Here is a 57,671-nt window from a genome sequence, read left to right on the forward strand (position 1 = left end):
TATTGTCCTGTTTGTTGAAATAAGCTATACCTAAGTCCTACATTTAATTTGAGCTTGTTATTAATTTCCCAATCATCTTGTAAATAAACAGCCCATTCTCTTGCAAATTTCTTACTTGCATTATTGGGAGTAAAGACCACACTATCTTGGTTTCCACTAACAATATTGGGTAAAAAAGTATGATGTGTAAATTGGATACCAAATTTTAATTTATGTTCTGGACTTGCATAATAATCAAAGTCTGTTTTTGCTGTTAAATCTCTAATACCAGAAGACAAATTTATATTGAAATCATTTTGAGATCCGTTTAAATTAAAGTGATAGTCGTTGTAAACCAACGTGGTATTAGAGAATAATTTTTTATTGAAAATATGATTCCACCTTACAGTTGATGTTGCGTTACCCCAATCAATTAAGGTTTTAAATGATCTAGCTGCATTATTAAAATTGAATTTGTCTCTACCAAAATATCCGCTAATATATAAGTGATCCTTTTCGGAGAGTTGAAAATTCATTTTTGCATTTAGGTCATAAAAATAATATCCTGATCCATAAAAGTCACTTGTTTTACTAATTAGCGGTTTAGTAATGGCATCTATATAAGTTCTTCTTGCTGAAACAATAAAGGAAGACTTCTTTTGTTTAATTGGGCCTTGTATAGAGAATCTAGAAGCAATTAATCCAATACCAGCGTCAATTTGGGTTTTATTGGTGTTCCCCTCTTTCATGGCAATATCAACTACAGAAGATAAACGCCCTCCATATTGTGCTGGCATCCCTCCTTTTATTAAACTCACATTCTTGATAGCATCGGCATTAAACACCGAAAAAAAACCAAATAAATGACCAGTGTTATATACTACTGCATCATCTAATAATATTAGGTTTTGATCTGGTCCCCCACCTCTTACATAAAAACCTGCGTTGCCCTCTCCCGCATTTCTTACTCCAGGCATTAGCTGTAGTGTTTTCAAAATATCTACTTCTCCAAAAAAAGCGGGTAATGCTTTTGCTGTGTTGACAGTTAATTCCATTTTGCCCATTTGGGCTGTTTTAACATTGTTATCTCTTCTTCTTGCACTAACTGTAACGTCTTGCAATATAACCGCCGAATTGGGAAGCAACTGGATATCTTGCTGTAAATTATTTGAAAGTATGAACGTTATTTCTTTTGTTTGGTACCCAATAAAACTTGCATTTAATTGGTATTTTCCTTTGGGTAAAGTAATGGAGAAAAATCCATAACTATTGGTTACAACTGTCTTACCAAGATTTCGAACAACAATATTTGCACCAATTAAGGTTTCTCCAGAAAGGGAATCCTTAATATACCCGTTTAGCGTAAATTTTTCTTGCCCAAAACTGCACAAAAATACTTGCAAAAAGAAAAACAAAAGGGTGAGTCTCTTCATGTTATAATTAACATATTGAAGTATTAAATGTTCGTTGGGCTATTATTTAGTAGAGAAGTTCAAAGTATCTTTTACCTCCCCACATTCAAGCATTGTTTTGGGCAGGTATGGATTTTTTATATCAGCAGAATTGCTTAACCAGGTAGCACCATTATCGTTCATTGCCATAGGGCAAAACTGAGTATAAATGATTTCATTATCGTATTGAACCGTTTGAATTAATACCAATAATTGTTCTCCTATCATTTGAAAGGCTTTGCGCTTTTCTTCAATATCTGTTTCACCTTTTAATCCTATTAATTCTGCTTTAATAGATTCAATAAGTACCTGGGCAGCTTTTTGTGTACTATCTGATTTTAATTCTTTTATCAAAATCTGATTGATTTGCTTTGCTAGACTGTCCGAAGTAGCATTTATAGCAACCATTTCCTCTTTTATAAATGCATCTTTTAAATCATAATAGCTGTGAAGGAATTGTTTGAACTGGCTATTAAATTGATCAGAATTGATACTTACTCCATTCACTTTTTGCAAATTAGCCTGAATATCCTCTTTTGGGGGATTAGTGCCACAAGCTACCAATAGACCAATTAAAGAAACTAAGAAGATGTTTTTCATTGAAACTAAATTTAAAACAAAATTAAAGCAATTTCATTTGGGAGCCCATTCCAATTACCTTTGCAGCCAAAATAGATAATTTAATGCTGATTGGTTTTCAAAACGTAACATTCGAATTTGGTGCAAGAGTTATAGTTGCAGATGCTACCTGGCATATTCAACCAGGTGATAGAATTGGATTAGTGGGTTACAATGGTACTGGTAAGTCTACCCTATTAAAGGTATTGGTAGGAGAATATACCCCATCAAAAGGTACCGTAGAAAAGAGCAGGGAAACTACTATTGGCTATTTACACCAAGACCTTTTAAGTTTTGATACCAGTGAAAATATTACGGAAGTAGCATTAGGCGCATTCGAAAGGGTTCGTGCACTCGAAAAGGAAATTGAACAATTAGGAATTGAACTAGAGAATAATCCTGAAGACGAAGACTTATTAATCAAGTACACGGATAGCTTGCATGAATTAGATGTGCTTGATGGCTATAATATTCACCATAAAGCCGAAGAAGTTTTACATGGCCTTGGTTTTTCAAATGAAGACTTACTAAAACCATATAAGCAATTTAGTGGAGGATGGAGAATGCGGGTATTGTTGGCAAAAATGATTTTACAACAGCCTGATGTATTATTGATGGATGAACCTACCAACCACTTAGATCTTCCATCGATTGAATGGTTAGAAAAATACTTGGTTCATTATAAGGGTAGTGTGGTGATTGTAAGTCACGATAAATTCTTTTTAAATAGAATGGTCAATAAAATTGTGGAGTTATATCAGCAACAACTCCATATATATTCCGGGAATTATGAATTTTTCGAAACTGAGAAAGAAGTAAGAATTGAAATGCAGCAAAAGGCTTTCGAAAATCAACAAGATTACATTCGTCAACAGGAAAGATTTATTGAACGTTTTAAAGCGAAAGCAAGTAAAGCGGCTCAAGCACAGAGTGTTCAAAAAAGATTAGATAAGTTAGACAAGATTGAAGATGTTCAATTGGAAAGACCAAATATGCGCATCAATTTTCAATTAGAAAAAGTACCTGGCAAAATACTAGTAACACTAAAAGAGGTAACCAAAAGTTTTGGCAATCTAACCATTGTAGAAAACGCATCTGCTGAAATTGAGCGAGGTGATAAAATTGCTTTAATTGGGGCAAACGGAAAGGGTAAGTCTACCCTATTAAGAATGATTGCTGGCACTGAGGAATTTAGCGGAGAAAGAGTATGGGGGCATAATGTAGAAGAAAGCTTCTATGCGCAGCATCAGTTGGAAGCACTTACAATGACTAATAATATTTTAGAAGAGCTTCAAAGTTGTGGTAGCAAAAAAAATGATGTAGAGTTAAGGAGTTTATTGGGTTCTTTCTTGTTTAGTGGCGAAGACGTTGATAAAAAAATTAGGGTATTAAGTGGTGGAGAAAAAGCAAGGGTTGCATTGGCCAAAACCATTGTTAGCAGAGGTAATTTTCTAATCTTAGATGAACCTACTAACCACTTAGACATGCATTCAGTTGAGCTATTGGCTGAGGCATTAAACAAATATGAAGGATCATATATTTTAGTAAGTCACGATCGTTATTTTATTTCGAAAACGGCTAATAAAATTTGGGAGATTGTTGATCATCAAATAAAAGAATTCAAAGGTAGTTACCAAGAGTGGGTTGAATGGAACGAACGTATGGAAAAACAAAGAAAAGCCAATGGTTCAGAAACAAAAGAATTGGAAAAACCTGTCAATAAAAAAGAACCCGTTAAAGTTGCAGAACCTGTCATAAAAAATACTCAACCTATTAATAAAGAATTACAAAAAGAGCTTCAGAAGCAGCAAAGAAGATTAAGTCAAATTGAAGCATCATTGAGTAAAGCCCAAGAAGAACAAAAACAGATTGAATTAGAAATGGGTAAGCCAGCTACTTACACGAATAAACAGCAATTTTCGCAATTGGAGAACGCATATAAAGCAATAAAGAATCAAATTAACACACTCAATAAAGACTATGAGTTAGTTTTTGAGCAAATTATTGAGCTAGAATCAAAAAACAATTAGATTACTTTTCAGTAGGATTACTCTTACCTGCAAGTAATTTTTCTAATGCAGTTTCTAGTCTACGTTTACGTGTCTCTTCCTTTTTTGCACCTTCAATCCAGGTAACATATTCTTTTTGATTGGTAAAAGAAAGGGAAGTGAAAAACTCTTTTGCTTCTTCGTGAGTAGTAAATAAGCGATCTAATTCAACTGGTGCTTTTACCAATCTTTTCTCAAAATCAACTCCGTTCACAGCCAACTTTGCTTCAGAGAAATTTCTTTCTTTATTTGGGATTTGATCTGTCTTTTTAAAACGCATAGCACTCCAAACATGGTCTAATGCAACTTGGCGCACACATTCAAAATTCTGTGCTGTTAAACACTCCCAGCTACAGTCGCGATTTAAGTCACTTGCAATTTTACTCGTCTTTTTTGGGTATGCAATCCACAATTTGCTTTCATTATGCAAGGCAGGAATCACTTCTTTCAATAAGTTTTTCAACTGTAGTTCACTCAATGCAAAAACCAACGCAAAATCTACTTTTTTACTCCTTAACAAAGGAGTAATATTTTTAGCATAAGTAAGTTTAGCAAACTGTTTTTCTACTGAGGAAGGTAGACCTTGAATAAGTAGATTTTTCTCGTCCTTTAATTGAAGTTTTTCGAGAAGCGTTTGATTCGACATGCCTTAAAGGAATTTATGTATGCAATTAAAAGTGCAAAGTTAAAAAAATGTTATGACTTTTTATAGTAATTCTGCAGCGTGCTGGCCATGATTTTTTCTAAAGCTGCAATCCTTTCAGCATCACTTGGGTGTGTACTCAAAATGGAAGGAGTATTGGCATTTCCACCTGCAGCTGCAGACATTCTTGTCCAGAAAGAGATGGCTTCTCTAGGATCAAAACCCGCTAAAGCGGAGAACATAAGCCCAAAACGGTCTGCTTCTAATTCGTTACTTCTACTAAAAGCAGGCATAGCCGTTCCAGAAACAATTCCATAAGAAGCATTAAAAATGTCTTGCGTTAATTGAGGCTTACTTGACATTGCAATTGAAATACCAGCTCCTAGACCTTGCTGCAAGAGTGCTTGACTCATGCGTTCACTTCCATGTCTAGCTAGTGCGTGAGCAATTTCGTGCCCCATTACAACTGCCAAACCTGCTTCATTTTTAGTAACTGGCAATATTCCCGTATAAACAACAATTCTACCGCCAGGCATACACCAAGCATTCATTTGTTTATCGTTCACTAAATTAATTTCCCAAGAATAGCCACTTAATTCACTGCTTAAACCCTTTTGTTGATAATAGTTTTTTATAGCTGACACAATTCTTTCTCCAACCCTTTTGACCATTAGGGCATCTGCACTGCCCGTTACTACTTTATTGGTATTCAAAAATGATTGATACTGACCTGCTGCTAAGGATTGCGCCTCCGATTCTGGCACTAAGGCTAATTGCTTTCTTCCTGTAATTGCATTTCGTTGACAAGACATAGCTATTAAAAAAATAGCCGTAAGCATTACTGATTGAATGATATATTTCATGTGAAAATTTAAGTACAACAATTACTTTCTTCCTCGATTCTTATCCCTAAATCTAAACAACGGGATTTTACTCTCTGTACCTTTTAAAATTCGTCCAATATTTTTTTGGTGGGTCAATATCACCATTAACGCAACAAGTACCGCAAAAATGCGATACAATGTTTCTTTTTCATTAAAAATGAATAAGATAAATACCATGAATGAAACGCCCGCTAATATGGAGCTTAACGAAACGAATCGAGTTAGATATAAAACAATTAAGAAAACCCCAACACAACATAAAGCAACCAATGGCTGAATGGCAACAGCCATCCCTAAAAGAGTAGCAACGCCTTTTCCCCCTCTGAATCCAGCCCAAATGGGAAATATATGACCCAATACAGCTGCCAACCCTAATCCAATCATAAAATTGGTTCTATCCCATTCATCTGTTAAATAATAAGGCAATAAGATATATAATGAAGTTGCGATGATTCCTTTTAAAACATCTACTAACATTACAATAGTACCCCATTTAGAGCCTAACACTCTGAAAGTATTGGTAGCACCTGCATTTCCACTACCATAATCTCTTATATCTATTTTGAAAAAATACTTGCTAATCCAAACCGCTGTTGGCACAGAACCTATCAGATAAGCCAACAAAATCAATAAAACTTCGTTCATGTAGGTAATAATTGGGAGACAAAGATAAACAATATACTAAGTTAATAATTTCTTAACCTAAAAACGAACTTAATTTATCAAAAATTGTATCGCTACCCATCCGTCTTTCTCCAAAGTTTGTTGATGTTTAAAGCCATTGTTCTTACACATTTCGATCATATCTGATTCATCACTTACTAAAAGCCCACTTAAAATTAAAATTCCATTAGTGGTTAATATTTGTGGAAACAATAACATATTGCTTTCTAAAATATGTCTATTTATATTAGCAATAACAATATCGTATTGTTGATTAGTAGCAATTGTATCGGCCAAATGAAGTTGAATATGTTCACATCCATTTACTGTTATATTTTCAGCGGCATTTTCTATGCACCATGGATCATTATCTACCCCAACAATCACATTTGAGCCTAACTTTTCAGCTAAAATGGCTAATATTCCAGTACCAGTTCCAAAATCATAGACTTTTTTATTATTGAAGTTGACTTCCTTCATCATTTTCATTACAGAGTAGGTAGTTCCATGATGCCCTGTTCCAAAACTCATTTTAGGAGTAATAACTAATTCATGAGTAACATTTGGAATAGGTTCGTGGAAAGATGCCCTTACCCCAACAAAATCATCCACCTGTATGGGACTAAAATTGGACTCCCATAAGATATTCCAATTCTGTTTTTCAATAATTTTTATAGTTGCATTCAATTTAAAATTGTCTAGCAAAGCAGTAATTGTTTCACTATTAAAAAGATCAACTGGTATATATGCTTTTAAACTATCTAATTCTTCTAAAAAGCCATCGTATCCTAATTCAGCCAATTGGGCAATTAAGATTTCAGCCATTTCTTCTGATTGATTCTTTAATTGAATATTTACTTCTTGGTATTGCTCAGTCATACAAACATTTTAAAAATATCAATGGCCCAATAACGGGCCATTGATTAAAAAAGTCATACAATAAATTTATCCTTCATTATTTGGATTATTTTCTCTTGGCTTTTGTTCAGGTCTTGGCATTAATGCCTTTCGGCTTAACTTAAACTTACCGGTCTTTGGATCAAGACCTACCAATTTAACTTTTACCATATCCCCTTCTTTAAACAATCCATCCATTGATTCAAGGCGGCTCCAACTAATTTCGCTGATATGCAACAAACCTTGCTTGCCTGGCATAAATTCTACAAAAGCTCCGAATTCTTTAATACCTTTTACAGGGCCTTCATAAACATCTCCCACTTCTGGTATTGCTGTTATCCCCTTGATCCATCTTACCGCATGATCTAAACTATCTTTTGAAGCAGAGAAGATGCTCACTTCACCCATATTGCCAACTTCTTCGATATTAACAGTGGCACCTGTTTCACGTTGGATTTCTTGAATAACTTTACCTCCTGGCCCAATCACTGCACCAATGAATTCTTTATCGATAATCAACTTAACCATTCTTGGAGCATGTGGTTTAACTTCTGCTCTATGTGCAGGAATACATTCGTACATGGCATCCAAAATATGTAATCTTCCGCTTCTTGCCTGAGACAAAGCTTCTCGCATTACTTCCATGCTTAATCCATCCACTTTGATATCCATTTGTACGCCACAAATACCATCCTTCGTTCCGGTCACTTTAAAGTCCATATCTCCTAGATGATCTTCATCTCCTAAGATATCCGTCAAAATTGCGTATTTACCATCCTCTCTCGTAATTAAACCCATTGCTACACCACTTACGTGCTTTGGTATAGGAACACCTGCATCCATTAAAGCCAATGATCCGGCACATACTGTAGCCATTGAAGAAGAACCATTACTTTCTAAAATATCACTTACAATTCTAACTGTGTAAGCAAACTCAGTTGAAGAGGGCATCATCTGCTTAAGTGAGCGTTGAGCCAAGTTGCCATGACCTACTTCTCTTCTTCCTACTCCGCGCATCATTTTTACTTCACCAGTTGAAAATGGAGGAAAATTGTAATGCAAGAAGAATTTTGAATATTCTGATTTGGCAGCAGTTTCTGCTAACAACTCATCTAATTTAGTACCAAAAGTGACAGTTGTTAATGATTGAGTTTCTCCTCTAGTAAACAAAGCAGATCCATGAGGAGTAGGAAGCGGTTCTACTTCCATTGCCAATGGTCTTACTTCATCTAACTTACGACCGTCCAAACGTATACGGTCTTCTAAAATCATATTTCTTACAACTTCCCATTTAAGGTCTTCATAGTACTTTTTTGCTAACTTCTTTTGTAAGTCTGTTACATCTTCAGGTAATGAAGCCATCACTTCATCTTTTAACAAACTATACGCATCAGAACGTTCGTGTTTTGCTGATCCATTTCTAGATATTTGGTATACACGATCTTTAGCCAAACGGTAAACCAATTCCTTGATTTGCTCATCTTGTTCAGGTTTTTTATAATCGCGCTTGCCAGTTACACCAGCTTTTGCTCTTAATTCTACCTGAGCGTTAATTTGAATACGAATAGCTTCGTGTGCAATTTCTAAAGCTTTTACCAAGTCTTCTTCTGAACATTCTTTTGCTTCGCCTTCAACCATCATCAAATTCTTCTCAGTTGCAGCAATTATAAATTCATATTCAGCATTTGCTAATTCAGAACGAGTAGGATTGATAATGATATTACCATTTACTTTAGCAATTCTAACTTCAGATATAATTTCTTTTACAGGAATATCTGAAACAGCCAAAGCGGCTGATGCAGCTAAACATGCAAGTGAATCGGGCATAATTTCAGCATCACTTGAAATTAACGTAACTAATACCTGAACATCACAGAAATAATCTTCGGGAAACAATGGTCTTAGTGCTCTATCAATTAAACGACTTGTCAATATTTCATAATCGTTTAAACGAGCTTCTCTCTTAAAAAATGATCCTGGAACACGTCCTGCAGATGCAAATTTTTCTTGGTAATCTACACTTAAAGGAAAGAAATCCTGTCCTTCTTTTGGATCTTTATTGGCTACAACTGTTGCCATAATGATACAGTTGCCCTGTTGAACAGTAATAGCACCATCTGCTTGACGAGCTAATTTACCTGTTCCTAATGTTACCTGACGTTTATCGTCTAGGTTAAATTGAACACTTATTGGTTGCGATAACATAGTTTAAATTAGATGTAGTAAGGGGTATCAACAGACACCTATTACTGGTTTGTAAGTTTAATAGAAAGATATATGTTAAAACAACTATTCCCAACTACAATAAAATGTGAGTTGGGAATGGTTATATAACATGACGGAGAAATTATTTTCTCAGTCCCAATTTTTCAATTAATGCACGGTATCCGCTTAAGTTATGCTTTTGCATATAAGCCAATAAACGTTTACGCTGACCTACCATCATCATTAAACCACGCTGAGTAGAATGATCGTGCTTGTTTGCTTGTAAGTGCTTTGAAATATGCGCAATACGCTCAGTTAAAATAGCAACTTGCGCTTCAATTGAACCTGTGTTGCTTGCTTTTCCACCAAATTCAGCAAAAATGCTGGCTTTTCTTTCTGTAGTTAAATAAGGCATCTCTAAGTTTTTAAATAGACTCCGGAATTAGACTCTTTCTTTTTTTTCGGTGCAAAAGTACCAAATTTCTATAAAAAACACAAATATTATCCATTTTTTTACTCGAAGTAAACAGAGCGACTCAAATTGGTCATATTAATTTGTAAATCAATTTAAAATGGTAGAGTTATGCAGCACAAAAAATAATAATTTGTCTTATCTTCAAAACTTCTAACCAAACCTTTTTAACAGCTTATGTTTGCTGTAACCATTTTAGGAAATAATTCTGCACTTCCCGCTTACGATAGACATCCTAGTGCCCAAATAGTTACCATTAGTGATGAATTGCTGTTAATTGACTGCGGAGAAGGTACACAGATGCAACTATCAAGATATAAAATCAAACGAGGAAAACTCAATCATATCTTTATATCACACCTTCATGGAGACCATTATTTTGGCTTAATTGGTTTAATAAGTAGCATGGCACTCTTAAATCGAGAACAACCGCTTCATTTATTTGCGCCTCCAGGATTAGAAGAAATTATTGCCCTACAGTTAAAAGTTGCTTCTACTACCCTACCATTTGAGCTTATTTTTCATCCTCTAGATAAAGAAGGACTTATTGTAGATAATTCAAAATTTTCTGTTGAAACATTTCATACAAAACATCGTATTCCTTGTTGGGGATTTATTGTAAAAGAAAAAAAAGTACCCAGAAAAATTGACAAAGAAAAAGCTGTCCTTAACAATATTCCGGCTGCTTTTTACCCTTCATTAAAATTGGGATATGATTATACTTCAAAAGATGGTTCAGTTATTTATAATGACCAAGTCACTTTTCCTAATTCTCCTATCAGATTTTATGCTTATTGCGCAGACACTATTTACGACGAGAGACTTGTTGAAATTGTAAAAAATGCAACTATGATTTATCATGAAGCAACTTATTTGAATGGGATGGAAGAAAGGGCTGCTGCAAGATTTCATTCTACTACTTCGCAAGCTGCTACTATTGCTTTAAAAGCTAATGCTGGCGGGCTTTTGTTAGGACATTTTAGTAGTAAATTTGAAGAGTTACACGATTATTTAAAAGAAGCGTCAGCAGTATTCCCTAATACGCAACTTGCTATTGAAGGTGTTACTTTTAGGCTTTGATATAGTTATTAAATGAAATATATTCTATTTGTAATAATACTATCCTTAATTCATGCGCTACCGATTTCTGCCCAATATCAAAGGGAAATTGACAGTCTTAAAAGTATCATTCCAGTAAATATAAAAGACACCAATCAATTAAATGCCCTTGCCCAATTAGCATTTTATTATTCATTTACAGATTCTACCAATGCATTTAAATATGCAAATACTGTAATCAATTATTCCAATCAATTTCAATTTAGACCGGGTATTGCAGCCGCTTTAAGAACAAAAGGGAATTATTTTATCATAAAAAGAACAGCCCAAAAGGCAATTCCTTTTTTAAATCAGGAAGCAACAATTTGGCAGCAGTTGAAAAGACCAAAAGAAATGGCTGCCAATTATACCATGCAAGGGCAAGCTTTTTCTTTATTAGGAAACTTTGAAGAGTCTGCCGCCAACTTTGATAAGGCAGAATCAATTTATAAAAAATTGAATGACCAAAAAGCACTGAGTGTTTTATATCACAATGCAGGAGCAATGTTTACTGAAAAAACAGAGCCTAAATTAGCATTGCAATATTTAATAAAGTCATTAGAAATACAAGAATTATTAAACGACACCAAAACAATTGGTGCTACCCAGAATAATATTGGTCGACTATTTTATCAAACAAAAAATTACCCCAAAGCAATTGAATACTTTAAAAAGTCAATCAAAGCAAATGTCATTTCAAAAGATTGGAGGAATCTAGGGATAGCTCATGTTAATCTAGCGAACGTTTATGTTGATTTAAATGACTACCCAAGTGCTATAAATGAACTGAATGAAAGTTTAGATTTTTTTAATAGAGTTGATTTTAAAAGAGGCATGCAAGTGGTTTATAATAATATGGGGGCCATGAATATTCGGCAGAAAAATTATGCCTCAGCTGTCCCACTCTTAAAAAAAGCTTTAGAATTGGCCAATCAAAATCAATCTAAGGCTGGCGTTGCCTTAATTGAACAAAATATAGGATTATCACTAGCTGGTCTAAATGAAAATGTTGAAGCACTCAAATGGTATGAAAAAGCGGAACAGACAGCAATTGAATCTAAAGCAGATGATTACAGTTTTGGCGAAATTTACAACCACCGCTCAGCATTGGATTCTTCAATGGGAAATTTTCATAGTGCGCTTATTTATAGAAGCAAATACATGAGAATTAATGAAAAATTCATGGGAGAAAAAGTAATTAAGGATGTGAATGAATTACAAACTAAATATGAAACTCAAAAAAAGGAATATACTATTTCATTACTAAATAAATCAGATTCAATTAAATCTTTGGAAATAGCTAATCAACAACTGGCAATTAATCAAAGTCTTTTCAAAATTTCTGAACAAAAACTCAAATTAGCAGATGCTGAATTGCAAATAATTTCAGACAGTCTTTTATTATATGAACAAAATAAACAACTACTGCAAGCAAAACTAGACTCTAGCAATAGAGAAGATAGAATTAGAAGACTCGCAGAACAAAATAGAATTAAAGCATTAGAAGTAAGTAAGAAAAATAATCAAATAGTCATTGTTTTAATCAGCATCTGTTTCTTAGCCTTAGCTATTTATTTTATTTACAAGAGAAATAAAGCCATACAAGACAAATTATACCAGCAACAATTATTGGAACAACAAAAAAATGCTGCTATTGAAGTAATTAATGCTGAAGAAAAAGAAAGGAAAAGAATAGCCACAGACCTCCATGATGGAATAGGACAATTAATGTCTGCTGCATATATGAATTTACAAGCACTAAAGAGTGAATTAGGTAAAAATAACTTATTTGAATCAAGTTTATTAGATAAGTCTCTAACACTTGTAAATGAAAGTTGTAAAGAAGTAAGACAAGTGAGTCATAATATGATGCCTAATGCACTTTTATTAAAAGGCTTAGTTAATGCTGTACAAGAATTTATTGGTCAAATAAATCAACATAGTTTAAAAATTAATTTAGCAACCGAAGGACTCAAAGATGGAATTCCTACTCATATAGAAGCTGTTTTATATAGAGTTATTCAAGAAAGTGTTCAGAATGTTATTAAACATGCGAATGCAAGTGTTTTAGATATATCAATTTCAAAATCAACAGATGGCATTGACGTAATGATAGAAGACAATGGAATTGGATTTAATATAAATGAACTAACACCAAGCAATGGAATTGGGCTATCAAATATAAAATCTAGAATTCAATATTTGGAAGGTACCGTGGAATGGAATACTAGTAAAAATAATGGTACTTTAGTAGCCATCTTTATTCCTTTAACATTTGCTAGCACAATTAATAGAAATGATTAATATTGGTATTGTTGATGATCATCAAATTGTAATTGAGGGGTTAGCTGCATTATTGAGTAACCAGCCAGGCATTCAAATTGCCTGTACTGCCAACAATGGCAAAGAAATGTTGAATCATTTGTCCGACAAACCGGTGGATGTATTACTTACAGATGTAATGATGCCTGAAATGAATGGTTTAGAATTAGCAGAATTAGTTAGTATTATTTATCCCAATATCAAAATAATTGCACTTAGCATGAACGGAGAGGGGGGCATTATAGATCAATTAATCAATAAAGCTTCCATTAGTGGTTATTTATTAAAACAGACTAACGTCAATGAATTAGTTACTGCTATTCACAAAATAGCGGCGGGTGGCCAATATTTTCCTGAACCTATTTTAGATGTTTTAGCCAATCATGTTGTTAATAAAGATGAATTAACCGCGGCTCACTTAACAAATCGAGAAATTGAAGTAATTAGTTTGATGGAAAAAGACCTTTCAAACAAACAAATCGCAGATGCACTTAATATTGCTGTAAGAACAGTTGAAACACATCGCAAAAATATTTTCAGAAAAACAGGTACTAATAATTTACTTTCTCTAGTTAAATGGGCTTATGAACACAGGTTGTTAAATTAATTAATAGGCTTTTATCCTTTTAAGAAAAGGAAGTCCCTTTGATTCATTAATTACAATAGACAGTTCAGTTGCCTGAATCGACTTGGGTAATTGGATAATTCGTTTGTTTCCTACAGTAGTAATAATCTCTTGAAATACCTGTTCACCATTTAATGATAGACTAATAATTGCAGAAGCAATTTTTTGACCATATTTTAATTCTTCCTCTAATATAATACCATTAAATGAAACAGGTTTTTTAAGAATATAATGCCATGTACTTTTCTTTTGGGGATTATTCTTATCGGGACTTGCTTGATTCAATGCAGCAAATTTTAATAGATTTACTTTTTCTAATTCATCTATTTTATTCTTTAAACCCTTTAGGGCTAGAATATCATTTTCGTGAATAAGTCCCCTTGAATCTGGAGGCACATTCAATAATAGGTTAGCTCCTCTCCCCACTGATTCAAGATAAATTTTGAATAAATTATCTGAAGATTTCACTTTATCATTTTCAGAATCCCTGTAAAACCAACCCGGACGAATACTTACATCCACTTCGGCAGGGATATAGTTGGCGCCTTTATAATTTCCTGTACCTAAGGTATCTTGATGAGGTGCACCATGACCGCGTTTAAAACCAAACGTATCCAATAAATTCCAATTGGTTTTCCCCGCATAGCCACTTTCATTACCAACCCATCGTATATCTGGACCAATATCACTGAAAATTATCGTTTGAGGGGACAATTGTCTAACTACTTTTTCATAACGTTTCCAATCGTATTCCTGTGACTTTCCATTAGGTCCTTCCCCATTTGCACCGTCCCACCACAATTCCCAAATAGGACCATATTGTTGAAATATTTCAGTCATCATATTCACAAAAACATCATTGTACTTTTCTGTACCATAATCAGGATGATTTCTATCCCATGGAGATAAATAAACGCCAAATAACAAACCTGCTTTTTTACAAGAGGCTGATAATTCAGCTAACACATCTCTCTTGAATCCACTTTCACGTACAGTATGGGTTGAATATTTGCTTGGCCATAAACAAAATCCATCGTGGTGTTTTGCTGTAATAATGATGCCCTTGGCACCAGATTCTTTTGCAACTTTGCACCACTGATCGGTATCAAGTTGTGTAGGATTAAACACTTCTGTTTTTTCTTTCCCATCGCCCCACTCTTTACCGGTAAATGTATTTGGACCAAAATGCATGAAAAAATAATAATTATTCTGGTGCCATTTTAATTGGGCATTCGTAGGTAAAGGATTTTTAGTTTGTGCATTTGCAACAAAACCTAAAAGATAAAATACAACAATTAATGGGGTAATTCTCATTCTTTCCAGTTATTTGACATCCATTTATAAAAATCTGCAAACTCTTGCCTCCAATATTTTTCACTGTGTTGTCCAATAGGATTCACAACAGTTCTAATTTGTGATTGCTTTTTCTTTTGTAAAATAGAAGCCATTTTTTGCAAATCAGCCACCGAATTAGCCTCTTCTTTACCGCCAGTGTAAAGATAAAATCTAAGCATTTCCATTTCATCCCATTTCTCTGCGTCTATTGCAATTTGTGGAGAAATCCAGAATGAGGGTGAAAAAACGGCAGCTCCTCCAAAAACAGTGGGATGTTTTAACATAGCATACCAACTGATTAAGCCTCCCATACTACTGCCAGCTAAATAATTATAATCGCGGCCTTTTCGAGTTCGATAATGACTGTCAATATATGGCTTTAAAGTTTGAGCTAAAAAATCTACATATTCCTTCCCTAATCCTTTGCCATATTGAAAATGATCGTAGGGATTATACTCATTTATTCTTTTATCCAAGCCATTATCTATACCAACAACAATACATTCCTTTTGTAGTTTGGTTTGTAAACTATCTAAACATTCATCTACTCCCCACTCTTCGGCATATGCTGTCTTTTCATTAAATAAATTTTGACCGTCCTGCATATACAAAACCGGATAATTCTTGCCAGTGGTCTGATAATTTTTGGGTAAGTAAATCCAAATTCTCCTTTTTTTATTTAATTGAGGAATAAAGAATGCGGTGTCCATTATACGTACTTGAGGAGTTGCAGTATAAGACTTTGGCTTTTCAGGATAATCATCCTTCCATCCCGCAATTGTAAATTCATTTGATTCGTCTTTGCTCACTTCAAGTATTCTATCTGGTATATCCCTGCCATCTGCAGTTGATTCTAATTTATTTACTCCTCGCGAAAACTTAAATGCATAAGTACCAGGAGCCAAATTAATTAATACAATGCTTTTCCTTCCACCACTAAAGGGTCTTAATTTATATTGCGGGTCTTGTGGATTCCAATTATTAAATGTACCAGTTAAATATACATCCTCATTTGATCTAGTTGCAATATTAGTCACAACAAATCTTGCGCTAAACTGTCCCTTTAATTGACTTACAATAAAGAAACTAATTAAAACAACGATTCTAGTCATGCAATAAAATTACAAAAAAAACAAGAGCCTTCCCAGTTATGAGAAGGCTCTTTAAAAAAAACCAATTAGTTAATCTAAAATTTCAACGTCTTTAGGATAATTAGACTTAGTAAATACAAATAAAGCATCTGCAATTTTTGCATTCAAGTTTATATTACTAACCCCTAATTCTGTAATATTATTGCTTTTATCTAAAATACTTGCTTTGGATAGTACACTTGTTTTCTTATTAAAATACAAGGTTACTCTTTGAAAATTCTTTCTTTTATCTAATGGAACCATTTCAATTTCATTGAAATTACCCTTAGAATTAACTAATTTGTAAGAGAAATCTTTATCATAAGAGCCAGCAAGTAATTTTTGTGGGCTTAATGTTTGACTACTTTCCTCTACTGGAGATTTTGTGATTGTTTTAGCTCCATCAAAATTGTATACATTTTTTCCATCACAAATGATTTCAGTTTTGCCTTGCTTAAGTAAATACTTGTCGCCTCGCATAGAAAGGGATAGCGCTTTAGTACCGTTTGCTTTACCTTTACTGGTGAACGACTTCAAAGAAAAGGAAGCTGTAATCCCATTGGATGCTTTTACTTTTGAACCGAACGCATCAATTACTTTTTTGGCAGCTGGGTCATTTTGAGCTTGTGTAAATAAAAAAGAACAAAATATTAAAATACTAGCTATGTAAAATTTGTGCATAATTGCGAATTAGGGTGCAAATATACACTTTAGACTGATTTTGACTTATTCAGATCATTAAAGTTTCGGTAAAAAACAATTTAATTCAGCTGAATAGGTTTAGGCCATAGAATCTAAAAATGATTGTAATTCTGAATCAGTCTTAAACAATACTTCCCTAGCCTTACTACCTTGATTAGGACCTACAACTCCAGCAGCTTCTAGTTGATCCATTAAACGACCCGCCCGATTATATCCTAATTTCATCCTTCTTTGTATTAATGAAGTAGATCCCATTTGACTACTAACTATGAGCCTTGCTGCATCTTCAAATAAAGGGTCTCGATCATTGGCATCAAAATGACTATTTTCTATATCTTTTTCATCAACATATTCGGGCAATAAAAAAGCTTGTGGATAACCTTTTTGATCTCCTATAAATTCACAGACGGCATCTACCTCTGGCGTATCAACAAATGCACACTGTAATCTGGTTATTTCGCCATTATAACTTACGAGCATATCTCCTTTGCCAATTAACTGCTCAGCACCACCTGCATCTAAAATGGTTCTACTATCTATTTTGCTTGAAACTTTAAAAGCAATACGAGCTGGGAAATTTGCTTTAATTGTTCCTGTAATAATATTAACTGATGGTCTTTGAGTAGCAATAATTAAATGTATACCAATAGCCCTTGCTAACTGTGCTAAACGAGCAATTGGCATTTCAACTTCTTTGCCTGCAGTCATAATCAAATCGGCAAATTCATCAACAACTAACACAATAAAAGGCAAATACTGGTGACCTTTTTCAGGATTTAATTTTCGAGCAGTAAATTTTTCATTATATTCTTTAATATTTCTACATCCTGCTTCTTTTAGCAAATCATATCGATTATCCATTTCAATACATAATGCATTTAATGTATAAACTACCTTTTTAGTATCAGTAATAATGGATTCTTCTTCTCCAGGTAACTTTGCTAAAAAATGCTTCTCAATTACCCTATATAAACTCAACTCAACTTTCTTCGGATCAACCAACACAAACTTTAATTGAGATGGGTGTTTTTTATACAATAACGAAACCAGAATTGCATTCAATCCCACAGACTTACCTTGTCCGGTTGCTCCAGCCATTAATAAGTGGGGCATTGTAGCTAAATCTACAATGAAATTATCATTGTCAATCTTTTTACCGATTGCTATTGGGAGTGAAAATGTACTATTTTGAAACTTATCACTCGCTAGTAGGGTTTTCATGCTCACTACTGTTTTGCGAACATTGGGCACTTCTATACCAATCGTTCCTTTTCCAGGAATTGGTGCAATGATACGAATACCTAAAGCTGCCAGACTCAATGCAATATCATCTTCAAGGTTCTTGATTCTACTAATTCTTACTCCAGGAGCAGGAACAATTTCGTACAAAGTAACAGTTGGTCCTACAGTTGCTGCAATACGTTGTATGGCAATATCATAGTTTTTTAAAGTTGCTATGATTTGATTTTTATGCGCTTCCAATTCAGCTGGATCATGAACAATTTTTTCACTACCATGGGTTTCTAACAAATCTAATCCTGGATATGTATAATTTTTTAAATCTAAAGTAACATCGTATTTGCTCGCTAAACTTCCAACAGTTGCAGCAATTCCTGCAAGTATTTCCTCTTCTTCTTCAGGTGTTTCTTTTATTTCTAATTCTAATTCGGGTTCATTTACTTTATTATTCGGCACAAAAGGTGCTTGTTCAACTTTTTCAATTGCCTCAATTAAATCTTCTTCTGCCACTTCCAGATCTTCCTCTAAGTCTTCCTCTAAGTCTTCATCTAAAGCTATAGCGAGCTCATTTTCATCTATAAAGGATTGTTCTTCTTTTTCAATTATATCAAATTCATTTAAAGGATTTTCAGAAGCTATAGGCTCTTTAGGCATTATGATAGATACGCTACTTACATTACTTTTTAATTTATTCTTACTTACAGGTATCTCCTCCTCATCTGCTAGCAATTCTGCATTTTCAGATGGCGCATTTTCGTCTAATTGATTGAGCGCATCATTTGATTCTTCTGGCATATCAGCCGCCAGATTTTTAGCCATTGATTCACTTTTACCATCTGAAAATTTAAATTTCCAATCAGGCAAATTGAATGCTGGGTTGAAACGCCATATAAAATAACTAAACAAAGTGAGCAATAGTAATGCGCCTGTCCCAATTTTCCCTATCCATTTTTCGAACCAATCATTTAAGTATTCACCAACTGCTCCACCCCATGAAAACGGAGATCCTTTTGATAAAAAAGAACTCGCCATACTAAATACAACTAATCCAATTAGCACATACTTAAAATTGCGAAAAAGCTTAAACACTTTTTTCCCAAATAATAAATTAACTCCTAGGACAAAAAAAACAGTACAAAAAAGATAAGAAGCTATACCAAAACCATTATACCATAGCGTATGAGCTATATAAGCTCCCAAAACGCCCAATAAATTATTAACCTTAATATCATCAGTTGAAAATATACTAACGCCCAATTGCTGTACTTTATCTTGGTCCTCTTGCCAAGTAAATAAGTAAGAAGTAAATGAAATAAATAGAAATAAGGTTAGTAATAAACAAATAGAACCAATGATTTTTTGGGTACGTTCATCTTTAACCACTTCTCCTACTGATATATCTGCATCCTTATCTGGATTCAGTTCTTCAGGATCTGGCGGAGGTGGCGTTTTCTTTTTTAAGCTATTGGCCATATTTCAAATATACAATTTGAAATACCTTTTAATAAAAGTATATAAGCAATGTGCAAAAATGGCTTGTTACTATTACAGTTTTCCACTAGCCTTTAAAACGAAGAACGGCAAATCCTAATACAACCCAGCCTGCTACAAGCAAAAGACCTCCAATGGGCGTAATTGCCCCCACCCATTTGAACTGATTTAACTCAGCAATTGAGAAAAATGTAAGTAAATACAAGGAACCAGAAAAAACAGCCATACCAGCAATAAAAAGTTTACCTGCAGTTAATATTCCTGATGCAGGAATAAAACCATATAAAATACCAGATAGTGCAAGCGCAAAAACATGGTAAAACTGATATTTTACTGCTGTTTCATAGGTATTAAGCGCAGTAGGGCTAGCATAATTTTTTAAACCATGCGCACCAAAAGCCCCCAACAAGACGGCGAGTGCCCCCAGTAAAGAAGCTGTAACTACAAAGCCTTTATGCATGTGTTTGAATTTTTTTAATGAGCATTTTCAAATCAAGTTGATCTTCAGCTACTTTAATTTTTGCTTGTTGGTAATAAGGAGTTCTTTCTAAAAGTTTGTCTTGAAGAAATAACTGTAATTTATCAGGAGTTAACTTGCTAATTAAGGGCCGATGGTCCATTTCATTAAGTAGCCTTTCAGTTAAAATATTTAAAGGAGTATCTAACCAAATAGTGATTCCTTGTTGATTCATCCATTCAATGTTGTGATGAAAACATGGGGTACCTCCACCTGTTGCTAAAACAAATGACTTTTTCTCTGCGAACCATCTAAGCAAGTTAGCTTCTATTTTACGAAATGCGGCTTCCCCCTCTTCTTCAAAAATTTCAGAGATTGTTTTCTCTTCAACCGATTCTATAATCTGATCTAAATCGTAACCACCTGTTTTCAGTTTAGCAGACAAGCTTTTTTTCCAAAAGCTTTTACCGCTTCCCATCATACCAAGTAAAAAAATTTTCATTATTTAAAAGCGTTGTACCCTGTAATGTCCATACCAGTAATCAACAAATGAATATCATGTGTTCCTTCGTAAGTAATTACACTCTCGAGGTTCATCATATGTCTCATAATACTGTATTCACCTGTAATACCCATACCGCCTAACATTTGACGAGCATCTCTTGCGATATTGGTTGCAATTTCACAACTATTTCGCTTGGCCATGCTTACTTGTTGAGGAGTAGCTTTTCCTTCACTCATCAACACCCCTAATCGCCAAACCAATAATTGTCCTTTGGTGATTTCGGTGATCATCTCGGCCAACTTTTTTTGCTGAAGTTGGAATCCCCCAATGGGTCTATCAAATTGAACACGCTCCATGCTATACCTCAATGCCGTATCATAACAATCCATAGCTGCTCCCAAAGCTCCCCATGCAATACCGTAACGTGCTTTAGTTAAACAACCTAAGGGTCCCTTCAATCCCTTTACATTCGGTAAAATATTCTCTTTAGGCACTTTTACATTATCAAATACCAATTCTCCAGTGGCACTTGCACGTAAACTCCATTTACCATGAGTTGTTGGAGTTGAAAATCCTTCCATACCTCTTTCAACTATGACACCTTGTATTTCATTTTGTTCGTTTCTTGCCCATACTACTGCAACAGTTGCAAATGGAGCATTGCTGATCCACATTTTAGCACCATTTAGTATAACATGATCCCCAGCATCTTTAATATTGGTAATCATACCTGCGGGATTACTGCCGTGGTCTGGCTCGGTTAGTCCAAAACAACCCAACCACTCTCCAGAGGCAAGTTTAGGCAAATATTTATTACGCTGTGCTTCGTTACCGTATGCATAAATTGGATGCATTACCAAACTTCCTTGAACAGAAGCCGTACTTCTTACCCCACTATCCCCTCTCTCTAACTCTTGCATCATCAAACCGTAACTAATATAATCTAATCCGCCTCCACCATATTCAGTTGGCACGGTTGGTCCAAAACATCCTAAGTCTCCTAACTGACGAACTATTTGTTCTGGAAATGCTGCTCTTTGAGCATAATCTTCAATAATAGGAGAAATCTCTTTTTTAACATAAGCCCTGACTGTTTCTCTAATCAACTTATGTTCTTCACTAAGTAACTCATCTAATTGAAAGTAATCAGGAGATTGAAATAAATCTGTTCTGGCAGCCATGATTGAAGTTTAAAACTAAAGAATGATACAAAAGTACTATTAATCGGCGCTTAAAAAAAGATTATGCGTAATAGATGTTATAAGTTGGAGGAATTATTCTAAACAAAAATCCCCGACCTTAAATAATCGGGGATTTAAAATGATATTCAGTAATTCATTATTGCCTTCTTCCACCCATTCCTGCTTTATTGTTTTGAGGAATATCTCGATTCATCTCTTCTAAATCAACTGGGCGTTCTGTTGAATCTCCAATTAAATATTTGGCAAAATAGTCGCTCATGCCCCAGAAGAAATACTCTGTCATATCCCCAAATCCATGTCTTTGAGTTGGCAACAATTTCATATCAAAACGTTTATTGGCTTTAATTAAAGCATTTGCTACTCGCATGGTATTGGCAGGATGCACATTATTGTCAATTTCACCATGGAATAACAATAATTTTCCTTTTAAATTTTTTGCCAATTCTGGATTTTTATCAATGTTGTATTGGAATGTTGTGTCATTCTTTTCACTAATAATTTCTTTAACTCCATGGTGCTTTTCGCTCCACCATCGATTATAAATAGCATTATCATGATTACCAGCAGACGAAACAGCCACTTTAAAGAAATCAGGATAAACCAAAATGGCTGCTGTACTCATAAATCCTCCACCTGAGTGGCCATGAATTCCTACACGATTAATATCTAAAAATTTATGTTTATCAGCTAATTGCTCTGCAACTGCTTTTTTATCAGCCAAACCATAATCTCTTAAATTTCCATACCCATAATTATGGTACCATTTACTTCTGCTAGGATGTCCACCCCTATTTCCTAAAGTAATGACAACCATTCCCAACTGAGCTAAACGATCTGTTCTATCAAAACCTCTGCTAAAGCTTGTATTTACTGCTTCTGTTTGAGGACCAGGATAAACATATTCAACAATGGGATATTTTTTGGTGCTATCAAAATCGAATGGCTTGTACATTACACCATACAAATCGGTGATTCCATCATCTGCTTTGGCCTTGAATATTTCAGGAAACTTATACCCAGCTGCCATTAAACTGCTTAGATCGGCTGTTTCCAAATCCATGATTTTTCTTCCATCAGCTCCTAATAATACTGATTTAGGAACTGTATTGACTCTTGAAAAATTATTTACTAAATACTTTTTATTATCATCCATTGAGGCATTATGATCAAAGTCTCCTGGATTTAATAATTTAAGTCCTGTTCCATCAAAATTCACCCTATAAGCATGCAGGTAATATGGATTTTCGCCTTGTTCCTTTCCATTTGCAGAGAAATATAGCACCCTTGCTTTCTCATCAATTGCTAAAATATCCTCAGCATGCCATGCCCCTGAAGTGATTTGGTTTTTCAGTTTTCCATTTTCGTCATACAAATAAAAATGCCCCCATCCATCGTCTTCACTCCATTGAATTAATTCCTTACCATCATTTACTAAGCCGATTCTACGGATTTCGACATAGGTATTCATTTTTTCTTCAATCAATGTTTTAGCAGTAGCTGTTTTAACGTCAACTAATCCAATATCAATCCTTTTCAAGTCTCTGCTTGTTCTACTGAAATAGAACTTATCGGCGGTTCCTAACCAAATACTAGCTCTTCCCTCATCATCTCTGCTACTTACTTTTGATGGTGCACTCCATACGTTAACTGTTTGGTCTTTATACATACCAGTGCTTATTTCTCTCATTGACTTCGTTGCCACTTCAAACAACCTCAAATGCTCAATAGGAGATTCTTTCTCGCCTGGCATCCAATATTTATACGTTTCTAAAGTAGGTCTAGGATCTGCAATACTATTGATAACCCATAAATCTTTCACTCTTCTATTATCCGTAACATCTACCACAAAATATTTTGAATCTGGCGACCAAAGAATAAATGCCGGTCTTCTATTTCCTTTATTTTTTTCTCTATCCACATTAGTTTCTCCATTACCATTATTGTGATATCCAAAATTTTCAATGCCATCTTTGGTTAATTGAGTTTCAACAATCGTAGAATCTTTGTCATTAACAAGTGCCTTTTTATAATTGGCCCAGTCCATTGAATAAAGATTATTGTTTTTACCAAAAATAACAATAGAACTATCAGGAGCAATATTTGCCCAGATTGGCTTTCGCTTGGTTTTAACTGGATCCGTTATTTCAACTAAGTCTCCATTCAAAATATTATATTCAAAATAAAATACCTTCTTCTCCATCACTGGTGGTGTACCTTTTTTTGCAGCAGTATCCTTTTTGGGAACGTCTTTGGTAGTTTTCACTTCAAAACTTATCCAGTTTTCGTCCCGTATAAACTTCATACTATCAATGTTCAAATGCTGCGCATCCATTGGATCATCTGTAATACGAGTAAGTTTGGCAGCAAGTAAAGCATTGTCGAATAATTGTTTTTTTTCTCCTTTTGCAGCATCTACGATATACCATTTTTTTCCTTCGGTGGTTTCATACATATACCAAAAACGATCAGACTTTTTTAACCAATGCGGGTCTACTCCCAAACTAAAAACCATTTTCTGCACCTTATTGGGCGAAAAACGAGCAGCCAGTTCATAGTTGGCTTTAGTTACAGGGGTTTGCTGTGCCGTTATTGAATAACTGATCATTAATAGCAAGAACAATTGAATTAATCTCATAGCCATATAAATTTTGGATGCTCAAAATAAAGGTTTAAGCGTTTGGCTGCGAACCTTTTATCAAAAAAATCGGTGGATAGCTTTACTTTGCGGTAAAATTTAGTTATGATGCCTTTTTTTGAATCTACCTTAGAATTTTCAATAGCATTAGATAAAAATGATTCATTGAATCATTTTAGAAATGAATTTTACTTTCCACAACATCAAGGTAATAATGCTATTTATTTCTGCGGTAATTCATTAGGACTTCAGCCTAAATCACTTGCAGCGGCCATTGATACCGAACTAACAACTTGGAAAGAGATTGCTGTGGGCGGTTATTTTAATGGAGCTAATCCATGGTTATATTATCAAGAATACCTAAAAGCTCCGCTTGCAAAATTGGTTGGAGCTAGCGCATCAGAAATTAGTGTTATGAATGCATTAACAGTGAATTTGCATTTATTGATGTTAAGTTTTTACAAGCCTACGAAAAGTCGATTTAAAATCATGATGGAAGCAGGTGCTTTCCCCTCCGATCAATATGCAGTTGAAACACTTGTAAAACACTTTGGTCTTGATCCAGCAATGGCAATTGTTGAAATTAGTCCTTTGGCTGGCAGTAAAACACTTACAACAGAACAAATTGTTCAAACCATTCAAGCGGAAGGCGATGCTTTAGCAATGGTTATGTTTGGGGGCATTAATTACTATACTGGGCAATTTTTTGATTTAAAAACCATTACCGCTGTTGCTCATCAAGTAGGTGCTGTTGCAGCATTTGACCTTGCGCATGTAACAGGTAATATTCCATTACAATTACATGATTGGGGGGTAGACTTTGCAGCATGGTGTAGTTATAAATATTTAAATGCTGGGCCTGGGGCAGTAGGTGGATTTTATATCCACGAAAAACATGCATCCAATATTGATATGCCCCGACTTGCTGGTTGGTGGGGCAATGATGAAAAAGAACGATTTAAAATGGAGAAAGGATTTATACCTAAGCGGGATGCAAGTGGATGGAATATTAGTACAGCACAAGTTTTTAATATGGTAGGATTAAAAGCTTCTTTAGCAATAATAGATAAAGCTGGGATTGAATCATTAAGAAATAAGAGTATTGTTCTAACGAGCTATCTTGAATATTTATTAAGTCAATTAAACAATGTCTCTTTTGAAATCATAACCCCTTCGAATATTGAAGAAAGAGGTGCTCAATTGTCGTTGTACTTTAAGGATAAAGCAAAGGAAATACACAATAAATTAATTGAAAACGGAGTAATTGTGGACTATAGAGAACCTGGTGTAATTAGAGTGGCTCCTGCCCCATTGTATTGCAGTTTTGAAGATGTTTATCGTTTTTATGAAATTCTAAAAAACAACTTTTAACAATGAATCATTGCATTAGTTATTTGGCATTAGGAGATTCCTATACAATTGGAGAATCCGTTCCTTTACATGAATCTTTTCCTTATTTAACAGCTCAACTGATTCGTAAACAAAAAATGGCCATCCATGCACCAGAAATAATTGCAAAAACAGGTTGGACTAGTTCTGAATTGGCGGAACAAATTTTAAAGACAGAATTAAATACGCATTATGATTATGTGAGTTTACTAATTGGCGTAAACAACCAGTATAGACATCAATCACTCAATGAGTTTAGAAGCGATTTTGAATACCTACTTAAAAAATCAATTCATTTGACCAATGGCAAACCGCAAAATGTGATTGTATTATCTATTCCTGATTGGGGTTGTACCCCTTTTGCTAAGGAAAAAAATCCAGGATCTATTGCCGTTGAAATTGATTCATTTAACCATGTGTGTGCACAGTTTGCTGAGGATTATCATACGCAATACATTGATATAACAACAGCAACAAGAGCAGTGAGCAATCAACCTTCTGCACTTGCTGCTGACCAATTACATTATTCTAGAGAAACACATTTACTTTGGGCAAATCTAGTTGCAAATAAAATAATGGAATTGTGTTAATGAAGTGTATTATTGATTTTGTTTTGCTTCTGCCTTCATCTTTTCGTTTGCAGTAATTACAAAATGTACTCTTCTATTTAATGCCTTGTTTTCTTCGCTGGTATTCTCCATTTTAGGTTGACTTTCACCATACCACTTTGTGGTGATTCTGCTAGACGAAATTCCAGTAGCGCGTAATGCCGCAGCCACGGCATTGGCTCTTCGTTCAGATAAAGACATATTATAGTTTGCAGCACCAATATTATCAGTATGTCCTTCAATCAAAATATTGGTATCTGGATATTCAGTAAATACTTTGTTCAATTTATCAAGTGCTAACTGTGCGTTACTATTGATATTATATTGATTATTGGCAAAGTATACGCCTGATTGAGATCCATCTGGATTCTTTTCATCAAAAGTGACGTTAATACCTTCCCCTACTCGTTCTACTGTTGCTCCTGGTATGGCAGTTTTAATCTCTTCTGCTTGCTTATCCATTTTATTACCAATGATCCCGCCAGCAACGCCACCGATTGCAGCACCTAGAATAGCTCCTAACGCAGTATTATTTTTGTTTCCGATATTGTTGCCAAGCACACCACCAATTACTGCGCCACTGGTGGCACCGACTGCTACCCCCCTTTGTTGATTTGTGGATTGTTTAATTGTTTCGCATCCATTAATAATGAACGTACCAAAAGCAATTAGCATAAATTTAAACATTGTAATTTTCATAATGGTAAAGTTGATTGATTCCAACCGAACCATTCTTACATAACAATTGAAATAAATTACATTATTTGCAGGTGCCCGGCCATTTCTGATTGATACGATTTTGCTACTAGTGCAGCCTGATTGGCAAAGTCTTCTCCCTCGGATGCAAAAATGATTGCCCTACTTGCATTCACCAATAAGCCTACAGATTGATTCAACCCGTATTTACTGACATCTTTCAAACTACCCCCTTGTGCTCCAACTCCTGGAACCAACAGAAAGTGTTCTGGAATTATATTTCTTATATTTTCTAACTCCGCTGCCTGAGTTGCTCCTACTACAAACATTAAATTTTCTTTGCTCCCCCATTCTGCTACTCTTGCTAACACATGTTCATACAACCTTTTCTCTGTAGCCCCTTGGGTAATATGTGGAACCATGGTTAACGACTCATCGTACTCCTCTAATAAAAGTTGCTGAAAATCGTTGCTTCCAACATTAGAAGTTAATCCTAGTACGATGGTTACTTTATCAGTATATTCTAAAAAAGGGCGGATACTATCTTCTCCCATGTAGGGTGCAACAGTAATCGCATCAAAATTAAGTGCTTCAAAAAATGCTTTTGCATATTGAGTGGAAGTATTGCCGATATCACCTCGTTTGGCATCAGCAATCGTAAAATGTGTTTGGGGGATATAATCCAGCGTTTCTTTCATGATTTCCCAACCTTTTAACCCCAGTGCTTCGTAGAACGCTGTGTTTATTTTATAGCTCACACAGTAAGGTAGTGTAGCATCTATGATTGCTTTATTGAATGCAAGCACCCCATCAAGATTCCCTTTTAAGTGGGCCGGTAACTTAGTGATATTAGAATCTAATCCTACGCATAAATAAGATTGCTTCAATAAAATTTGCTCAGTTAATGAAGTTGCTGTCATGCCACGAATTTAGTGGTTCTTTTGCAATTGAATGAATGAAGCTATATTTGAAGCCTAACTATTCTTCCATGGAAAAAGAACCAATGTATTACGGCACTTATTTGCATTTGGATAAAATTATTGAAAGCCAATATCCTGTTAGCTTTGAAAAAGATAATGAACCAGCCCACGACGAAATGCTTTTCATTATTATCCATCAAGCTTATGAGCTCTGGTTTAAGCAAATTTTATTTGAACTAGACTATTGTATGGGAATTTTTCAAAAAGAAAAAATAAATGATAATTCTGAAGACCTGAACTTGGTTAGACATCGATTTAAACGCATTATTAAAATTTTAGAATTATTAAACCAGCAAGTAAATATCTTGGACACAATGACTCCAATGGACTTTCTTGCATTCAGAAACTTACTTACTCCATCTTCAGGATTTCAAAGCAAACAATTCAGATTAATTGAAGCTAAATTGGGACTGGAGATTGACAAAAGACACCAAAAAGATTATTATAAACGAACCAATGAAGGTGGTTTTACTCAACCAGACTATCAGCATATTAATCAAACAGAAGAAAATAAGCATTTATTACAATTAGTGAATGATTGGCTAGAAAGAATGCCTTTTTTTGATGCTATTTATTGGGACGGAAATGAAGTGCAAAATCCAATTGACCACCCATTTTGGAAACAATATAAAACCATTTATAGCGCCGGGTTATCTGAAAGAGAACATTCCAAACAGGCAGACTTTGACGCGGTATTTTTTCAACACTTTGCCCCTGAAATGACTCCTGAACAAATTCAATCGTTTGCCTGTAGTTTTAGCCCTGCAGCAATGCGAGCTGCATTATTCATAATGCTCTACAGAGATTTCCCTGTTTTTCAAACCTCTTATCAGATTTTGGATTCATTAATTGAAATTGATCATTTGATGAGTAATTGGCGTCACAAACACTTAATCATGGTCAGAAGAATGATTGGCATGCGGGTAGGAACTGGTAATACTTCTGGTGCTGGGTACCTTGAAGGGGCATTGAATAAACATTACGTTTATAGAGATTTATCGGGACTATCAACGTATTTAATAGAAAGAAGCAAACTGCCCAAACTACCAGAAAATCTGATTAAATTCTTGGGATTTAATGTCTAATGATCAACCGTGTAATTTTTGTGCTACTATGATCATTCTAGGAGATGATTTAATATCATATGACCCTAACTGATAGTTGCCAAACACTTCCAATATTTGCATATTTTGGTAGCTAAGCATATCATTAAAATCGCCGAGAGAGAATTTAGCTACCCGTTCAGTATATAAATGTCTTGGGGCTGAATGTTCTTGATCGGTAATTTGAATTTGCTTAAAGAAATGATCTTCTGTTTGCCATTTACTGATATGAAATTTCACCTCTTCTACAGCTGTAGTTTGGATAGGTTCTAGCTGTGATTCTACAAAATGAACATTTAAATAATCAATAACCAAAATCCCCTTTGGCTTGATGCTATCAGCCATCATTCTGATTGCATTATCATGTTCCCTTCTAGTTTTGAAATAACCAAAACTCGTAAAAAAATTAAACGCATAATCAAAATAATTAATGCGAAAAATTCTACGCATATCGTGTTGATAAAAATGTAACCATTCAGATTCAGCCATTTTTGCTTCTGTGATGGAGGCTTCTGATAAATCTATACCAGTGACATCAAAACCCATATCTGCCAACGCCATACTATGCCTACCTTTTCCGCATGCTATATCTAACATTCGCATGCCTTTAGTTGGACTTAAATGAGCAATTAGCGTCTTTATAAATTGCTCCGCCTCATTTTCGTCTCTATGTTGGTATAATAAATGGTAATAAGGAGAATTAAACCAATCCTTAAACCAAGCTTTGTCTGCCATATTAATGTTTCAACTACAAAGTTACGTTACCAAATCATACAAAAAATTTGAATTATATTCGCCGCCGTTTAAGTGAACAATATGGCATTAATAAAAAGCATTTCAGGAATCAGAGGCACGATTGGAGGGAAACCAGGTGACACTTTGAGCCCATTAGACATTGTAAGATTTACAGCCGCGTATGGTACTTTATTGAAAGAAGCAAATAGCTTAAATAAGAAAGTAGTGATAGGACGCGATGGAAGAATCAGTGGTTCAATGGTACAATCTTTAGTAGTAAATACCTTAATTTCAATGGGTTTAGATGTGATTGATTTGGGATTAAGTACTACTCCAACAGTAGAAATGGCAGTAGTTACCGAAGGGGCTGTTGGGGGTATTATCTTAACCGCAAGCCATAATCCCAAAGAATGGAATGCGTTAAAATTATTAAATGAGAAGGGGGAATTCATTAGTGGAGCAGATGGTGCTAAATTATTGGAAATAGCGACACAAGAAGATTTTCAATTTGTATCTGTTGATCACTTAGGTCAAGTAATTGCTGGAGAAAATTTGTTGGAAAAGCATATTGAAGCTTGTGTCAATTATCCATTAGTAGACAAAGCAGCTATTGAAGCAGCGAATTTTTCTATTGTAATTGACGCTATCAACAGTACTGGAGCAATTGCTGTACCTGCATTATTAAATGCACTAGGCGTTAAAAAATATACTGTCTTAAATGCAGAAGTAAATGGACATTTTGCTCATAATCCAGAACCGCTTCCAGAAAACTTAAGAGACCTTTGCAATGAAGTAAATAAACAAAAAGCAAGCTTGGGAATTGCTGTTGACCCTGATGTTGATCGACTTTGTTTTGTTTGTGAAGATGGCAGCTTATTTGGTGAGGAATATACACTCGTTGCAGTTGCAGACTTTGTTTTACAACATAGAAAAGGAAACACCGTAAGCAATATGAGTAGTACTCGTGCATTAAAAGACATTACTATTAAGCATGGTGGTAATTATTATGCTAGTGCTGTGGGAGAAGTTAATGTAGTTACTAAAATGAAAGATGTAAATGCAGTAATTGGTGGAGAAGGCAATGGTGGTATCATTGTTCCTGATTTACATTATGGCAGAGATGCTTTAATTGGCATAGCGCTATTCTTAACTCATTTAGCAAAAGAAAAAAAGTCTATCAAACAACTCAGGAGCACTTACCCAGATTATTTTATTAGCAAAAATAAAATTGAGCTTACACCTGGAGTAGATCTCAAAAAAATATTTGAGCATATTCAAAAGAAATATCAAAAAAATCCGATTAATACGGAGGATGGATTAAAGATTGAGTTTGACAACGACTGGGTTCATTTAAGAAGTAGTAACACCGAACCAATCATTAGAATATATGCTGAAAGCAATAGTGAAACAGTGGCAGCAAATATTGCAAAAAGACTTATGGGTGATATTAAAGAAGCAGCAGGTTTAAATTAATCATTTATCAATCGTTTTTATGGAAAGAATCTATCTAGACAATGCAGCAACTACGTCATTAGATCCTGTAGTATTGGAAGCCATGATGCCTTATTTAACTAAGCACTTTGGAAACCCCTCTTCTATTTATTCCTATGGAAGAGAATCTAGGATGGCGATTGAAAATGCTAGAAAATCGGTTGCTAAAATTTTAAATGCTCACCCTGCTGAAATTTTCTTTACAAGTGGTGGTACTGAAAGTAGCAATATGGCTATTACTGCGTCTGTAAGAGACCTAGGTTGTAAGCATATTATTAGTTCACCTATTGAACACCATGCCACGAGTCATACGGTGGAATATTTATACCAAAATGGGGAAGCTGCATTAAGCTATGTAAAGTTATTACCCAATGGACATATCGACCTTGAGAATCTGGAGGCCTTACTTGCAGATAGTGAAGAGAAATGTTTAGTTACATTAATGCATGCCAATAATGAAATAGGCAATATGTTGGATATTCACGCTGTAGGGGAGCTTTGCAAAAAACACAATGCTATATTCCATTCTGATACTGTTCAAACAGTTGGCCACTTCCCTTTCAATTTAAGAAATACCCCTGTTCATTTTATTACTGGAGCTGGCCATAAATTTCATGGTCCGAAGGGAGTAGGTATGCTGTACATTAATGAAAATGTTAAGATTAAACCATTTGTTCATGGCGGTAGCCAAGAAAGAAATATGCGTGCAGGCACAGAGAACCTATATGGTATTATCGGTTTTGCCAAGGCACTTGAACTCGCAACGGCTAATTACGAAACCGACAGCACCTATATTACTGAATTGAAGTTGTATATGATGGAACAACTTCAAAAAAATATCAAAGGCATTGCTTTTAACGGAGACCCTATTGGCCAATCTTTATATGCTGTTTTAAGTGTTAGTTTCCCCAAAACTGAAAAAAGCGAAATGATTCTTTTTAATCTAGATATTAATCATATTTGTGCGAGTGGCGGTAGTGCTTGCACCAGCGGGGCCGACCAAGGATCGCATGTAATTAGAGCTATTAACAATAACCCTAATCAAGTTACTGTTAGATTTAGCTTTAGTAAGCATAATACCAAGGCTGAAATAGATGCTGTTGTTGAAAAATTAACGGAACTAATCTAGAGGTCTTCCTCTTCTTCTGTTCCAAAATTTTCAAAATTCATCATACTACCCATCAAATCATTAAAGCTTAGTTTGCCGTCTATTGATTTTTTACTGATCATCGAATAAGCGGCCAATCCGTGTAATACAAACTCCATGAGTAACGCATTTTCGTTAGCATTGGCTTGTGGATAGTATTTTTTAACCAAAGCATACAATCCATCTATTTGATATAGGGTTTCAATCTTTGCAGCATCTTTCATGTCTAATAATAATTCAATATGATTGCCCGCATCAAACCAACGTGTAATGGTTTTATATGGACTCTCGTTAGCAGCAGATTCTTCGGAAGGTTTCTTTCCAGTATTTCTTCTTTTTTTAGCTTGTTCTGGATTCGGGAAATATTGAATAAATAAATGTCTCACCGATTTGTCAATCAAATTAACTGAAACCTGATAAGGGCCTTCTTGTTCGCCTTCATAAACTAATTCAATTTTACCAGTAATAGCTGGTATAATACCGTTTAAATCACTAATCCAGACCTGCGTATTGGCTTCATTATGAATGATGGCACGTCTTTCGGCACTGCTAACAGCATTCTCTAATGCAGCTATAGTAAGTCTTGCACTTACTCCGCTCTTTCTATCAACATATTCATTAGACCTAGCTTCAAATGCAACTTGTTCAATAATTCGTTTTACTAAATCACTGATATTGACTCTTTCTTTTTGTGCAGGTAAAATATTGGCTTCTTGCTCAGTAATAGCTAATGAGGTTTCAATATTTTTAGGATAGTGAGTGAGTATTTGGCTTTCAATACGGTCTTTTAATGGGGTTACAATACTTCCTCTATTGGTATAATCTTCTGGATTTGCAGTGAATACAAACAAAATATCTAAAGGCATTCTTAATTTAAATCCTCGGATCTGAATATCTCCTTCTTGTAATATATTAAACAATGCTACTTGAATTCTGGCTTGTAAATCGGGCAATTCATTAATGACAAAAATGCCTCTATTGCTTCTTGGGATAATTCCATAATGAATGACTTTTTCATCTGAAAAACTCAATTTTAAATTAGCCGCTTTGATGGGATCAATATCTCCAATTAAATCTGCCACACTTACATCTGGCGTAGCTAACTTTTCTCCATATCGTGCTGTGCGGTGTACCCATTCGATAGGTGTATCATCTCCTTTTTCTGCAATCAAATCATGCGCATATCTACTCAATGGTTTAAAAGGATCATCATTTACCTCTGAACCAGCTATTATTGGAATATACTCATCCAACAAATCAATCATTTGTCTGGCCATCCTGGTTTTTGCTTGACCCCTTAACCCGAGGAACAAAATATTATGCTGACTTAATATAGCCCTTTCAGTATCTGGTATCACCGTATCCTCATATCCCATTATTCCAACAAAAGGATTTTCCTTTTCTTGTATGGTTTTAATCAGGTTATTCCTTACTTCTTCTTTAACCGATTTGGATTGATATCCACTTGCTTTAAGTTGGCCTAGATTATAAATTGTATCGTATTGAACCTTCTTTGCTTTTTTCATGCTAATAAACTGTTTTTCTTTTTCCGCTTTCAAAGTCTTTGAATATAAATGCACCTAATTTATCTAACGAAGCAAAGTATGCTTTGCCATTGTTCATTTCAGTAAATTCCTGTACAAACTGCTGCAGATAAGGGTCTGAAGCAATCATAAATGTGGTGATGGGTATCTTTAGTTTTTTACACTGTGCCGCTAAATTGATGCAACGATTCACTACTTTTCTATCTAACCCAAAACTATTTTTATAGTACTGTTTGCCTATTTTTAAACACGTAGGCTTACCATCCGTAATCATAAAAATTTGCTTGTTCGGATTCTTTCGTCTTCTTAGCAAATCCATTGCCAATTCTAATCCTGCAACAGTATTAGTATGATAAGGTCCAACTTTTAAATAAGTTAGGTCTTTCATTTCAATACTCCAGGCATCATTCCCAAAAACCACAATATCAATGGTGTCTTTGGGATATTTAGTCGTGATTAATTCACATAAAGCCATGGCTACTTTCTTAGCTGGAGTAATTCTGTCTTCCCCGTATAATATCATTGAATGAGAAATATCAATCATTAATACGGTAGAAGTTTGTGTTTTGAAATCAGCTTCTCTTATTTGTAAATCATCTTCGTGCATCGAGAAGGCTTCTACTCCCCTATTGATTTGCGCATTTCTTATACTCTCTGTGAAATCAATTTGCTCTAACATATCCCCAAACTGAAATGGCCTGGTATCAGAATTGACTTCGTCTCCTTGACCTGGCTTAAAAGTTTGATGACTGCCCTTACCCGCTTTTTTGAGTTTACCAAAAATCTCTTCTAAACTTTTTTTGCGAATAGTCTGCTCAGACTTGCCAGTAATACTAAAATCTCCGTTTGCTGGATCTTCTTTTAGGTATCCGTTTTGCTTGAGATCTTCAATAAAATCGCCCATACCATAATCCTTATCCGTAAAATGGTATTGTTTGTCCAATTCATTCATCCAGCTCAAAGATTCAGCTGCATCACCACTGGTATAAGTAAGCAATTGCATGAATATGTCTAGCAATTGTTCATATTTAGTTTTGCCGTTTTGATTTGGATTATAAGAAAAAAATTGATGACCAATCATACCTTAAGTTAACAGTAATTAGTCGATTAAGTTCAAAAAAAAATCGCCCCGAAAAATCGGGACGATTGAATATAGTTTATGTAAAACTATTTACTACTGTCTCTAGGCGCCATTAACTTACCTGGAATTTGAATAGATGGATTATAAACAGACTTCATTCTTTCTAATCCTTCCATATATCCTTCAGCAATTCTTTTTTCATCTTCCATCAACTCGGCTTTTTTGCCTGTTAATGAGTTATAATACTTTATTTGCTGTTGCAAATCTTTGCTAACTGATTTAGACACTTTATCAATCAAAGCCTTGTCATCGGCCATGTAACAAGCTTCTAGGAACATTAATGTGTTTCTATTGTGCATATTACCTCTACTCACCATTCCATAAGGGAAATTATCTTCGTCCATTAATTGATCTACTTTTTGCAGTGCTTTGCGAGCATCTTCTTTTCTTCCCTTAGCAGCTAAATCAATTGCTAATTCTGTATAAGCAGTTCTAATGCTATTTAAATGCCTTCTGTTCTCTTCATCAAAATACACTCCTTTAACATTGGCATTTCCTGCAGCAAACACATTCATGGCTTTAGACAACATCCAATCAGTATTTACTTTAGAGCCTTGAACAGGTACTAATCTATGGCTAAGACCATCTCTGCGTAAAAATTCATCAAATCCTAATTCTACTTGGGGATTGGTGAAATATATGGGACGATTCCATTTATTCGCAGCTATGATATTCAAAACCGCCATATCATTCTTCATCATGGAACCTTTAGGTAATTCAAAACGAAGCTCACTAACAACACTGTCGTTAGCATTAACTGTTTTATTTGCCAAGACTTGTGCTTTGTCTACTGGAACAGAGAACTTTCTTACAGGGAATGTGCTCAAAGCTTCCCCATTGCCCCTATCTTCCATATTGATTGGATCATCACTACCTACATAGTTTTTCATTAAATCATATAGATCATAGTAGCGATCTTCAGGAATATTCGGTTTAGGACGATACAATGCATAATCTCTTTTCCCTCCTTCAATTTGTTCTGCAGACCAGATTACATCTATTGGAGCACTTTCATTTACCTTGTATCTCATTTCATTTATATACCAGTCTATACCTAATAAACTATAATTGATTACACGTATATCAGGTCTGATGCCTTCCACTTCCTGTGCATACCATAATGGATATGTATCATTGTCTCCAAAAGTAAATAAGATGGCATTGGGTGCACAACTTTCTAAGTAATCACGGGCTAAATCTCGAGCCAAAACCTTTTTGCTTCTATCGTGATCATCCCATTCTTGCTGCGCCATTAATCCTGGTACAGCCAATAAACAAATAATCGTAGCAAGGCTAGCTGCAATAGCAGGCTTCATTTTTTTCTCTAAAAAAGAAATAACTCCCATAACGCCCAAACCAATCCAAACAGCAAATGCATAAAAACTTCCCACATAAGCATAATCACGCTCACGTGGTTGATTACCTGCCTGGTTTAGGTATAAAACAATCGCAAATCCTGTAAAGAAGAACATTAGCAAATTAGCAAATGCATCATCTCCTCTTTTTCTTCGATGGTATACAAAACCTAAAATACCTAAGATGAAAGGCAAGGCAAATAGTTTATTGTTTGCCTTATTATTTTTAAGTGAGTCAGGCAATTGGGATTGGTCTCCGTAAATTAGATTATCAATAAATGAAATACCAGTAATCCAGTTTCCATCGCGCACATTTCCAGTGTAAACACCTTGAATATCATTTTGCTTACCAGAAAAATTCCACATGAAATAACGGAAATACATCCAATAAACTTGATAGCCAACAAAGAATTTGACGTTATCTACCTGATTTGGGGCACGCTCGTATGTGCCGTCTTTTAATTTTGGAATATTTAAAAATGCGGAATAATAATATGCATGATATTGATCATCACTTGCGTCCCAAACCCTTGGGAATAACATTTTATCTTCTGGATTATATACGTATTTTTTGTCTTGGCCAACTTCAATGTATTTATCACGAGCTTTTTGGTATCGCATGCCTGTATTCTTCAAATCAACAGGTTGTGCAGTGAATTTTTGACCATACAATAATGGAAAATCTCCATATTGTTCACGTCCCAAGTATCCTACTAAGCTCATTGGATTATCAACATTATACATATCCACCGAAGGATTTGCACTACTTCTAATCATAGTAGTCAAATAAGTACTGTAGCCAATAAACATAAAGCTGATGCACCAGATTGAAAGTGTTAAATAAGGCCAAGCTTTCTTAGCTGCTACTTTTAAACCGTACCACAATAATGCTGCTACCAAAATAAAGAATAGCGTGAATCCACTAAAGAAAGGCATTCCTGCTCCATTCACCATCCATCTATCAAATGAACCAGCCAATTTAATTGAATATTGAATAACACCTACTTGAACAACTCCCGTTATTACACATCCAATTACAAAAAATATATAAATACCACCATAATAATCTTTTTGAGCAGGCTTCCATTTTTCAATGATAAATAATAGTCCTACGCCTACAATAGTGGCCAAAATCATTAATCCACCAATGGTTCCATCCATAGGAACATTATCAGTTGCTTCAGCTGCTGCTCCTACCAAAGCGGCAATAAAGGCCAAGCCGCCACCAACTGATACAATCTTAATGAACCAAGAACGAATTATTGTATAATTGAAATTTGCTCTTTTTCTGAAATAATATACCATCACAATGGCAGGAATAGTTAGTAAGTTCAACAAGTGAACACCAATAGACAATCCCATCATAAAGAAAATAAAAACAATCCAGCGGTCTGCCCCTGGTTCATCTGCATGGTTTTCCCATTTCAAAATCGCCCAAAACACAATAGCAGTGAAGAAAGAAGATAAGGCGTAAACCTCTCCCTCTACAGCGCTGTACCAAAATGAATCGCTAAAAGTATATGCCAAAGCACCCACTACACCAGCACCCATCACACTCCAAATTTGATAAGTGCTTAAAGTATCTGATGTTTTTAATTGACTGATTCTTCGTGCAAAATGAGTAATTGTCCAAAATAAAAATAGAATAGTGAATGCACTTGCAATTGCACTCATCATATTCACTGCTTTTGCAGCACTCATTGGGTCATCACCAAACAAGATGATAAAAATTCTGCCTAGGATTACAAATAATGGTGCACCAGGGGGGTGAGGTATTTGTAGTTTGAAGCAACTACTTACAAATTCACCACAATCCCATAAGCTTCCACCCGCTTCGGCAGTAAGGGTATACACAACACTGGCAACAATGAAAACCAGCCAGCCCGTAATGTTGTTAATCTTGTTAAACTGCATATCTGTTTTGGTTTTTAAAGACTGGCAAACATAGTTGATTATAGGTAAAATTTGAAATACTTGGGGCTGTTTAAACCATTTTAAGAAAGTTTTTACAGGTATACCCGTTTAATCAATTGCATGCCAGATAACTACTAACTGTTACGATGCATGATTTTTGGGTTGGCTGCATTAACTTTGCAGCAGAATGAACCAGAAGCAATCAGTCGCATTTCATACTTTAGGGTGTAAACTCAATTTTTCAGAAACTTCTACCCTTTCCAGAATAATGGAAAAAGAAGGTTTTGAAAAAAAGGATTTCAATGATTTGGCAGATGTATATGTAATCAACACTTGCTCGGTTACAGACAATGCAGATAAAGAATGTAGACAAATTGTAAGAAGAATTCAAAGAAAATCCCCTGATAGCTTTGTAGTAATTACAGGCTGTTATGCGCAACTTAAGCCCAAAGAAATCGCATCGATTCCTGGTGTTGACTTGGTTTTAGGCGCTGCTGAAAAATTTAATATTACCCAACATATTAAAACTTTGGCAAAAACAACTGATCCTGCAAAAATATGCAGTTGTGATATTGCTGAAGTAAGCGGATTTAATGCTTCTTTTTCTCAGCATGATCGAACCCGTACTTTTTTAAAAGTTCAAGATGGCTGCGATTATAATTGTTCTTTTTGCACCATACCAATGGCAAGAGGAAAAAGCAGAAGTGATACTATTGAAAATGTGGTTAAAAATGCAAGGCTTTTAGCAGCAGAAGGGGTTAAAGAAATTGTATTAACTGGGGTAAACTTAGGTGATTTTGGGAAAGGCCCAGATGGAGAAAAGATTCATTTAGAAAGCTTTTTAGACCTTGCAAAATCTTTAGATTCTGTTGAAGGGATTAAAAGGTACCGCATCTCTTCAATTGAACCCAACTTAATCACCAACGAATTAATTGAATGGGTTGCTTCTAGTGATCAATTTATGCCTCATTTTCATATTCCCTTGCAAAGTGGATCCAATAAAATTCTAGGATTGATGCGAAGGCGCTATAAAAGAGAATTATATGCTGAACGTGTAGCCTTAATTAAACAATTAATGCCGCATGCTTCTATTGGGGTAGATGTGATTGTTGGATTCCCAGGAGAGTCTGATGAAGATTTTAAAGAAACTTTTGACTTTCTTCATTCATTAGATATCTCTTATTTGCATGTATTCACTTATTCTGAAAGAGATAATACTAAAGCACTCGAAATAAAACCTATTGTACCTATCAATGTGAGAAATGAGCGCAATAAGACGCTGAGGAATTTATCTTACATGAAACAGCAGTATTTTACACAACAACATAGCGGAACATCCCGTTCTGTTTTATTTGAAGCCTATAATAAAGACGGAATGATGGAAGGCTACACAGATAATTATATCAGAATTAGCACTCCTTATCGAGCAGAATGGGCAAACCAATTAGTTGATTGGACTATTTAGGAGTAAGGAAATTGGCAGGAAACTCAACAATCATGACTTGCCCCAAACTTTGTAATTGCACATAGACTTTTTTCTTACCTCCCCTAATTACAGTTCCCTCTTTATCCATGAAAACACCATAATTGACTTTTATTAAATCCCCATTACTAAATCCTTCGTCTGATATAATGGAGATGCGAGCTTCTTTCTCGGCCAAATATGATTTTATACTATTTACTTCCTCGTCTTTAATGACAGCTGGTTTACCCAAGTAATATACAAAATTGAGTGCCCCATCAGTCATTAACACTTTAGTTTTTTCAGTATCATCAATCCTTACAAAGACATACGATTTAAAAAGGGGTTCCTCAACAATTTTCTTACGATCTGACCATTGCCGTTCTACTTTTTGAAGCGGGCACCAACTCTCAATTCCTTTTCGTACTAAAACAGTGTCAATCTTTTTCTCCCATCTTGGTTTTGTATAAATAGCAAACCATTTTTTCTCTAACTTCTTTTCCATAATTTTTTGTGCGTGACTTGATTATAAAAAAGTAGTATTAATTTTTAACTGTATTAAACTGTTGCATGGCAAGCTCTTGAATAATTTTCACCCCTGCATCAATTTGTAAATCTTGTTTTAATAATTTCAACCATTCCTGATAGCGTATCCCTTTATTCTTGTCTGGGTTATTGTAAAATTTATCTTTATCAGCTTCCATTGCTTGCACATTTAAGTCTGATTTCAATTTCAACAAATTATTATTTTGACTTACAGTGTTAGTGATTTGTTTTTGCATTTGTTTAAACTGATCTATTTGCAAATTGATCGGATTCTCTCCATTTTGAGATAACCATTTTAAATTGTTTTGTAAAAGAATCAAATTTTCATCGGACATAATTCTAGCTTGTTGATTCTTAATAATCATATCTAATTTGTTTGGCCCAAAACCATCCCAAGGTTGGTATTTAGTTTGAGGTATTGCATCCCAAGGCAATGAATTAGGATTGTCTTTCTCACGTATTTTAAGGTATTCATACGTATCAGGCATTACAATATCTGGCACTACTCCTTTTAATTGAGTACTTCCCCCATTAACTCTATAAAACTTTTGGAAGGTTAAGCTAACAGCACCAAATTCAGTTCTTGTGCTATAAAAATCTATAGGTCTTCCAAATGGAATAGGTCTTTGTACAGTTCCTTTGCCATAAGTTGAACTACTTCCAATAACAATACCCCTTTTATAATCTTGAATCGCTGCAGCAAAAATTTCACTTGCAGAGGCACTCAATTCATTAACCATTACGGTTAATGGACCATCATACAAAACTGATTCATCATTGTCTCTCCAAGTTTGTTGATCAACTCTCCCATCTCTTTCTTTAACCTGTACAACTGGTCCTGTTTTAATAAATAAACCAACCATTTTTACAACTTCTAACAAAGATCCACCTCCATTATTTCTAAGGTCAATAACAATCCCTTTTACATTTTCTGCTTTCAATTTTTTAACTTCGGTAGCAACATCTTCAGAACATTTGAACCCATTTTTATCTTCAAAATTGGCATAAAAATCAGGTAATGCGATATAGCCAATTTTATCCGAACCCTGTTGAATGATAGCGCTTCTTGCAAGACCTTCATCTTGCTCAATCTTTTCTCTGATTAATGCAACCGTTTTAGTAGTACCATCTTGTTTCTTAAACGTGATTCGTACTTCAGTTCCTTTATCACCACGTATCAATTTAACTGCGTCTTCAGTACCATACCCACTCACGTCTACTGGCTCATTAGATCCTTGTGCAACTTTGATAATGATATCTCCTGCAACAATTGCCCCAGATTTCCAAGCAGGCCCACCCGTAACAACACTTGCTATTTTAATTCCATTATCGTCCTGTTGTAGTTGAGCACCAATACCATAAAATTGATTGCTCATTCTTTCATCAAAAGCTCTTTTTTCTACTGGTGGATAATAGTCGGTATGAGGGTCCATTGAATTAGTAATCACATTGATAAATGCATTAAATCTTTGATCTTCCGTAAAAGTTGTTTTAATCCGATTAAATGTTCTATCCATCATTTTTAGCACACTAGTTCTTGCAGCTAGTTCTAAACTATCATCGGGCAAAACTTTGAAACTATCTTTCCCTTTGTTTTTTTCTCTTTCCTCTTGTAAGTCTATATAACGCTCTAAAGCATAATATTTTAACTTCTTTCTCCATCTATCTTTTCTTTCTGCTTCAGAACTAGTATAACTTAATTTTTCGCCATCCAATTGAACAGATTCATTAATGGTATAATCAAAGGGTTTTGATAAGATGTCTTTATAGTAAACCATAGTTTCGGCAACCCGTTTTTCATAAATAGCACTTACTGCTGGCTGAAATTGAATTCCTGAACCATGTATTTCATCATCAATAGATGTTTCATATTTTTTCAACCCATTTATATCAGCTGCAATAAAAATACTTTTATCGCCATCTAATTGGTCTAAATACGCATTGAAAATTTTTTTTGAAAAATCATCATTGATTTTTTTTGGACTATAATGTTGTTGCTCAAGAAGCGCTCCAACCGTACTTAATAACTTTTGTTGTTGCGCTATTTTTTCATTGGAATCTGTACCATAAATACTCCTAAATGCGATAAATAATGAACCAAATAATACCAGAGCCGTTAGCACTAATCCTTTTCTACTCTTCATAAATTGCTTTAATTTTTGCATGATCTATTCAAAAATAATCTAAAATAAGGTTTCATTGTCATCTATAAAACCAATTAACAAAGGTTTGGATGAAGTTTTTTTAAAAAAAATTTACTACTTTTGCATTCCACAAAAACGGAGGGCGTAGCTCAGTTGGTTAGAGCGTCAGTTTGTGGCACTGAAGGCCGGGGGTTCGAGACCCCTCGTTCTCCCACTTAAAACCTATAAAACATATGTTTTATAGGTTTTTTAAATTTAACCCATGAAGCTTCTCTATCTTATCCCTTTTATTTCTGCTTTTATTGGTTGGTTTACCAATTGGATTGCTATTAAAATGCTATTTCACCCAAAAAATCCTGTGAAAATTTTGGGAATCACTTTTATTGGCATTTTTCCTAAAAGACAGGCCCAATTTGCCGAAAAACTTGGCAAACTGGTGAGTGCAGAACTATTATCGTTCAATGATATTGAGTCAAAAATCACCAATACAAATAATATCGATCAACTAATGCCTCAAATTGATGCATATATTGACCATTTTCTTAGGGTTAAATTAGCCGATCAAATGCCAGTTATTAGCATGTTTATTGGAGACAAAACCATACAACAGATGAAAATGGTTTTTATGACAGAGTTAAAAGAGATATTCCCTGGCATAATGAAGTCATATATGGGAAACCTACAAAAAGACCTAGACTTAGAAAAAATTGTAGTAGAAAAGGTGAAAGGATTTTCTACTGACAAGTTAGAACAAATATTAAATGATATAATGGCTAAAGAATTCCGATTTGTTGAAATTATTGGAGGAGTCTTAGGCTTTATCATAGGTATTGTTCAAGTGATTTTAACCCTAATTTCTTAGTCACCGACGGATGAAACAGCCTATTCGCCGATTTTGTTAAACTTTATCCATTCAGGCTTGTCATATTACCGCTCATAAAATGCAATAACCATTCGAGCGGAGTGTAAACCAACTTTGTATTTATTAATAATGATGTATATGCGTAAATTTTTAGGATTAATGGCATTTTTTGCCTTGTTTTTTATTACTACAACTGCACAAATGCCAGGAATGATGGGTGGTAGAGGTGGCGCCAATGGAGCAGCTGGTCAAAACTTAAATATTGGTCATTTTTATGGAAAAATAGTAGACAGTAAAACCAACAAGGGTGTTGAAGGGGTTACAGTGCAATTAAGAGGAAATAAATTTGATACCGCTACTAAAAAGATGAAAGAAGTCATTTTGGGCACTATCATTACTAAAGCTAATGGAGATTTTAGTTTTGAAAATCTTTCCTTATTTGGCAATTTTAAATTGAATGCAACTGCTTTAGCATACAAAACAATAGATCAAACAATCAGCTTTGGCATTAAAATGCCAACAGGTGGTGGTGGAAATATGCAACAAATGTTGGGAATGGCTGATAAAGATTTAGGGAACATTAAAATGGAAGAAGATGCAACTAATTTAGGTAACGTAACGGTAACTGCATCTACCAAACCGCAATTTGAATTAGGGATTGATAGAAAAATATTTAACGTAGACAAAAACTTAATGGGTTCAGGGCAAACTGCTACAGAATTAATGAGAAATATCCCTGCATTAAACGTAGATATTGATGGTAATGTTACTTTAAGGAATGCAGCTCCTACCTTATTTATTGATGGTCGACCTACAACAATCACCTTAGATCAGATCCCTTCTGATATTATTGATCGGGTAGAATTAATAACTAATCCTTCAGCAAAATATGATGCTTCAGGTGGTAATGCCGGTATTCTTAATATCGTATTGAAGAAGAACAAGAAAGTAGGTTATAATGGTGGTATTAGAGCTGGTGTTGATTCTCGAGGCATGTTTAATGGCGGAGGCGATATCAATATTCGTCAAAACAAATTGAACTTTACAGGTAGCGGTGTAATTAATCAACGTAAATCAATCTCTGAAGGAATTACTGATAGGAACAATATTCTAGCAATTCCAAGTAATATTTACAATTTACAAAATGCAACTAGTACAGGATATTTCGCATTTATTAGAGGGGGATTAGATTATTTTGTAGATAATAGAAATACCATCTCGTTTACTGCAAATTACAATAGGGGTCAATTTGATAATGACCAAACTCAAAGAGTAGACTCAACCATTAAAGGCGCGAAAACCTCTTATTCAAATATTGGTACTCAATCTACTAGTAATTTCAGAAATATTGGAACGCAGTTAAGTTACAAGCACAACTTCATGAAGAGTGGTCATAATATTTCTTCTGATTATAACTATAACAGCAGTACAAATGACAATCTTTCTAATATTAATAATTATACTTTCAACCTAGATGGAACCCAAAAAGGTATCCCCGTTTTACAGAAAGGAATTGGTTCTGGAAGTACTACCAACCACACATTTCAAATTGATTATGAAAACCCTATTTCGGATGACAAAAAGTTTGAAGCAGGTGGACGTGTAGCTATCAGGGATTTCAACAATCAGCTGAATCAATTTAGGTTCAACCAAGCAACAGGTGATTATCAATTGGTGCCACTAATTAGCAGTAGATATAAATATACTGATGCGGTTTATGCTGCATACAGTACCTATAGCTTTAAAGTAAATAAATGGAGCTACCAATTAGGCTTAAGGGCAGAAAGTTCAAATTATACTGGTACATTATTAAATTCTAAAGGAGCAGATTCAGCTAGTTTTGCAGTTAAGTTTCCATTGAGTTTATTTCCTAGTGCATTTATCACCTACAAAATTGACGAAAAGCAAGATTTTCAAATCAATTATTCTAGAAGGGTAAATAGGCCTAACTTCTTTCAATTGATGCCTTTCCCAGATTATTCTGACCCGCAGAACATCAATATGGGTAATGCTGGTTTAAAGCCAGAGTTTACCAATTCCTTTGAAATGAGCTGGAATAATGCTTATAAAAAAGGATCTAACTTCTTAGCAACTGCTTTCTTTAAACATTCTACCAATTTAATAACTAGATATGTTTACAGAGATGCAAACGCTTTAATTCCTGGAGATAGCGCATTCTTTAGCACATTTATTAACGCGAATAGCGCTCAATCTTTTGGATTAGAATTAACCAACAAAACGAGTATCAATAGCTGGTGGGAAATGACTACTAACTTAAATATTTTCAACTCTAGGATTAATGCAACCGTTCCTGGTCAACCTGATTTAGTTCAGGAGCAATGGAGCTGGTTCGCAAAAATGAATAATACGTTTAAAGTTGCGAAAGGGTTATCAATACAGTTAAGTGGAGATTATCAAGCAAGAACAGTATTACCACAAGGTGGTGGTGGAGGTGGCCGAGGCGGTGGCGGTGGAGGTATGATGTTTGGTGGCGGTCCTCAATCAGGTGCACAGGGTTATAATTTACCTAGATATGGAGTAGACTTAGCGATTCGTAAAGAATTTACATGGAAAAACGGTCGGTCTGGAAACTTGACCTTAAGCATGAACGATATATTCAGAACACAACTATTCCAAAGCTATTCTGAAAGTTCTTTCTTTAATCAAACCAACCAAAGAAGAAGAGATCCTCAAGTATTGAGATTAAACTTTAGCTACAGATTTGGAAAATTTGATGCTAGTTTATTCAAGAGAAAAAATACAAAAGCCGACCAAAGTGGCGGAATGGATATGATGCAACAATAATTTAAGAAAAAGGCCTCGATGAAAATCGGGGCCTTTCTGTTTACTTATATATTTTTCCCTTGCAACATTGGAACAAAAGAAAATTCTTCAAATAATTCTTCTTTCAATGTCCCATCTGATTGCTTAGTGATTCGCATCATTCGCTGATTGTCTCCCTCATCAACTGGAATAACCATTAACCCGCCTGTTTTCAGTTGTTCAATTAATAAAGGGGGAACAAATGGCGCTGCTGCAGTAATCAAAATTTTATCAAAGGGCGCATAAGTAGGCAACCCTTTGAATCCATCCCCGTAAAAGAATTTGATATTAGGGAAATTCTTTCTAAAATGATAATATTCCTTCTGCTCATCAAATAACTTTTTTTGACGCTCTATTGTATAAACCCATTGTGCCCCTAACTCCGCCAATATGGTTGTTTGATACATACTGCCCGTTCCTATTTCTAAAACCTTATCCCCTTTTTTTATTTGCAATAACTGTGTTTGATAAGCTACTGTATAAGGATGAGAAATAGTTTGGTCCGCCGATATAGGAAATGCTCTATTTTCATAAGCGATCTTTTCAAAAGCAGATTCTAGAAAAAAATGCCTTGGAACAGTATTTATCGCATCTAAAACTGCTTCGTCAGAAATCCCTTTATCGCGCAATATATCTACTAGTTTCTTGCGCATCCCTTTATGATTAAACCCGTCTATATATTCTCTATCCTTTCGCATGGTGCGAATATAGCAATCTATTTTAGGTTCATACTTGTGATAATTCCATTGATTTTATTCTCTAGCTCAATTTGCTTTGCATCAAATTCTGACTTACTCTTAAGCTGGGTCTTAACACTAAAATAAAACTTTATTTTAGGCTCGGTTCCAGAGGGCCTTGCAGAAATTTTACTACCGTCTGCAGTTACAAATTGTAACACATTACTTTTAGGTAGATTAATTGTCCAAGTTTCCCCAGTTTGCAAGTTTTTACCTATTTGAAGTTGATAGTCTAACAGTGTAATAACAGCAGAACCATTAATTTCAGTAGGAGGACTTGTTCTATATCCTTCCATCATTGCAGCTATTTCCTTTTGTCCATTCATTCCCTTTTTGGTTATGCTAATCAAGTTCTCATAATAGAACCCGTATTGAATATACAATTCAATCATTTTATCGAACAAGGTTTTACCCTTGTTTTTTTCATATGCGGCCATTTCGCACATCAAAGCCACTGCACTAATCGCATCTTTATCCCTAATTTGATCCCCAATCATTAAACCAAAACTTTCTTCTCCACCTATAACATAATTTTCTTTCCCTTCTAATTCTTTAATTTTTTCAGCAATCCATTTAAACCCCGTTAAAACATTGTAACAAGCAACATTATTTTGCTTCGCCACTTCATTAATCATTTCTGTTGTTACAATGGTTGATATAACCATATCATTGGATTGTGCTATCCCCTTCGCCTTTCTGGCTTCCATCATATAGGCAAATGCTAAAACTGCAGTTTGATTCCCATTCATCAAAACCCATTCGCCATTATGATTCTTAACACCTATGCCTACCCTATCAGCATCAGGATCTGTTCCTAATAATATATCAGCATTTAAATCCTGCGCCATTTTTAACCCAATACTCATCGTTTCACTCTCTTCTGGATTGGGATATTTAACAGTAGGGAAATTTCCATCAGGAGTTGATTGAGCTGTTACAATATGAACATTATTAAACCCAAACTTTTCTAACACTTGAGGTACCAATGTTATTCCAGTTCCATGAATGGGAGTATAAACGATTTTTAAATCTTTTTGTGCTTCAATTACATCTGGATAGACACTTAAGCCTTTTACCATTTCGATGTACGCATCATCTAATTCTTTACCAAGAATAGTAATATTTGCTTCTCCTCCGCTCCACTTTACTTCGTCAACACTTTGAATGGCTTCTACCTCAGTAATTACATTCTTATCGTGTGGTGGAACCAATTGGCCCCCATCATTCCAATATGCTTTATACCCATTGTATTCTTTGGGATTATGGGATGCGGTACAAACAACCCCTGCTTTACAACCTAAATACCTAATAGCAAAACTCAACTCTGGCGTTGGCCTTAATCCCTCAAATAGAAAAACTTTTATGTCATTTGCAGCAAAAACATTTGCGGTTGTTTCAGCAAAAAAACGACTATTGTTTCTGCTATCATGTGCTATAGCGAGTTTTATTTCTTCGTTTGGATAAGACTTTTTCAAATAATTAGCAAAACCCTGAGTAGCCATTCCAATAGTATACTTATTCACTCTATTAGTCCCTACTCCCATTAATCCACGTAATCCGCCCGTTCCAAATTCTAAGTCTCGATAAAAAGCATCAGCTAGTTCCTCTGGATTGTTTTGTTGAATATTTTGGATAGTATTTTTAGTTTCTTGGTCATAATTCCCATTAAGCCAAGCATTAACTCTTTGTAATATAGCAGCGTCCATTTAGTGTTGATTTTACTTTTTATATAAAGAAATGAATATATGAAAATTTATGGATTTATTTAAACTACAAAAGCCCCTGTAATTTTCCCGTCTACTGTCTCCACTTGAATATGTTCTTCTACCGTAGTAGAAATTGACAGCCCTACAAAGTCTGGTTTTACAGGGAATAACTTGTGCATTCTCTCTACCATAACAAGGGTTTGAATCGATTTGGGATGTGTGTTTAATAACGGCTTTAATGCATATAAAAGTGTTTTCCCACTATTTGTCACATCGTCTATCAGGATAATATTTGCGCCTTCTAAATGAACCTCTTCGCTCAATTCTACCTTTTCAGGTAACTGTTTGTTTAAACTCACAGATAAAATTTTAACTGAGTTTTTTAAATATGGACTAAGAAGACCGCCCAACTCGTTGGCAATTACCATTCCACTGTTTTGTATTCCTATCAAAAAAAGGGGGGCTTCTAAGCCACTAAGGCTTTCGGCAATTTCTAAGCTCATTCGTTTTAACTTCTGTTGAGCTTCAGTTGCAGTTAGAATAAATTTTTTTTCAGACATAGAATCAATTATTCCTCAAAATAACAACAATAAATTGCATTACACAATTGCTTTCATCTGTGTCTAAAACTATTATCTTAGCGTATAACTTCTTTTATGCAGTATATACAACAAGCACTCTTTCTGTTGATGGCCATTTCTGCGGTATACTTATTTTCTAAAAAAGTAGCAGAAATTAGAAGAAATATTTTTTTAGGCAAAGCCCAAGATTTTTCGGACAGCCCCAATTTAAGGTGGCGTAATGTTTTTTTACTTGCATTAGGCCAGAAAAAAATGTTTAAGAATATGCCTGTGGCTTTAATGCATTTTATCATTTACGCTGGATTCATCATTATCAATATAGAAGTACTTGAAATTGTGTTAGATGGAATATTAGGTACCCATCGATTATTCCTTCCTTTTTTAGGGAATCTATACAATTGGCTAATTAATATCTTTGAGTGGTTAGCGATGGGCGTTGTGATTGTTTGCGTCATTTTCCTTGCTCGTAGAAACTGGTTAAAACTTAAAAGATTTGTAAGTAAAGATTTAGCTGGATGGCCTAAAACGGATGCAAATTTTATCTTAATTACAGAAATTGTCTTGATGAGTTTATTCCTCACTATGAATGCCACTGATCAAATACTTCAAGATAGAGGTCAAGCGCATTATGCCAATACCGGTGGATTCTTTATTTCTGCTCAATTCATACCTTTATTTGAAGGCTTTTCGAGCAGCACATTAGTGGCAATAGAGCGAATTGCTTGGTGGATTCATATAGCAGGAATATTCGCATTTTTAAATTACTTACCTTATTCTAAACATTTACATATTGCATTGGCATTTCCCAATGCCTATTATGCAAAATTAGATTCTCCTGGCAAAATGAAAAATATGCCAGAAGTGCAAAACGAAGTATTATATGCTATGCAACCTGAACTTGCACCTACCAATGCAGCTCCTCCTGCAAGCTTTGGTGCTAAAGACGTATTTGATTTAAGTTGGAAGAATTTGATGGATGCATATAGTTGTACAGAATGCGGCAGATGTACCGATGAATGTCCAGCTAATATTACAGGCAAATTATTAAGCCCAAGGAAAATAATGATGGCTACCCGTGATCGATTGGAAGAAGTGGGTAAAAATATCAACCAAAATAATTCATTTGTTGCAGATAATAAATCATTATTGCACGATTATATTTCAGTAGAAGAACTAAGGGCATGCACTACATGTAATGCTTGTGTTGAAGCTTGCCCGGTTAGCATTTCTCCTCTAGACATCATCGTAGAACTAAGAAGGTCTTTAATTATGGAAGAAAGCAATGCACCTCAAGAATGGAATGGAACGTTTAGCAATATTGAAAATAATTTTGCCCCTTGGAAATTCTCTCCGGATGATAGAGATAAATGGGCAACCGAAATGAATGCTTAAATAATTTAAACATCTAAAAAAATCGAGATGAAAATTAATACAATGGCCGAAATGATGGCTAATGGGGAATCACCTGAAATACTATTTTGGGTGGGATGTGCTGGAAGCTTTGATCAACGTGCCCAAAAAATCACCAAAGCATTTGCTACCATCTTAACTAAAGTAGGTATCAAATTTGCGATATTAGGTAAAGAAGAAGCTTGTACTGGTGACCCCGCAAGAAGAGCTGGAAATGAATTTTTGTTTCAAATGATGGCTTATCAAAATATCCAAGTATTGAATGGATATAATATCAAAAAAATTGTAACTACCTGCCCACATTGCTTTAATACATTAAAAAATGAATATCCTGAATTAGGTGGAAATTATGAAGTTATTCATCATACCACACTAATACAAGAGTTAATCAATAATGGCAAAATTGTCATGAAAGAAGGGGGTGATTTTAAAGGCAAAAAAATATCTTATCACGACAGTTGTTATTTAGGAAGGGCCAATGATATTTATGAAGCCCCTAGAAAAGTATTAGAAGCATTAGATGCAGAGTTGGTAGAAATGAAACGCTGCAAAACCAATGGGCTATGTTGTGGTGCAGGTGGAGCTCAGATGTTTAAAGAAGATGAACCCGGCACTTCTCGGATCAATATGGACAGGGCTGATGAAGCGCTTGAAACAGGTGCAAAATTCATTGCTGCTGCTTGTCCTTTCTGCAATACAATGATGAGTGATGGGGTTAAGAATAGAGAGAAGGAAAATGATGTAGCAGTATTAGACATCGCCGAAATGATTGCGGAAAGCATGGTTTAATTTGTAACTTTGTGGTATGAATTTAGTGGACTATCAACAATTTTGCCCTGAAGATTTTAGCAATGATTCAAAAGTTTGGATTTATCAGAGCAGTCGATTATTCAGCATTGGCGAAGCATTTGAAATTGAATCAATATTAAAAGAATTTGTATCCAATTGGAAAAGCCATGGGGCTCCAGTTAAAGGATTTGCCAATTTATTTTTTGGTCAATTCATCGTGTTGATGGCTGATGAATCGAATACTACTGTTGGTGGTTGCAGTACAGATAGTTCCGTACATATGATTAAAAAAATGGAACATCTTTTTAAAGTGGATCTATTCAATCGACAAAATTTAGCTTTTTTCATTAAAGATAAAGTGCAGTTATTACCCCTTACACAACTGAACTATGCCTGGGAAAATCACTTTATTGAAAGTGATACAATCTATTTTAATAATACTATAACTACTAAGTTGGGGTTTCTAAATGATTGGTTAATTCCAGTGAAATCTAGCTGGCTAAAATCAAAAATAAAGTCACTCAATACAGTTTAAGCTTTTGCTTTTCTAGCTTGATTTAAGGCTTTGTTTTTTTCCTTTTCACTCAAACTACTTTTCGGAACCATTCTATTTAATTGATAACTAATTGAAATTCGATAATTCCTACTTCTAGTTGCGCTGAAACTCTCTAATTGAAATCTTGGCCCATTCGTTATTGAAATAAGTTCTTGTGGTGTAAAAGGGTCAATGGCATTAAATGATACAATCAATCTTCTATTGAACATTTTATGCTGTACACCTATATTGGTATTAATATTTGTTCTGCTGATACCTTGCGGATTAGCATATCGATTGTATCTCGCAGTTCCTTCAAATGTCCATACACTATTGGGCGTGTAAGTATAATTGACATTAGTATAAAAAGAACCACCGTCTTGGTATAAATACAATTTCTTTTCATTAGCCCCATATTGATTATAGGTATACCCAAGGCTAGCATTCATTCGAAATTGCTTATTAAAAGTGTAGCCACCAAAAGCACTTGCTTCATACTCTTTTCGATCGGCTATATTCAACCAAGTGATATTGGTTTTTCCGCCTTCCACTAAGGTTCTAATTGTATTAAACACTTGTGAAACATTATTCATACCAAATGATGTATTGAAATAATATTTACCTTTTGTATAATTGAAATTCAAGTCAACATTATGAGAAAGCGTAGGGAGCAAATCTGGATTACCATATCGTATATTGTAGGGGTCCGAATAGTCAATATTGGGATTTAATTCCCCAATTCCAGGCCTTCTAATAGTTGCTCTATACACCAAAGAAGTATTGAATACCTTATTAAAATCTTTCCGCAAAGTAAGGTTGGGTAAAAAATTCCAGAAAGTGCTTTTTACATTAGCGCCATTCCCTTTTATAAAATCAAAAGAATTATTTGTATGTTCTGCTTGTGCACCAAAAGAAAAACGCAAATCTTTTTTAAACCACAAACTAAATCCAGCCCTAATCGTAAAAATTGACTGTTTAAAATAAAAATCATTACTAAGTAATTCATTAGGTATCATATTACCGTCAGACTTTCTTAGAAAACTTGTATTTAATTGATTATGAAACCAAGATGAATAATACGTTGCACCCGCATTAAATTGACTATTTTTTAATTTTAATGGCTTTATATATTCTATTCTATTTGAAACACTTTTGTTGAAATTATTAAAGAATTGAGATTGAGTTGAATCTATACCAGTTGGTACCATTCCAGTACTTAAAAATTGCTGATAAAAATCGCGATCATTATCATTTTTGCTAATGTTAGCAGAAACAAAAAACTTTAATTGTTCAGCCAAATTCCGGGGTGATTTGTAAATATATGACCCTTGTAAACTATGCGTAAACCCATCGCCTATACTTTCGTTCTCTCTATTACTTATTCGATAAGCTTCTTTAAATTGATTAAAATTAGTGAACTGATTACTACTAATATTTTCAAAGTAATTCATGTTACCTTGATATACAAAACTAAAAGAATGACTTTTAGTGTGTTCATAGTCTAATTGGGTTCTTAGACTAGGTCGCAGATTTCTATTGGTAGAATTACTTGTACTATAAAAACGATTAGTGGAGTCTGCATATATATTGGTACGATTACTGAAGCTATTCCCAATCAGTTGACTAGCGCCTAGACCTATCGTTTGATTGTAGGTAAATTTTTTATTTCGATAACTAATATTACCTGAAAAATTACCCTCGCCTCTACTACCTGCACTGATATTTAATCTTCCAACCCATCCTATTTTCCCCTTTTTTGTAATAATATTAATTACACCTCCTGTTTCAGTTGCAAACTGCGGGGGTGGATTCGTCATGATTTCGATTTTTTCGATACTACTACCTGGTAAGCTTTCTAATAAGTCTTGTAATTGCTGGGCATTTAAATCGGTAGGCTTATCATCAATTAATATCTTTGGCTCCTTTCCTTTAAGCAATAATCTTCCATTAGGATCATTGTTAACAAGGGGTATATTTTTTAATAAATCAGCGGTACTTGAACCATTACTTAAAGCACTTTCACCAATATTATAAGTCAATTTATCGTCTTTGTTTTCAAATAATGGTTTCTCTGCATATACAATCACTTCGGTAAGGGACTTATCTGAAGCCAAGGCCAATTTTATATCACCAAGATTAAAATCAAATCGTTCTGCTCTTAAATAAATACTATCTAATTGGGTTTGAACAAAGCCCATTGAACTAATTTGTAATCGATAATACCCTAAAGGCAATTGTACAAATTCAAAACTTCCATTTTTATCTGACAAAAGACTACGTTTTAAAGAATCATCGGTGAGCCTTATTAAGCTTATTTTTGCAAATGGAACGGCATCGCCCTTAGTAGCATCTACTAAGGTACCCATTATAATTCCAAGGTTTATCTTGTCCTTTGATTGGGCAATAATATGGGAACTAATGTATAAGAATAGGAAAAGAAAAAGACCCCGTCTATTAAACATATTGCAATTTAAACATTACACGAATGTTAACTGCAAAAGTAGGATGATTGGTTATTGAAGCAATTCTTTCAGCTTAACTTGCAATTCTGGGCCGCGTAAATCCTTTGCAATGATTTTACCACTTGGATCTAATAAATAATTAGCCGGAATACTCTGAATTTTATAGAGCTGAGCCACTTTATTATTCCAACTTTGCAAATCGCTGACTTGAGTCCAATTGAGTTTATCTTTTCGTATAGCATTCATCCAACTGGCTTTATTATCATCTAGTGAGACCCCTAAAATTGTAAAATTCTTGGTGGAAAATTTCTTGTAAGCGTCCACTAAATTAGGATTTTCAGCTCTACAAGGTCCGCACCAGCTAGCCCAAAAATCGATGAGGACATATTTCCCCCTGAATGATTGCAAAGATACTAGTTTTCCTATAGTGTCCTTTTGGCTGAAAAGCAATGCTTCTGTACCGATTTTATTGATATTTGCTTCTGCAATGGTTTGTTCAATCATTTTCGCAAATGTTCCTCTTTTTGCAGTGGCTTCTAACGCATTGTATCTTTTTTCTAAATCTTCAGTTCCGTTTAACAATGGGCTTATTGCAAACAAAACAAATGAACTAACTGGGGAAGCAGGCTTGGTCTGACTAAATTTAGTAGCTTCTTGTAAGACGGTTCCTTTTGCTTGTTCATATAGTACAATTAAAGAATCCCTTTTTATGCGATTTTTCTCAGGATTAATTTGTTGAACTAGATAATTAAGGCGTTCTCTAATTGGATTAAAGGTTGACTTAAATTGCTGATAATCCGTTTCAACTGTTGATCCCGTAATTGTTGCAGCAGATAAAATATTAAAATCGCCAATGATACTCACCGTATCGTGAAAAAGAAAAACATCTAAAGCCTCCTTGTACCCAACAAACCCCAATTGAAAAATATCCGGTTCTGCAATTATCCCTTTTAAAACAAACTTACCATCTCGAACAGTATCTGTTGCAATTGTTTTACCATCTGTGCCATTCATTAAAAACACCAGCATATTAGGCTTAGTATTTCTAATTTCCCCCCTTATTTCAAACCCATTTTGTGCAGCAAGAGTGGTATAACCAATGATAGAGAGAAGAAATAAAATCTTTTTCATAATTTACTTGGCGTGTCGTAATTGTAAAATGTTCAATACTTCTGCTAAATTATGCCCTTTAGCGTTAAGCAAAAGCAAATAATGAAAAAGTAAGTCAGCAGATTCATTTAAAAACAAGTCTTTGTTATTGTCTTTGGCCTCAATAATCATTTCAACAGCCTCCTCGCCTACTTTTTGAGCAATTTTATTCAATCCTTTCTCAAACATTCTAGCTACATAAGAATCCTTAGGATCACCTTGTTTCCTTAGTTCAATAATTTGTTCAAGATATTCTAAAAAGTTACTGGCATGATTTGTTTCACCAAAGCATGTATCTGCACCTGTATGACAAGTTGGTCCAATTGGATTCACTTTTACTAATAGTGTATCATTATCGCAGTCAATGTCTAAAGATTTTAAATTCAAAAAATGACCGCTCTCTTCCCCTTTAGTCCACAAACGTTGTTTTGCTCTGCTATAAAAAGTTACTTTTTGAGTTTCTAGCGTTGCGGTAACAGCTGCTTGATTCATAAAACCTAACATTAGTACTTTATGAGTATGTTCATCTTGGACTATTACTGGTACCAATCCATCCGAGTATTTATTGAAATCGATATTCATAGTAAATGATTTAAATTCTGATTGAAATTCCTTTATTTGAAAGATAACTTTTTAAGGCAGGAACTGCAATTTCTTTGAAGTGAAAAATGCTCGCAGCCAATGCGGCATCTGCTTTTGCAATCTCAAAAACATCCGAAAAATGCTGCATAGTTCCTGCTCCACCAGAAGCAATAATTGGAACACTTAATTGAGTAGATAAATCATGCGTAATGTCTAAGGCAAATCCTTGCTTGGTCCCATCATTATTCATGGAGGTAAGCAATATTTCACCTGCCCCTCTTTCTACAGCCTCTCTAGCCCAATCAATACACAAAGTATTGGTCTTAACTCTTCCCCCATTTAAATAAACATACCAATTACCGTCTATTTCTTTTTTTGTATCAATAGCCAATACTACACACTGTGTTCCAAACTCTAATGCTAATTGATTGATTAAAGTTGGTTTTTTATAAGCGGAAGTATTAATTGAGATTTTATCTGCACCATTTTTTAATAATAACTGAACATCTTCCACGGAAGAAATACCCCCTCCAACAGTGAAAGGGATATTAATATGACGCGCTATTTTATTAACCAACTCGCTCAATGTTTTTCTTTTTTCATTGGTGGCTGTGATGTCTAAGAAGACCAACTCATCTGCACCTTCCTTCGCATAGATAGTAGCTAACTCAACTGGATCTCCTGCGTCTCTAATTTGTTCAAAATTGACCCCCTTTACTGTTCGTCCATCTTTGATATCTAAACAGGGTATAATTCTTTTCGTTAACACAATTCATTAATTTTAATTCTTCCTTCATAAATAGCTTTCCCTACAATCACCCCACTGCAACCAATCATCTTTAATGCATCAATATCTTGCATTGAACTAACCCCACCACTTGCTATAAAATGCAATTCAGGAAACTGTTGAATAATCTTTTGGTATAATTCAATGGATGGTCCTTCTAATTTTCCATCCTTACTAATATCGGTGCAAAAAACTTGTTTAACTCCCTGTTGAAGATAGCGAGTAATAAAGTCGAATACGGTTTCTTCTGTAGTTTCTAGCCATCCACCAATTGCAATTTTTTCTCCTTTTACATCGGCCCCTAATAAGAATCGTTCTTCTCCATATATTTTCAACCAGCTGGCAAAGGTATCTGGCGATTTTACTGCTAGGCTACCAATCGTTGCCATTGA

47 protein-coding genes and 1 tRNA gene (2 of these 48 cut by a window edge) are annotated in these 57,671 nt (G+C 34.8%); 16 read left to right on the forward strand and 32 right to left on the reverse strand.

What is annotated here, in order from left to right:
* Positions 1-1,412: the 5' portion of a TonB-dependent receptor gene (locus tag ACTIEI_RS07100; RefSeq protein ID WP_439505597.1), read on the reverse strand. The gene continues 946 nt to the left of window position 1, outside the view; only the first 1,412 of its 2,358 coding nucleotides appear in the window; its start codon is at positions 1,410-1,412; its stop codon lies beyond the left edge, outside the window.
* Positions 1,413-1,454: 42 nt separating this feature from the next.
* Complete coding sequence (locus ACTIEI_RS07105; RefSeq protein WP_439505598.1) at positions 1,455-2,030, reverse strand: DUF3347 domain-containing protein; 576 nt, start codon at positions 2,028-2,030, stop codon at positions 1,455-1,457.
* Between the two features lie 83 nt (positions 2,031-2,113).
* On the opposite strand from ACTIEI_RS07105, the gene ACTIEI_RS07110 reads away from it, so the two are divergent.
* Positions 2,114-4,078 (forward strand): ABC-F family ATP-binding cassette domain-containing protein, encoded by a 1,965-nt coding sequence (locus ACTIEI_RS07110; protein ID WP_439505599.1) that lies wholly within the window; start codon positions 2,114-2,116, stop codon positions 4,076-4,078.
* Position 4,079: 1 nt separating this feature from the next.
* Here ACTIEI_RS07110 and ACTIEI_RS07115 read toward each other — a convergent pair whose 3' ends face one another.
* The 6 genes from ACTIEI_RS07115 to rpsO all read right to left on the reverse strand — a co-directional run bounded on the left by ACTIEI_RS07115 (position 4,080) and on the right by rpsO (position 9,803).
* Positions 4,080-4,742, reverse strand: a complete 663-nt coding sequence (locus ACTIEI_RS07115) for a YdeI/OmpD-associated family protein (protein WP_439505600.1) — start codon at positions 4,740-4,742, stop codon at positions 4,080-4,082.
* 50 nt (positions 4,743-4,792) lie between these two features.
* Positions 4,793-5,602, reverse strand: coding sequence for a M48 family metallopeptidase (locus tag ACTIEI_RS07120; protein ID WP_439505601.1), 810 nt, complete (start codon positions 5,600-5,602; stop codon positions 4,793-4,795).
* 21 nt (positions 5,603-5,623) lie between these two features.
* Entirely contained in the window at positions 5,624-6,268 is a 645-nt protein-coding gene (gene plsY / locus ACTIEI_RS07125; RefSeq protein ID WP_439505602.1) for a glycerol-3-phosphate 1-O-acyltransferase PlsY, read from the reverse strand.
* 69 nt (positions 6,269-6,337) lie between these two features.
* On the reverse strand, positions 6,338-7,165 hold the full coding sequence (gene prmA, locus ACTIEI_RS07130; protein ID WP_439505603.1) for a 50S ribosomal protein L11 methyltransferase: 828 nt from the start codon (positions 7,163-7,165) through the stop codon (positions 6,338-6,340).
* A 66-nt stretch (positions 7,166-7,231) separates the two neighbouring features.
* Entirely contained in the window at positions 7,232-9,388 is a 2,157-nt protein-coding gene (gene pnp / locus ACTIEI_RS07135) for a polyribonucleotide nucleotidyltransferase (RefSeq protein ID WP_439505604.1), read from the reverse strand.
* 142 nt (positions 9,389-9,530) lie between these two features.
* Positions 9,531-9,803 (reverse strand): 30S ribosomal protein S15, encoded by a 273-nt coding sequence (gene rpsO / locus ACTIEI_RS07140; protein ID WP_295185404.1) that lies wholly within the window; start codon positions 9,801-9,803, stop codon positions 9,531-9,533.
* A 234-nt stretch (positions 9,804-10,037) separates the two neighbouring features.
* Between rpsO and ACTIEI_RS07145 the strand changes: the two genes are divergently transcribed.
* From ACTIEI_RS07145 to ACTIEI_RS07155, 3 genes are read left to right on the forward strand one after another with little or no spacing between them, the layout of a single operon-like run.
* Positions 10,038-10,940 carry a ribonuclease Z gene (locus ACTIEI_RS07145; protein ID WP_439505605.1) on the forward strand — a complete coding sequence of 301 codons (903 nt, stop codon included), beginning with the start codon at positions 10,038-10,040 and terminating at the stop codon, positions 10,938-10,940.
* Positions 10,941-10,952: 12 nt separating this feature from the next.
* Positions 10,953-13,262, forward strand: a complete 2,310-nt coding sequence (locus ACTIEI_RS07150) for a tetratricopeptide repeat-containing sensor histidine kinase (RefSeq protein ID WP_439505606.1) — start codon at positions 10,953-10,955, stop codon at positions 13,260-13,262.
* On the forward strand, positions 13,255-13,887 hold the full coding sequence (locus ACTIEI_RS07155) for a response regulator transcription factor (protein WP_439505607.1): 633 nt from the start codon (positions 13,255-13,257) through the stop codon (positions 13,885-13,887). Before ACTIEI_RS07150 ends, ACTIEI_RS07155 begins: the two co-directional genes overlap by 8 nt.
* Here ACTIEI_RS07155 and ACTIEI_RS07160 read toward each other — a convergent pair whose 3' ends face one another.
* From ACTIEI_RS07160 to ACTIEI_RS07195, 8 genes are all read right to left on the reverse strand, one after another.
* A complete protein-coding gene (locus tag ACTIEI_RS07160; RefSeq protein ID WP_439505608.1) occupies positions 13,888-15,219 on the reverse strand; it encodes an alpha-L-fucosidase in 1,332 nt (443 codons plus the stop codon).
* Positions 15,216-16,352 carry an alpha/beta hydrolase-fold protein gene (locus tag ACTIEI_RS07165; RefSeq protein WP_439505609.1) on the reverse strand — a complete coding sequence of 379 codons (1,137 nt, stop codon included), beginning with the start codon at positions 16,350-16,352 and terminating at the stop codon, positions 15,216-15,218. The genes ACTIEI_RS07160 and ACTIEI_RS07165 overlap by 4 nt, the downstream gene beginning before the upstream one ends.
* A 69-nt stretch (positions 16,353-16,421) precedes the next feature.
* Complete coding sequence (locus ACTIEI_RS07170; protein ID WP_439505610.1) at positions 16,422-17,051, reverse strand: LolA family protein; 630 nt, start codon at positions 17,049-17,051, stop codon at positions 16,422-16,424.
* A 99-nt stretch (positions 17,052-17,150) separates the two neighbouring features.
* A complete protein-coding gene (locus tag ACTIEI_RS07175) occupies positions 17,151-19,784 on the reverse strand; it encodes a DNA translocase FtsK 4TM domain-containing protein (RefSeq protein WP_439505611.1) in 2,634 nt (877 codons plus the stop codon).
* An 85-nt stretch (positions 19,785-19,869) separates the two neighbouring features.
* Positions 19,870-20,262, reverse strand: a complete 393-nt coding sequence (locus ACTIEI_RS07180) for a DUF423 domain-containing protein (protein WP_439505612.1) — start codon at positions 20,260-20,262, stop codon at positions 19,870-19,872.
* The gene (locus ACTIEI_RS07185; protein ID WP_439505613.1) at positions 20,255-20,761 is read right to left on the reverse strand and encodes a shikimate kinase; all 507 of its coding nucleotides are present in this window, start codon (positions 20,759-20,761) and stop codon (positions 20,255-20,257) included. Before ACTIEI_RS07185 ends, ACTIEI_RS07180 begins: the two co-directional genes overlap by 8 nt.
* The gene (locus tag ACTIEI_RS07190) at positions 20,761-21,945 is read right to left on the reverse strand and encodes an acyl-CoA dehydrogenase family protein (RefSeq protein ID WP_439505614.1); all 1,185 of its coding nucleotides are present in this window, start codon (positions 21,943-21,945) and stop codon (positions 20,761-20,763) included. Before ACTIEI_RS07190 ends, ACTIEI_RS07185 begins: the two co-directional genes overlap by 1 nt.
* 157 nt (positions 21,946-22,102) lie before the next feature.
* The gene (locus tag ACTIEI_RS07195; protein ID WP_439505615.1) at positions 22,103-24,601 is read right to left on the reverse strand and encodes a DPP IV N-terminal domain-containing protein; all 2,499 of its coding nucleotides are present in this window, start codon (positions 24,599-24,601) and stop codon (positions 22,103-22,105) included.
* Between the two features lie 105 nt (positions 24,602-24,706).
* On the opposite strand from ACTIEI_RS07195, the gene kynU reads away from it, so the two are divergent.
* The gene (gene kynU, locus ACTIEI_RS07200; protein ID WP_439505616.1) at positions 24,707-25,972 is read left to right on the forward strand and encodes a kynureninase; all 1,266 of its coding nucleotides are present in this window, start codon (positions 24,707-24,709) and stop codon (positions 25,970-25,972) included.
* A 2-nt stretch (positions 25,973-25,974) separates the two neighbouring features.
* On the forward strand, positions 25,975-26,580 hold the full coding sequence (locus ACTIEI_RS07205) for an SGNH/GDSL hydrolase family protein (protein WP_439505617.1): 606 nt from the start codon (positions 25,975-25,977) through the stop codon (positions 26,578-26,580).
* A 9-nt stretch (positions 26,581-26,589) separates the two neighbouring features.
* Here the strand turns inward: ACTIEI_RS07205 and ACTIEI_RS07210 are convergent, their stop codons facing one another.
* Together ACTIEI_RS07210 and pyrF are read right to left on the reverse strand one after the other, a co-directional pair.
* Positions 26,590-27,297 carry an OmpA family protein gene (locus tag ACTIEI_RS07210; protein WP_439505618.1) on the reverse strand — a complete coding sequence of 236 codons (708 nt, stop codon included), beginning with the start codon at positions 27,295-27,297 and terminating at the stop codon, positions 26,590-26,592.
* 56 nt (positions 27,298-27,353) lie between these two features.
* Entirely contained in the window at positions 27,354-28,214 is an 861-nt protein-coding gene (pyrF, locus tag ACTIEI_RS07215) for an orotidine-5'-phosphate decarboxylase (RefSeq protein WP_439505619.1), read from the reverse strand.
* 68 nt (positions 28,215-28,282) lie between these two features.
* On the opposite strand from pyrF, the gene ACTIEI_RS07220 reads away from it, so the two are divergent.
* Positions 28,283-29,359: a tryptophan 2,3-dioxygenase family protein gene (locus tag ACTIEI_RS07220; protein WP_439505620.1), complete on the forward strand. Its 1,077-nt coding sequence runs from the start codon at positions 28,283-28,285 to the stop codon at positions 29,357-29,359.
* 3 nt (positions 29,360-29,362) lie between these two features.
* Here the strand turns inward: ACTIEI_RS07220 and ACTIEI_RS07225 are convergent, their stop codons facing one another.
* The gene (locus tag ACTIEI_RS07225) at positions 29,363-30,112 is read right to left on the reverse strand and encodes a class I SAM-dependent methyltransferase (protein WP_439505621.1); all 750 of its coding nucleotides are present in this window, start codon (positions 30,110-30,112) and stop codon (positions 29,363-29,365) included.
* A gap of 81 nt (positions 30,113-30,193) precedes the next feature.
* On the opposite strand from ACTIEI_RS07225, the gene glmM reads away from it, so the two are divergent.
* Entirely contained in the window at positions 30,194-31,585 is a 1,392-nt protein-coding gene (gene glmM / locus ACTIEI_RS07230) for a phosphoglucosamine mutase (protein ID WP_439505622.1), read from the forward strand.
* Between the two features lie 19 nt (positions 31,586-31,604).
* Positions 31,605-32,732 (forward strand): cysteine desulfurase family protein, encoded by a 1,128-nt coding sequence (locus ACTIEI_RS07235; protein WP_439505623.1) that lies wholly within the window; start codon positions 31,605-31,607, stop codon positions 32,730-32,732.
* Here the strand turns inward: ACTIEI_RS07235 and ACTIEI_RS07240 are convergent.
* The 3 genes from ACTIEI_RS07240 to ACTIEI_RS07250 form a co-directional block, all read right to left on the reverse strand.
* Positions 32,729-34,276, reverse strand: a complete 1,548-nt coding sequence (locus tag ACTIEI_RS07240) for a sigma 54-interacting transcriptional regulator (RefSeq protein WP_439505624.1) — start codon at positions 34,274-34,276, stop codon at positions 32,729-32,731. The genes ACTIEI_RS07235 and ACTIEI_RS07240 overlap by 4 nt on opposite strands.
* Position 34,277: 1 nt before the next feature.
* Complete coding sequence (locus ACTIEI_RS07245; RefSeq protein ID WP_439505625.1) at positions 34,278-35,375, reverse strand: vWA domain-containing protein; 1,098 nt, start codon at positions 35,373-35,375, stop codon at positions 34,278-34,280.
* A gap of 86 nt (positions 35,376-35,461) precedes the next feature.
* Positions 35,462-38,704, reverse strand: coding sequence for a glycosyltransferase family 117 protein (locus ACTIEI_RS07250; RefSeq protein WP_439505626.1), 3,243 nt, complete (start codon positions 38,702-38,704; stop codon positions 35,462-35,464).
* Between the two features lie 187 nt (positions 38,705-38,891).
* Between ACTIEI_RS07250 and mtaB the strand changes: the two genes are divergently transcribed.
* Positions 38,892-40,169 (forward strand): tRNA (N(6)-L-threonylcarbamoyladenosine(37)-C(2))-methylthiotransferase MtaB, encoded by a 1,278-nt coding sequence (gene mtaB, locus ACTIEI_RS07255; RefSeq protein ID WP_439505627.1) that lies wholly within the window; start codon positions 38,892-38,894, stop codon positions 40,167-40,169.
* Here mtaB and ACTIEI_RS07260 read toward each other — a convergent pair.
* Both ACTIEI_RS07260 and ACTIEI_RS07265 read right to left on the reverse strand, forming a co-directional pair.
* Positions 40,162-40,671: a UpxY family transcription antiterminator gene (locus ACTIEI_RS07260; protein WP_439505628.1), complete on the reverse strand. Its 510-nt coding sequence runs from the start codon at positions 40,669-40,671 to the stop codon at positions 40,162-40,164. The two genes, mtaB and ACTIEI_RS07260, sit on opposite strands and share 8 nt — an antisense overlap.
* A 37-nt stretch (positions 40,672-40,708) precedes the next feature.
* Complete coding sequence (locus tag ACTIEI_RS07265; protein WP_439505629.1) at positions 40,709-42,856, reverse strand: carboxy terminal-processing peptidase; 2,148 nt, start codon at positions 42,854-42,856, stop codon at positions 40,709-40,711.
* Between the two features lie 138 nt (positions 42,857-42,994).
* Here ACTIEI_RS07265 and ACTIEI_RS07270 point away from each other — a divergent pair.
* From ACTIEI_RS07270 to ACTIEI_RS07280, 3 genes are all read left to right on the forward strand, one after another.
* A tRNA-His gene (locus ACTIEI_RS07270) sits at positions 42,995-43,068 on the forward strand.
* Positions 43,069-43,118: 50 nt separating this feature from the next.
* The gene (locus ACTIEI_RS07275; RefSeq protein ID WP_439505630.1) at positions 43,119-43,718 is read left to right on the forward strand and encodes a DUF445 domain-containing protein; all 600 of its coding nucleotides are present in this window, start codon (positions 43,119-43,121) and stop codon (positions 43,716-43,718) included.
* Between the two features lie 138 nt (positions 43,719-43,856).
* Positions 43,857-46,523: a TonB-dependent receptor domain-containing protein gene (locus ACTIEI_RS07280; RefSeq protein ID WP_439505631.1), complete on the forward strand. Its 2,667-nt coding sequence runs from the start codon at positions 43,857-43,859 to the stop codon at positions 46,521-46,523.
* 44 nt (positions 46,524-46,567) lie between these two features.
* On the opposite strand, the gene ACTIEI_RS07285 is transcribed toward ACTIEI_RS07280, so the two are convergent.
* From ACTIEI_RS07285 to ACTIEI_RS07295, 3 genes are read right to left on the reverse strand one after another with little or no spacing between them, the layout of a single operon-like run.
* Positions 46,568-47,239 carry a protein-L-isoaspartate(D-aspartate) O-methyltransferase gene (locus ACTIEI_RS07285; RefSeq protein WP_439505632.1) on the reverse strand — a complete coding sequence of 224 codons (672 nt, stop codon included), beginning with the start codon at positions 47,237-47,239 and terminating at the stop codon, positions 46,568-46,570.
* 17 nt (positions 47,240-47,256) lie between these two features.
* Positions 47,257-48,984, reverse strand: a complete 1,728-nt coding sequence (locus ACTIEI_RS07290; protein ID WP_439505633.1) for a phospho-sugar mutase — start codon at positions 48,982-48,984, stop codon at positions 47,257-47,259.
* Between the two features lie 59 nt (positions 48,985-49,043).
* On the reverse strand, positions 49,044-49,544 hold the full coding sequence (locus ACTIEI_RS07295) for a phosphoribosyltransferase family protein (protein WP_439505634.1): 501 nt from the start codon (positions 49,542-49,544) through the stop codon (positions 49,044-49,046).
* A gap of 96 nt (positions 49,545-49,640) precedes the next feature.
* Here ACTIEI_RS07295 and ACTIEI_RS07300 point away from each other — a divergent pair, with 96 nt between their 5' ends.
* Genes ACTIEI_RS07300 through ACTIEI_RS07310 form a run of 3 tightly spaced genes read left to right on the forward strand, consistent with a single transcriptional unit; the run spans position 49,641 to position 52,299 of the window.
* Positions 49,641-50,957 (forward strand): 4Fe-4S dicluster domain-containing protein, encoded by a 1,317-nt coding sequence (locus ACTIEI_RS07300; RefSeq protein ID WP_439505635.1) that lies wholly within the window; start codon positions 49,641-49,643, stop codon positions 50,955-50,957.
* A 27-nt stretch (positions 50,958-50,984) separates the two neighbouring features.
* The gene (locus ACTIEI_RS07305) at positions 50,985-51,764 is read left to right on the forward strand and encodes a (Fe-S)-binding protein (protein WP_439505636.1); all 780 of its coding nucleotides are present in this window, start codon (positions 50,985-50,987) and stop codon (positions 51,762-51,764) included.
* A 16-nt stretch (positions 51,765-51,780) separates the two neighbouring features.
* Positions 51,781-52,299 carry a hypothetical protein gene (locus ACTIEI_RS07310; RefSeq protein WP_439505637.1) on the forward strand — a complete coding sequence of 173 codons (519 nt, stop codon included), beginning with the start codon at positions 51,781-51,783 and terminating at the stop codon, positions 52,297-52,299.
* Here ACTIEI_RS07310 and ACTIEI_RS07315 read toward each other — a convergent pair.
* The 5 genes from ACTIEI_RS07315 to hisA form a co-directional block, all read right to left on the reverse strand.
* The gene (locus ACTIEI_RS07315) at positions 52,296-54,665 is read right to left on the reverse strand and encodes an outer membrane beta-barrel protein (RefSeq protein ID WP_439505638.1); all 2,370 of its coding nucleotides are present in this window, start codon (positions 54,663-54,665) and stop codon (positions 52,296-52,298) included. The genes ACTIEI_RS07310 and ACTIEI_RS07315 overlap by 4 nt on opposite strands.
* Before the next feature lie 147 nt (positions 54,666-54,812).
* Positions 54,813-55,892 (reverse strand): redoxin domain-containing protein, encoded by a 1,080-nt coding sequence (locus ACTIEI_RS07320; RefSeq protein ID WP_439505639.1) that lies wholly within the window; start codon positions 55,890-55,892, stop codon positions 54,813-54,815.
* Positions 55,893-55,895: 3 nt separating this feature from the next.
* Positions 55,896-56,492, reverse strand: a complete 597-nt coding sequence (gene hisIE, locus ACTIEI_RS07325) for a bifunctional phosphoribosyl-AMP cyclohydrolase/phosphoribosyl-ATP diphosphatase HisIE (RefSeq protein ID WP_439505640.1) — start codon at positions 56,490-56,492, stop codon at positions 55,896-55,898.
* Positions 56,493-56,502: 10 nt separating this feature from the next.
* Positions 56,503-57,261, reverse strand: a complete 759-nt coding sequence (hisF, locus tag ACTIEI_RS07330; protein ID WP_439505641.1) for an imidazole glycerol phosphate synthase subunit HisF — start codon at positions 57,259-57,261, stop codon at positions 56,503-56,505.
* On the reverse strand, positions 57,255-57,671 hold the 3' portion of the coding sequence (gene hisA, locus ACTIEI_RS07335) for a 1-(5-phosphoribosyl)-5-[(5-phosphoribosylamino)methylideneamino]imidazole-4-carboxamide isomerase (protein ID WP_439505642.1). Its footprint extends 291 nt past the window's final position; only the last 417 of its 708 coding nucleotides appear in the window; the start codon falls outside the window, past its right edge; the stop codon is at positions 57,255-57,257. The genes hisF and hisA overlap by 7 nt, the downstream gene beginning before the upstream one ends.

The organism is Sediminibacterium sp. (assembly GCF_051860225.1).
GTDB lineage: Bacteria > Bacteroidota > Bacteroidia > Chitinophagales > Chitinophagaceae > Sediminibacterium.

Excerpts from the sequence above, each read along its gene's own strand:
- ACTIEI_RS07115 (WP_439505600.1), bottom strand. The coding sequence starts at position 4,742 with ATGTCGAATCAAACGCTTCTCGAAAAACTTCAATTAAAGGACGAGAAA.
- ACTIEI_RS07260 (WP_439505628.1), bottom strand. The coding sequence starts at position 40,671 with ATGGAAAAGAAGTTAGAGAAAAAATGGTTTGCTATTTATACAAAACCA.
- ACTIEI_RS07245 (WP_439505625.1), bottom strand. The coding sequence starts at position 35,375 with ATGATTGGTCATCAATTTTTTTCTTATAATCCAAATCAAAACGGCAAA.
- ACTIEI_RS07190 (WP_439505614.1), bottom strand. The coding sequence starts at position 21,945 with ATGGCTGCCAGAACAGATTTATTTCAATCTCCTGATTACTTTCAATTA.
- ACTIEI_RS07185 (WP_439505613.1), bottom strand. The coding sequence starts at position 20,761 with ATGAAAATTTTTTTACTTGGTATGATGGGAAGCGGTAAAAGCTTTTGG.
- mtaB (WP_439505627.1), top strand. The coding sequence starts at position 38,892 with ATGAACCAGAAGCAATCAGTCGCATTTCATACTTTAGGGTGTAAACTC.
- ACTIEI_RS07285 (WP_439505632.1), bottom strand. The coding sequence starts at position 47,239 with ATGCGAAAGGATAGAGAATATATAGACGGGTTTAATCATAAAGGGATG.
- pnp (WP_439505604.1), bottom strand. The coding sequence starts at position 9,388 with ATGTTATCGCAACCAATAAGTGTTCAATTTAACCTAGACGATAAACGT.
- ACTIEI_RS07235 (WP_439505623.1), top strand. The coding sequence starts at position 31,605 with ATGGAAAGAATCTATCTAGACAATGCAGCAACTACGTCATTAGATCCT.
- ACTIEI_RS07295 (WP_439505634.1), bottom strand. The coding sequence starts at position 49,544 with ATGTCTGAAAAAAAATTTATTCTAACTGCAACTGAAGCTCAACAGAAG.
- prmA (WP_439505603.1), bottom strand. The coding sequence starts at position 7,165 with ATGACTGAGCAATACCAAGAAGTAAATATTCAATTAAAGAATCAATCA.
- ACTIEI_RS07195 (WP_439505615.1), bottom strand. The coding sequence starts at position 24,601 with ATGAGATTAATTCAATTGTTCTTGCTATTAATGATCAGTTATTCAATA.
- ACTIEI_RS07290 (WP_439505633.1), bottom strand. The coding sequence starts at position 48,984 with ATGGACGCTGCTATATTACAAAGAGTTAATGCTTGGCTTAATGGGAAT.
- ACTIEI_RS07210 (WP_439505618.1), bottom strand. The coding sequence starts at position 27,297 with ATGAAAATTACAATGTTTAAATTTATGCTAATTGCTTTTGGTACGTTC.
- ACTIEI_RS07175 (WP_439505611.1), bottom strand. The coding sequence starts at position 19,784 with ATGGCCAATAGCTTAAAAAAGAAAACGCCACCTCCGCCAGATCCTGAA.
- ACTIEI_RS07265 (WP_439505629.1), bottom strand. The coding sequence starts at position 42,856 with ATGAAGAGTAGAAAAGGATTAGTGCTAACGGCTCTGGTATTATTTGGT.
- ACTIEI_RS07225 (WP_439505621.1), bottom strand. The coding sequence starts at position 30,112 with ATGGCAGACAAAGCTTGGTTTAAGGATTGGTTTAATTCTCCTTATTAC.
- ACTIEI_RS07315 (WP_439505638.1), bottom strand. The coding sequence starts at position 54,665 with ATGGGTACCTTAGTAGATGCTACTAAGGGCGATGCCGTTCCATTTGCA.
- rpsO (WP_295185404.1), bottom strand. The coding sequence starts at position 9,803 with ATGCCTTATTTAACTACAGAAAGAAAAGCCAGCATTTTTGCTGAATTT.
- ACTIEI_RS07320 (WP_439505639.1), bottom strand. The coding sequence starts at position 55,892 with ATGAAAAAGATTTTATTTCTTCTCTCTATCATTGGTTATACCACTCTT.
- kynU (WP_439505616.1), top strand. The coding sequence starts at position 24,707 with ATGATGCCTTTTTTTGAATCTACCTTAGAATTTTCAATAGCATTAGAT.
- ACTIEI_RS07150 (WP_439505606.1), top strand. The coding sequence starts at position 10,953 with ATGAAATATATTCTATTTGTAATAATACTATCCTTAATTCATGCGCTA.
- pyrF (WP_439505619.1), bottom strand. The coding sequence starts at position 28,214 with ATGACAGCAACTTCATTAACTGAGCAAATTTTATTGAAGCAATCTTAT.
- ACTIEI_RS07170 (WP_439505610.1), bottom strand. The coding sequence starts at position 17,051 with ATGCACAAATTTTACATAGCTAGTATTTTAATATTTTGTTCTTTTTTA.
- ACTIEI_RS07220 (WP_439505620.1), top strand. The coding sequence starts at position 28,283 with ATGGAAAAAGAACCAATGTATTACGGCACTTATTTGCATTTGGATAAA.
- ACTIEI_RS07160 (WP_439505608.1), bottom strand. The coding sequence starts at position 15,219 with ATGAGAATTACCCCATTAATTGTTGTATTTTATCTTTTAGGTTTTGTT.
- ACTIEI_RS07305 (WP_439505636.1), top strand. The coding sequence starts at position 50,985 with ATGAAAATTAATACAATGGCCGAAATGATGGCTAATGGGGAATCACCT.
- ACTIEI_RS07105 (WP_439505598.1), bottom strand. The coding sequence starts at position 2,030 with ATGAAAAACATCTTCTTAGTTTCTTTAATTGGTCTATTGGTAGCTTGT.
- ACTIEI_RS07310 (WP_439505637.1), top strand. The coding sequence starts at position 51,781 with ATGAATTTAGTGGACTATCAACAATTTTGCCCTGAAGATTTTAGCAAT.
- ACTIEI_RS07110 (WP_439505599.1), top strand. The coding sequence starts at position 2,114 with ATGCTGATTGGTTTTCAAAACGTAACATTCGAATTTGGTGCAAGAGTT.
- ACTIEI_RS07280 (WP_439505631.1), top strand. The coding sequence starts at position 43,857 with ATGCGTAAATTTTTAGGATTAATGGCATTTTTTGCCTTGTTTTTTATT.
- ACTIEI_RS07165 (WP_439505609.1), bottom strand. The coding sequence starts at position 16,352 with ATGACTAGAATCGTTGTTTTAATTAGTTTCTTTATTGTAAGTCAATTA.
- ACTIEI_RS07145 (WP_439505605.1), top strand. The coding sequence starts at position 10,038 with ATGTTTGCTGTAACCATTTTAGGAAATAATTCTGCACTTCCCGCTTAC.
- plsY (WP_439505602.1), bottom strand. The coding sequence starts at position 6,268 with ATGAACGAAGTTTTATTGATTTTGTTGGCTTATCTGATAGGTTCTGTG.
- ACTIEI_RS07250 (WP_439505626.1), bottom strand. The coding sequence starts at position 38,704 with ATGCAGTTTAACAAGATTAACAACATTACGGGCTGGCTGGTTTTCATT.
- ACTIEI_RS07240 (WP_439505624.1), bottom strand. The coding sequence starts at position 34,276 with ATGAAAAAAGCAAAGAAGGTTCAATACGATACAATTTATAATCTAGGC.
- ACTIEI_RS07180 (WP_439505612.1), bottom strand. The coding sequence starts at position 20,262 with ATGCATAAAGGCTTTGTAGTTACAGCTTCTTTACTGGGGGCACTCGCC.
- ACTIEI_RS07155 (WP_439505607.1), top strand. The coding sequence starts at position 13,255 with ATGATTAATATTGGTATTGTTGATGATCATCAAATTGTAATTGAGGGG.
- ACTIEI_RS07300 (WP_439505635.1), top strand. The coding sequence starts at position 49,641 with ATGCAGTATATACAACAAGCACTCTTTCTGTTGATGGCCATTTCTGCG.
- ACTIEI_RS07205 (WP_439505617.1), top strand. The coding sequence starts at position 25,975 with ATGAATCATTGCATTAGTTATTTGGCATTAGGAGATTCCTATACAATT.
- hisIE (WP_439505640.1), bottom strand. The coding sequence starts at position 56,492 with ATGAATATCGATTTCAATAAATACTCGGATGGATTGGTACCAGTAATA.
- ACTIEI_RS07275 (WP_439505630.1), top strand. The coding sequence starts at position 43,119 with ATGAAGCTTCTCTATCTTATCCCTTTTATTTCTGCTTTTATTGGTTGG.
- ACTIEI_RS07120 (WP_439505601.1), bottom strand. The coding sequence starts at position 5,602 with ATGAAATATATCATTCAATCAGTAATGCTTACGGCTATTTTTTTAATA.
- glmM (WP_439505622.1), top strand. The coding sequence starts at position 30,194 with ATGGCATTAATAAAAAGCATTTCAGGAATCAGAGGCACGATTGGAGGG.